This is a genomic window from Acinetobacter sp. NRRL B-65365 (genome assembly GCF_001605865.1).
Taxonomy (GTDB): Bacteria; Pseudomonadota; Gammaproteobacteria; order Pseudomonadales; family Moraxellaceae; genus Acinetobacter; species Acinetobacter vivianii.
Window position 1 is genome coordinate 57,672 of the sequence record NZ_LRPD01000003.1, and the last position, 57,228, is coordinate 114,899.

Consider the following 57,228-nt stretch of genomic DNA (forward strand, 5'->3'; position numbering starts at 1 on the left):
ATGAGAGTGCATATAATATTGTGACAATGCACGCACCTTGACGCCACGTTCCAGGGCGGTGGCTGCAACGGCAACATCATCGCATTGGGCAGGAAGTTTGAGCACCAGATGCAAGCCTGCTGCTTCATCATATTCATGCACAAATTCTGTCCCCAAATATCGATTAATCAGACTGACCAAGTAATCACGTCGTTTGCCATAGAGCAAACGCATGCGACGGATATGTGCTTCATAATGGCCTTCACGAATAAATTCAGCGAGGGCTTTTTGCTCAAGCAGATGTCCACCCCGATATAATTCTGCCGCCACAATCCGTAAAGGGGAAAATAGCGGTTTAGGTACCACCACATAACCGATGCGTAATGAGGGATAAATGGTTTTACTAAAAGTACCCATGTAAATCACAGGTGCATCATTTTCCAGACCTTGCAGGGAAGGATAAGGCTGACCCGAGAAGCGGAATTCACTGTCATAATCATCTTCAACAATCCAGCTGTGATGCTGACGCGCGATCTGGATCAACTGTTTTCTTCTGTCCAGACTTAAATGCGAACCGAGTGGATATTGATGTGAGGGTGTCACAAAAATCAGTTTAGGTGGTTGTGCAGGCTGTTCCTCTGGAATAATTCCTTCGGCATCGACAGGCATGGGTTGAATATCCAGTCCATTGATCCTTAAGGTATTCCGCATGCCCCAATACGCTGGGTCTTCAATCCAGACACGATCTCCGATATCACTCAGTGCCCGAGAGACCAGATCAATCGCCTGATGGATGCCTTCGGTAATAATAATCTGGTCAGCATCGCAGTGGACTGAACGGGCAACACGTAAATAGTCTGCCAAGGCACTGCGTAGCTCAATACAACCACCCGCACTGCTATAAATCAGTCGGTTAATATCGGGTTCACGGCTGAGGCGGGCTTGAATACGGCTGAAAATATGATGTGGAAACTCGGTTACATCGGGCGCACCAGGGACAAAAGCACCCCATTGATGCGGAGAGGCCGCGGCATAGCCCAATAAACTTGAACCTCGTTGTGACAACACAAACGAGGTTTGCTGCTGAGCAATCGGCGCTTGTTTTTTATTTGTCTTGGTATTTAAAAAGGCTTCGGGAAGCTGTTCTGCCACCCAGGTACCATGACCTGTACGTGCCTCAAGATAGCCTTCGGCCTGAAGTTGTTCATAGGCTGAAAGCACCGTATTACGGGAGACATGAATTTCACTGGCTAAATCACGTGAAGCGGGTAAACGCGTTTTGGGCTGGATCACGCCTTCGATAATGGCTCCGCGTAAACAGCGAAATAAGCGCTGATGTAGTTTTCCTTCCATGTCCTGTTGGAGACGTTGTAATAAGTGATCTCCAAGTAAACTACGCAATTGGCTCTCTCCTTCAATTTAAAAGTGGCTCTCGTCACTGGCCTTCATACGCGCGAAATTACAGGTATAGACAGTCCTTGTAAAACATCCTGAAAAAAACCGAGCTGGATGTCGGGCAACACTGTAATTGATGATGAAAATATGAGGGAATTAAATGAACGATCAACATTCTGCACTTAACACACGTAAACAGCAAGCAACACCGCGTGGTGTGGGCGTAATGTGCCAGTGGTATGCAGCAAAAGCAGAAAATGCAACAATTTGGGACAAGGATGGCAACGCGTTTATCGATTTTGCAGGTGGTATTGCGGTTCTAAATACAGGCCATCGTCATCCCAAAGTGATTGCCGCAGTGACTGAGCAACTCAGCAAGTTTACCCATACCGCTTATCAGGTGACCCCTTACGAAAGTTATGTGGCTTTGGCTGAACGGATTAATGAACGCGCGCCGATTGCGGGTGCAGCCAAGTCTGCTTTCTTTACCACGGGTGCCGAAGCGGTTGAGAATGCCGTGAAAATTGCACGTTCATATACAGGCCGTCATGGCATTATCACCTTTGGTAATGGTTTCCACGGTCGTTCATTTATGACTATGGCAATGACAGGGAAAACAGCACCATACAAACGCGATTTTGGGGTGATGCCAGCAGGTGTGTTCCATGCTCGTTACCCTGTGCCAGCCAAAGGCATTAGCGTCGATGCAGCCATTGCCAGTGTTGAAGATGTTTTCAGTGAAGACATTGCACCGCATGACGTGGCGGCGATTGTACTGGAACCTGTACAAGGTGAAGGTGGTTTCAATGTGGTGCCTGCCGAGTTTTTAAAGCGTTTACGTGCCTTATGTGACAAGCATGGTATTTTACTGGTGGCCGATGAAGTACAAACTGGTTTTGCTCGTACAGGCAAACTGTTTGCCATGAATCATTTTGAAACCAAAGCTGATCTGATCACGATGGCAAAAAGTCTAGGTGGTGGTTTCCCGATTTCTGGTGTGGTTGGACGTGCCGAAGTCATGGATGCACCAAACCCAGGCGGTCTGGGTGGAACCTATGCAGGCAACCCGATTGCGGTTGCGGCAGCCCACGCCGTGATTGATGCGATTGAACAAGAAAAGCTGTGCGAACGTGCCAATGAACTGGGTGCTGAATTGGTTGCTGTACTTAAAAATATCCAGCAGGAATCGGGTGATGTGGTCACCGATATTCGTGCACTCGGATCGATGGTGGCGGTTGAGCTGGAAACAGCTGAGCAAGCAAAAGCTGTACAAAACTATGCAATGGAAAACGGTTTGTTACTCCTAACTTGCGGTAAATACGGTAACGTTATTCGTTTCCTATATCCATTAACGATTCCTGCTGAACAATTCCGTCAAGGTCTAGAAATCTTGAAACAAGGTTTTGTCGCATTGAATACAAATCGCGTAACAGCAATGGAGCAACCTGCATGATTCAAAACAATTTGCAGTATCTTTTAAAACATCCAGATATTGCATTTAATCAGCCTGCATCAAGTGATTATATTGAAGTTAATGATGCAGCAACGGGCGATACCTTGGCTTGGGTCAAAACCTATGACCGTACGGCTGTGGACGCTGCCATTCAGCGTTCTGCTCAAGCTCAATCGGCATGGAAAAAGCAAACTGCGCTGTTCCGTGCGGATGTGTTGTTGGCGTGGTACAACCTGATACTCGAGCATAAAGAAAATCTGGCGCAGATTTTAACGGCTGAACAAGGTAAACCACTGGCAGAAGCACGCGGTGAAATTGCCTATGCGGCCTCTTTTATTCGCTGGTTTGCCGAGCAGGCACGCCGTATTGATGGTGAAGTATTAACCTCAACCCAGCCCCATCAGCGCTTACTTGTGATTAAACAAGCGATTGGAGTAACGGCTGCAATCACGCCGTGGAATTTCCCAGCCGCGATGATTACCCGTAAGGCGGCACCTGCGATTGCTGCGGGCTGTACCATGCTGGTCAAACCTGCGGAACAGACGCCATTAACCGCGTATGCACTTGAAGTGTTGGCTTTACAGGCAGGCTTACCTGCTGATGTGCTGATCAATATCAGTGGTGATGCAGTTGAAGTCGGCAAGACCTTATGTGAAAGCGATATTGTCCGTAAGCTCAGTTTTACAGGCTCAACGCAAGTGGGTCGTATCTTGATGCAACAATGTGCGCCAAGCATTAAAAAGCTCTCGCTTGAATTAGGTGGGAATGCACCTGTGCTGGTGTTTGATGATGCCAATCTTGAACAGGCGGTGCAGGGCATTATGGCCAGCAAATACCGCAATAGCGGACAAACTTGCGTTTGTGCTAACCGTATTTATGTACAAGATGGCATTTACGATGCTTTGGCGGAACGTTTAGTTGAAGCCGTATCCAAACTGAAAGTTGGAGATGGGCGTCAGGACGGTTCAACCCAAGGGCCATTGATTGATGAAGATGCGATTGCCAAAGTCCAGTCGCATATTGCCGATGCGACTTCGAAAGGGGCGACGGTACGGATTGGCGGACAGCGTTCAGCTTTGGGTGGAACATTCTTTGAACCGACCGTGTTAACGGGCGTCACCCAAGACATGAAGGTGTCGAAAGAAGAAACCTTTGGTCCACTTGCTCCTTTATTCCGTTTTAAAACCGAAGATGAAGCGGTGGCAATGGCGAACGATACTGAGTTTGGTTTAGCGGCTTATCTATTTACCCAAAGTACAGCTCGTCAATGGCGAGTGGGTGAAGAATTGGAATATGGCATGGTTGGCATCAACACTGGAGCTATTTCAAATGAAGTTGCCCCATTTGGTGGTGTTAAACAGTCTGGCTTAGGCCGTGAAGGTTCAAAATTCGGCATAGAAGAATATGTCGAAATGAAGTATCTCTGTGTAGATTTATCTGAATAAGACATAAAACGTTTTATGCTCTACACAGCACAAGTTTGATAAAAAGCCAGTCATGCCCATTCATGACTGGCTTTTTTCAATAAGGTCTGGAACTAGCGTGCCGAGTCCAAAACTTCATGATTCTGAACAACAGCTTGCGCTTTGCTATAGCTTTCGATCAGCAACTGATAGGCTGGGAAAATTTGTGTATAAACCTGCGCCCATTCCTGCGCATCGTCACGATTCCATGTACGCTGGATTTCAGAAGCAACAGCCGCTGTATCCATAGGCACGACACCTGCCTGAACCACACGTGCCAAGGTAATTTCTTCTGCCATTTTGCTATAAGTCCCTGAAGCATCCACAACCGCAAATACTTTATAGCCATCTGCAACGGCACTGATCGCTGGGAAAGCCATACATACGCTGGTAATTGTTCCTGCAATAATTAAGGTGTTGCGACCGGTTGCTTTCACTGCATCAACAAAGTCTTGATTATGCCATGCGTTGATTTCACCTTTACGTGCAACATATTGTGCATGGGGTGCATTGGCATGAATTTCAGGAATCAGCGGACCATTTGGACCTTGCGGTACTGATGCCGTAGTAATCACAGGAATATTGGCTAAACTTGCAATTTTGGCAAGTGCAGCGGCACGCTGACGTAACTCAGGCATTGGCATATCACCGACGGTCTGGAATAAGCCGCTTTGATGATCAATCAATAGCATTACGGCATCATTGGCATCAATGACTGGTGCTTGACCATTGAAATTTGCTGGTGTTGTCATTGTTCTATCCTCATCATGTTATGGTTGGTATAATTGATGATATAGATAGGATAGTAGCTGAAAAATATCTAATATAGGATATATTGTCATGTATAGAGAACAATAAGGTTTCAATATAGGGCCGAGTAGATAAATATGAAAGATTTAAATGACTTATATTTTTTTGTTAAAGTGATCGACTGTGGCGGTTTCTCGGCGGCGAGCCAAGAACTGATGGTCACCAAGTCTTTATTGAGTCGCCGTATTGCCGAGTTGGAAGAGCGCCTTGGAGTCAAGCTGATTAATCGAACGACCCGACAGGTTTCTATTACTGAAGTGGGTAAAATCTATTATCAGCATTGCAAAGCGATGTTAATTGAAGCTGAGGCCGCAGAGGAAGCGATTGAATTTTTAACAGCAGAGCCACGTGGGCTGATTAAATTATCTTGCCCGACCAATTTATTGCATATCAATATCAGTCAAATGTTAAATGAGTTTTTACAGCTTTATCCGAAGATTAGTCTGCATGTGGAAGCCACCAATCGCCGTGTGGATTTGATCAACGAACGTTTTGACTTGGCGGTGCGCATTCGTCCTTTGCCGTTGGCGGACAGTGATTTAATTGTACGAGAGCTGGCTTTGGCGCGGCAATTTATTGTGGCGAGTCCAAATCTGCTGCATCAGTTTTATTCGATTACTGAGCCGCAGCAGTTGACACAATTTCCAGTGCTGATGATGGAATCTTTTGCACCAGAGTATTATTGGCATTTATTTTCGCATGATCAGCAAGAAATTAAAGTACAGTGTCATCCCCGATTGACCACCACTGATTTAACAGCGTTAAGAGAAGCCACTTTACAAGGTTTGGGTATCGCTAAATTACCTGAGTTAATGATCGCTGAAGATATTAAACAGGGGCGCTTGATTCATGTGCTACCTGAATGGCAACCCAAGGCAGAGTTGATCCATTTGGTGTACACATCAAGACGCGGCTTGCTCCCATCGATGAAATTATTGATCGATTTTCTGGTGAAAAAATTTGCTGAGCTGAAACAGGAAAATTCAGTGTTGTATTAAAAATTGCATTATAAAGAATAGCCACTGTCAGTTTTTGCCAATTCACGTAGCCCCGTCATTAAGCTTTCAATCAGTTTTTCCACCACGAGACGTTGCCCCTTACGCGAGGCGTAGACCAATTGAACCGTACCACGATTGGATTTCCATTCTGGCAATAAGTGAATCAGTTTGCCTTTTTCAATGTCAGCTTGTACGGTCAGATAGGGCAGATCTGCGATTCCAAGCCCATCACTGACCGCATAATAGACACCTGCCAGATCGTTACTTTTAACCCGCGGTTGATATGGCACATCTACAGTTTCATCACTGTCAACATGACATAAGTGCCAATAATATTGATGCTTCTGGATGCCTAAAGCCACACTCGGATAATGTTGTAAGTCTGAGTAATGTTCAATTGTATGGCCTTGCAGTAATTCGGGCGCTGCCACTAAACAATGCTCAGTCCGGATCACATCGCGAACGATGAGGCTAGAATCCTGATTGGGTTCAAAACTGGTGCGAATCGCGATATCAATATCATCATGAAGAATATCAACACGACGGCTGGTCAGCTCTAAAGAAATCTCGACTTTGGGGTAGGTTTTGAGAAACTGATTCAGTAATTTCCGGATTTGAAAATGCATCATCAATGGAGGGCAACTGATCTTGACCAGTCCCTGTGGTTCATTTTTTTGTTTGAGCAAGATATTTTCAGCACATTCAACTTGTGCAATCACTTTGCAACATTCTTCATAAAATTCCTGTCCCAGCTCGGTCACTTTAAAGTGGCGTGTCGTTCGCTGGATCAGGCTGACATTAAATTTATTTTCCAGCTCAATGATACGACGGCTCAGTTTAGACTTACTGATATTTTCAGCTTCGCTGGCCGCACTAAAGCCGCCATGTTTGACCACTAGATAAAAATAATGAAAGTCGTCAAATGAGTTGATCAAGGCCAGTACGTTCCAATCAATATGAAAAGATTAGAATAGCATCAACTATTCTAATCTGATGTAGTGAAGCTTTATTTTTGAGCTGTATTCTGAGCGTAGCTATTCATTAAATTACGATAGTCTGGAATATAATTAGAGAACAAGGCACCTAAACCTTCAATATCATTACGCCAGTCACGATGTAGTTCGCAGGCCATACCAAACCATGTCATCAGTTGCGCACCTGCCTGCGACATGCGGTCCCACGCGGCATCGCGGGTGAGTGCATTGAATGTTCCTGAAGCATCTGTAATCACAAAGACCTCAAAGCCTTCAGCCAAGGCCGAAAGAGCAGGGAAGGCGACACAAACCTCAGTGACGACGCCTGCGATAATCAACTGTTTTTTACCTGTGGCTTTGATTGCTTTGACAAAGTCTTCATTGTCCCACGCATTGATTTGTCCAGGGCGAGCAATATAAGGTGCATCTGGGAACATCTCTTTGAGTTCAGGCACCAACGGGCCATTAGGTCCATTTTCAAAACTGGTGGTTAAAATGGTAGGTAAATTAAAATACTTTGCAGCATCTGCCAGCGCCAGTACATTATTTTTAAATTTGTCTGGATCGATGTCCCGAACCAATGAAAGTAGGCCTGTTTGATGATCCACTAACAGTACCGCAGCATTGTCTTTGTCTAAGCGAATATAGTCTTTAGTCATGGTTGTATCCTCAAATTGTTGTAAAAGTAAAATAAAAAGATCAGCTCTTTTTGTGATGTGCTGAAATAATCCTAGTCAAATTTTGCCAGCCGAAAAAGTTCAAAAAATGAGATAAACCATATCAAAAATAGGATGATTATTTAGATTGTGAACTGATATCTATTTTTATAAGGAAACTGTCCTATATATAGAATAATGTGTTGCGAATCCGATGCTATAAGCAGCGATTGTTGAGGCGTAAAATGAATCTCAACAGCAGTGTTTTTACGCTATAGGAGAAACCAAATGAAGAAAATTCTTGGTGTGTATCAGAACAAACACATGCACTGGGTCGGTGATGGTTTCCCAGTGTATAACCTGTTCTCATATGACCGTTTAGGCCAAAGCCTTAGTCCATTTTTGTTATTGGATTATGCTGCGCCTTATCGCTTTGACCCAACCACGGCCAAGCATGGCGTAGGTTCACATCCTCATCGTGGTTTTGAAACGGTCACTATCGCTTATCAAGGTGAAGTGACTCATAAAGACTCAAGCGGCGGTGGTGGAACCATCAAAGCTGGAGATGTGCAATGGATGACCGCAGGTGGCGGGATTCTGCATCAGGAATTTCATTCACCTGAATTTGCACATCAAGGTGGCCTGTTTGAAATGGTACAGCTTTGGGTCAATTTGCCTGCACATTCAAAAATGACACCCGCAAAGTATCAGGCAATTGAAGCTGATCAAATTCAGCACATTGCACTGGATGATGCAGGCAGTGAAATGCGTGTGATCGCTGGTCAATATCAGGATATTGAAGGGGCAGCGACGACCTTTAGCCCAGTCAATGTTTGGGATGGTACTCTGGTGAAAGATCAGGAACATAGCTTTTATGCGACTGAAGGACATACTACCTTACTGGTTCTGCTCTCTGGTCAGGTGACTTTAAATGGTAGTCAAAGCATTGAAGCGCCAAGTTTGGTGGTACTCAGTCGAGAGGAAATTGACTTCAGTCTCAAGGCTGAACAAGACAGTAAATTCTTGATTCTGACTGGCCAGCCACTGAATGAACCGATTGAAGGGTATGGACCTTTTGTCATGAATAGCCAAGCGGAAATTGTAGAAGCCGTTCGTGATTTCAATAGTGGTAAATTTGGTCAAATGGAAGCTTGATTGCTGCATTAAATCAATGTTTTATATAAGAAGGCCGATCACGCTTTGAAGCGTGATCGGCCTTCGTTGTAAGGGTCCTCTATTGATTTTTTTAATTTATTGTCACTTATAATTATTCAGCTTATTATGTGACTTCGTTCTCGTTCTTATACAAAAAGAATAGCGCTAAATTTGAGCGTTGCAAAGCCCCTAAAGCACTGAAAATGAAAAAATAAAGAATGTTCTGTATATTTTTGTGGCCTAAAAGGTAATATTTTGAATCTTTTCATTGGGTTAAGTTAAAAAGTAGAATTGTGATAAAATGTAACAATAAATGAACAATGAAATTCAACAAAACACGGGCTGAAATGCTGAATCTGGTATTTTTTAATACCGTGTTTAGGCGAACTATCAGTCATAATCAAGAAAAATCATCAACTGATGGGACATAATTTTGGATATTGCAATTATCGGCAGTGGAATGGCAGGACTTGCCTCAGCCAGAATCCTACATGATGCAGGACATAAAGTAACGATATTCGAAGCCCTCGCAGGTCGAGGCATGGATAGTCATAGTATTGACTTTGATGGTGGCATTATTGATGCGCCTTTGCGTGTCATGAATCCAAAGCTGTGGCAAAACACGCTGAGTCTGGCCAGTTATTTAGGGATTGAAACTTTCCCTGTACGCACATTTATGGCTTGCAGTTGGCTGTTTGAAGATAGAACAGATACTTGGTTGACGACTTCACGTAGCCGGATTGGTAATTTCCCGATTATTAATAACCGCAAAGGCATTCAGCAATATGGCTGGCGTCTGGTTAAGGGCATGCTGCAACTTAAAACTGCCGTGCATCAATTCTTTAAATCAGACAATCAGGACATCACTTTAGCCGAATTCATGAATCAATATCATATTGAGGAAGTGTTCTGGCATGGTACGGTCATGCCTGTGCTGTATACCATTTGTACCTGCCATCCAAAGACCATTGGTGAATGGCCTGCGAAACCGTTATTGGAATTTATTCGTCAATTGACCGAAGGCGAAGCCCTATTGCGTATGAAAGGTGGTACTCCAGCGCTGGTGAGTCGCCTGATTGATGGTATTGAAATCCATAGCGGATCTCCTGTGAAGAAAGTGGAAGAGCAGGGCGATAAAGTACTGGTTGAAAATGATCAGGGTGAGCATCAGTTGTTTGATCGCGTGGTCATTGCTACTCCAACGCCAGCGATTGAAGGATTCCTGAAACAGCCGCAGTTTGCTGAAGATATTGCCTTACTGAAAAAATTCCGTTTTGAAGAAGGCGATCTGGTAATTCATACCGATCCGATCGTGATGCCGCAACGCCGTAAGGACTGGGCTGTACTCAGCTATATGATGGATCGTAAATTTACCCGTCAACAGTTTACCGTGTGGATTAACTCGATTGAGCCAAGCTTAGTGGGTAAAAATGCGGTGTTCCAGACTTGGTGCCCAGTGATTGATATTGATCCGAAGAAAATTATTTCCAAGGTGAAATTGACCCGTGCCGTGGTGGATTCAGAAACGGTTGCATTGAACAAGCAAATTCAGCAACGTCATTTAGATCAGAATCGTAAGGTTTTTTATTGTGGTTCATGGTCATGTGATGGCTTGCCAATTTTAGAATCGGCGGTGACTTCAGCGATGCACATTTCTGAAATTTTGGGTGCGCCATTACCATTTGTTGGGCTAAAACCAAAAGTGAAGGTCGCGCCAGAACTCGGTTATTAATATGACCTCCCTCAAGCAGGCACTGATTGAAAAAGTGATCGGGCATAAATATGCCATTGATGCACAGCATCTCGGAGATGACTCAGCGCTTGCTTGGAGCAATTTAGGATATTGGCAAGGACAGCATCATGATTATCCGCTGGCTTGCCAAAGTCTGGCCGACCAGATCGCTGCTTCCCTACAACTCAAATCAACAGATCATGTTTTAGATCTTGGCTGTGGACAAGGTGCAAGCCTATTGCACTGGCGCCAGCATTATCAAATTCAGCAGCTCAGTGCGGTTGAACTTCAGCCTCAGTGTGTCAAACACATTCAAGAATACTTACCTGAAATTCAAATTCATTGTGAAAATTTTTTGAATTTAAAAGCCCTACAACTTTTAAATTCATTTGATGCAGTGCTGTGTATAGATGCGGCTTACCACAGCGATTTGAATTCATTTCTTAATTCAGTTTCCCCAGTTTTAAATTCAAAAGGCCGAATCGCTTTTCACACACTGATGTGGTCAGAGAATTGGCAGAATTGCACTTATCTACAAAAACAGAAATATCATTACTTATTAAAAAGTGCAGATGTGAATTGGCAAAATTTAATGGACCAGCAGCAGCTTGAACAGACTTTAGAACAATATGGTTTTGATGCGATAGAAATTCAGGATTTTTCTGAACCAGTCTTGAATGGTTTCGCTGAATATATTGAGTCGCGAAAAGCTGAAAAGCATAATTTTAATTTTGCCCAGTTTAAAATCGAAATGACTGCCAAGTTGTGCCGAAAACTCTACCAAGATGGATGGGTGCGTTATATTCAAGTCAGTGCAGTAAAAAAGTGAGAAGAATATGCCAAGTCAATATAAAGGTTCATGCCTCTGTGGGGCAGTGAGCTATCAGGCGGAGGTTGCGCCGCGTTATCGTTTTAATTGTCATTGTCGTGACTGTCAGAAGGCAACAGGAAGTGCCTATGCACCGATTGCCTTCTTTCATCAATCTGAATTGAAGATCGAAGGTGAGCTCAAATATTTTGAGTCTTTGGGTTTATCAAGCAAGCCGATCCGCCGTGCATTTTGCCCAAACTGTGGTTCGCAAATGTTTGGTTTGCCAGAACTGGTACCTGAGATGATTTCAATACGTGCAGGAACGCTGGATGATCCAAATCTGTATCAACCGCAAGCAGAATGTTTTGTGAGTCATGCAAATGAATGGGATCTGTTAAATCCGAATATTTCGCATTTTGAGAAAATGATGGGGAAGAAACGAGAATAAAGAGAGAAATGGTGCCGGCACACGGATTCGAACTGTGGACCTACTGATTACAAGTCAGTTGCTCTACCAACTGAGCTATGCCGGCAACGTGGCGAGAATTCTACAGAATCTGCTTAAAAAAACAAGCGAAAAAATGAGCAAACGGAGAAAATTCATCAGTGCGTCGAATTTTCGCCAGTTTACTGTTAATTATTCAGCGCATAAACAAAGGAATCAAGTATTTCGCCTGTGCTTAAATACGCTTTGACAGGCACACGTTGATAGCCAGCGCCTTCGAACTCATCTAATGCTTGCCAGTGTTGTTCTAGATTGTCTGAGAAGAATACAAAACCAGATACCTTGTTGTCACTTTGATCAAGTACAATGCCTGGAAAGCCTAGTTCTGCCCCCCAGCCTTGTTGTTTGAGCGTGCCAAATACATGTGCATCTGCCCATGTGCCACCAATATTTTCCATAATGTGAGCATTGGGACGGTTTGGGCCTAAAGTGCCGTAAACGAATAAACTGAGCATAGTGAAAGGTAGAAAAGTAAAAGAAATAGATTAGCAAAAATGGGGGGAGAACGGATATCTGCGAGACTAAAAGAATTCTGCTTTTTCTAAGTGAGTTGCTGTCTTTTGATACGCATGTATATGTTGAAGTTACTCATGTAATTTTCAAATTATTCAATTACAGGCAAGTTTGCTTGTACTTGTTTATAACTTTCACCAGATGCATTAATCCATGATATTGGCCCTGGTGCTTGTCTACCTAAAACAATGGATGCTGCTGCACTTGGTGAAGTAAAACTTGCATCCTCAATGAATATGAGGTGTTGTCCATGTTGTTTTAAGATTTCTGCTTCAAGAAGTTTTTTCCGTATTCTGAGCCAACCTTCAGCAATTGAATGAGAAGTTTTTATGCTGGCTTGAGAGCCTGCTTTTACGATAAAGCCTTCATCAGTTTCTATCATTGTAGCTTTTATTAATTTAGACTTAATATAGTAAGTCACTTGGTTATCTATAGGCTGTATAGGAATATTTATGTGAGGAGTGGCCTCCACAAGTGTATTTAATCCAACTGTAGGAAGAATAAGATGGATCTGATCAATAAAATATTCCATATCGGAAATATCTGCTTCTGATAGCCGAGCACCTTTCGGTAGATTAGAGTTATCAATAAAAGAACTATTTGCTGTATGGGCTAATGTAATTAATCGGGCTTCAAGATACTTAATATGTGCTTTAGTTAACATTTCATCTTTACTTAAAAAGCAAATTACAGAATCAAAATCTCGATCTGCGATATGTTGTTTTAGCCTAGCTCTTAATTCTTCAGCTTCACCAATATAAATACTTTCATCAAAATCGTGTGATTTACTTTGGCTACGTAATAGATAAACACCAGGAACATCAAATTCAGATCGAGAAAGTAAAGCCTTTAAAGATGCTCTAGGTGAGTAAATGGCTTTGCCTGACCAATTGCCTATTTCAATGGTTTTAGCACCAGTAGGGGTACCATCAAGCATATAGATTATTAGCTTTCTTCCCACTTTCATGATCCTTAAAATTCATTGTATAAGTTGCAGATAGAAAATTTAATATTATGAATTGTATTTAAAAAATCCAAGTAAGTTTTATTTTTATTAACAGAGTTATTTTTGTAGTTCAAGCAGATTAAAAGTATTAAAAAAATTCTGGCGGTGAGAGAGGGATTCGAACCCTCGATACGCGCAAACGTATACACACTTTCCAGGCGTGCTCCTTCAGCCACTCGGACACCTCACCAAGGTGTGCGATAGTAACCAAAAAAATGCGGGCTGCCAAGTTGTAGTCGAACAGATTTGCAGAAAAACTTTTTAGCTAGTGATAAGATTGCGCCATATAACGTTCTAGTTTGAAGACGACATAATATGCAAAGTACTGCAAAAAAAGCCGCATTGCCCGCGATGACGCTGGCAGCATTAGGGGTGGTATTTGGAGACATTGGGACCAGTCCGCTCTATGCAATACGGCAATGCTTTGTCACGGGACATGTTGATATCAGTGAAGGATCAATTCTTGGTATTCTTTCGCTGATCTTCTGGTGTATGAACCTGACCATCAGCTTTAAATATGTGTCGATGATCATGCGTGCAGACAACAATGGCGAAGGCGGGATTATGTCTTTGCTGGCATTGAACCTGCGTTCTAACGTATTCAGTAACAAGAATAAAATCTTTCTGATCGCACTTGGCTTTATTGGTGCATCACTATTCTTTGGTGACGGGATCATCACGCCAGCCATTTCGGTACTGTCTGCGATTGAAGGCCTGAGTCTGGTCACGCCTGCTTTAGATCGCTGGCTGGTACCGATTGCGCTCGGTATCTTAACGGCTTTGTTTTTGGTGCAAAGACATGGTACCGCCACCATGGGGAAATTCTTTGGGCCAATTACCTTATTATGGTTCGCTTCAATTGGTCTCATTGGACTGTGGAGCATCATTCAGACCCCATATGTATTGATGATGGTTAATCCTTATTGGGCACTGCATTTTGTATATGACCAGCCGACAGTTGCCTTTATTACCATGGGTGCTGTGATCCTGACCATGACCGGTGGTGAGGCGCTCTATGCGGATATGGGGCATTTTGGACGTATGCCGATTAAATTGGCTTGGTTCATCGTAGTATTGCCGTGCTTGCTGCTGAACTATGCAGGACAAGGCGCTTTGCTGTTACGTGATGCCAAGGCGATTGAAAACCCGTTCTATTTACTGGTACCTGACTGGGCGTTATTCCCGATGATTGGACTGGCAACAGCCGCAGCCGTGATTGCCTCTCAAGCGGTGATTACGGGCGTATTCTCAATGGCCAATCAGGCGATGCAGTTACGTTATTTACCGCGTCTCACCGTGCACCACACCTCTGATGTAGAGCAAGGGCAGATCTATTTGCCGTTCATTAACTGGGTGTTGTTCATCTCGGTGGTGATCCTGATTCTACTGTTTGAAAGCAGTGCCGAGTTGGCGAGTGCCTATGGTGTCGCCGTGACCATGACTATGCTCTGCGGTACCATTTTGATCTCGACATTGGCCTATGGTGTATGGCGCTGGCCTCTGTGGAAAGTGGCTTTATTTGCAGGTCCTTTCCTGATTATTGATCTGATTTTTGTGGGTTCAACCTCATTAAAAATTCTATCAGGTGGCTGGGTGCCAATCCTGATTGGTGTGGTGGTGTATACCATTCTAATGACCTGGAAACGGGGCCGTGAAATTGTTTACAACCGCATGGAAACCAATGCTTTACCGATTGAATTATTTATTAAAAGTATTGGTATGAGCAAGGAAACACAATATGTGCCAGGTGAAGCGATTTTCCTGACGGGTACGCCAAATATTGTGCCGCATGCGATGTTACATAATATTAAGCACAACAAGGTGCTGCATGAGCGTAATGTGATGGTGACGGTGTATACGCAGGATATTCCGTATGTGGCCGAAGCTGACCGCTTAAAAGTGGAAAAGCTGGATGAGCATTTTTATCGTATCTATGTTTATTATGGCTTCAAGGATCAACCGAATATTCCAGTTGCGCTGGAACAGGCCTACAAACAGCTGGGTTTTGAATTCGATATGATGCAAATGAGCTTCTTCATTTCGCGAGATCGTATTGTACATACCGTGGGAGATGGTATGTCACCTTGGCGTGAAAAGCTGTTTATCTCGATGCAGCGTAATACCAGTCCAGTGAGTGACTTCTATCAGATCCCGACCAACCGAGTGGTGGAGCTAGGCAGTCAGATCGAAATTTAAGTTTAAATTGATAAAAAAGGCACGCTAAAGTGCCTTTTTTATTGTCTGTTGAGCAAGTGTACAGATTTGCGACATAAAATGTCGTTCTCGGCTGAAACTCAATATACAGCAAGGCTTTGAGTTGTTAAGCTTCGCGTTCATATTGATTTTGATGTAGTTATGGCGAAGAAACCAACCAGAAAGGGTAAAACACCATTTGCTTTTTTGAGCCAGAATGTTGGAAAGATTATGCTGGCTGCGGTCGCGACGGGAAGTTTTGCGATTGCGTTTGGCAATGAAAAAATTTCTAAATTGATCCCGTTTCAGTCGAGTAATGGTGCCTGTTTAAAACAGTTCTATCGAGATGTCCCGCCATTATTGAGCAAAGACAGTCTAAAAAAAGACAGTTATGCCCTGTGTTTTAATGACTTCAATGTGATGTATTCGGGAATTTCCAAAACACCGTTATGGTCAGCCGAATACCTCACGCCTGAACGTTTAAGCATCAAAATCAAACGTGAAGACAATTTCCACGAAGAAACCCGTGTGCAACTGGCTCATCGTGCTTTATTGTCGGACTATCGTGGTTCAGGTTATGACCGTGGGCATATGGCGCCGAACGGGGATATGAATAATACCGCAGCACAATATGACAGTTTTTCCTTAGCCAATATGGTGCCACAAGCACCCAAGAATAATCAGGAAGTATGGCGTAAATTGGAAGAAGCTGTGCGTTCGATGGTGACCAAACAGCATAAAGATGCCTATGTGCTGACAGGCCCTGTATTTGAAGGCAAACGTCTGAAAACTATCGGTAAAGGGGTAATTGTCCCGACGGCCGTGTATAAAGCGGTGTATTTACCAAAGCAGGGGATTATTGGTGCATATTATGCCCCGAACAATAATTCGCTGCAGGTCAAAGTGGTGAGTGTCTGCTATCTGGAAGAAAAACTAGGGATTAATTTATTCCCGCAATTAACCGAACAGCAGAAGCGTAATGTCTATCAGCTTCCATTGTCTGCACAACAAGTGAAGCCAAATAAAGACATTAGTTATTCGCATTGGGACGGGCAAAGTCAATGTGCGGAAGAAGCCAAGACCGATGCCATTCAGGCTCAACAACGTCAATTTAGTTCACAATCCAGTGAGGCGACGGGCAATAAATTCCCGCAAATTGATGAAGAAACCAAACAGGTAATGATTAATCAGCTCATTAATGCACTGGTGCAGTATTTCTTACAAATGTTGCGATAAGAAACGCTTGCAAAGTCATCGTGCTTGGCCCATGTTGTCTTATAGACAACAATAATGAGGGGAAAAGATGTTTAAGCCTTTTGAAAATGGAGATGAGTCTTCAGCAATCTATGATCTGACACTAGAAAATCAGGTCGATTGCGTGAGCTTATATGGCAATCTGCAAATTACCAAAGATCAGGCAGGTTTAAAAACTGCAAAGGTATTACAAAGCTTTATCAATGATGTGGTGGCGGCTTTGGAGAAACAGGAGTTGCCTGAGCAAATTGAACGCCAGCCTGAACAGGAAATTGAAAATCCATTTTTATAAATAAAAAAACAGCCGATAAAGGCTGTTTTTTTATGGTGTGTTGGGAGCTTAGTTTTTCTCGCTGCCTACGACCTTGTAGATCACTGCACCGATAATCGCACCGATAATTGGTGCAACCCAGAACAACCAGAGTTGGCTAAGTGCAGCAGTTTCAGCAAATAAAGCAACTGCTGTACTACGAGCAGGGTTAACTGATGTGTTGGTCACAGGAATACTGATCAAGTGGATTAACGTAAGCGCCAAACCAATCGCGATTGGTGCAAAACCAGCAGGCGCACGACGATCTGTTGCACCCATAATCACGATCAGGAAGAACGCAGTAAGAACAACTTCAATCAGGAATGCAGATGCGACAGAGAAATGGTTTGGAGAAAGTTCGCCATAACCGTTGGTTGCGAAGCCACCTGTACCTGCAAAACCTGCCTGACCTTGTACGATGATGTACAGAACGAACGCGGCAAGCGCACCACCAATGACTTGAGAAATAATATAAGGCACGAGGTCTTTGGCATCAAAACGTCCACCTACCCATAAACCAACGCTGACTGCAGGGTTAAAGTGACCACCTGAAATATGACCAAATGCATAAGCGCCAGTTAAAACAGTTAAACCAAAAGCAAGCGCAACACCTAGAAAGCCGATCCCAAGTTCTGGAAATGCTGCTGCAAGGACAGCACTACCACAACCACCAAAAACAAGCCAAAAAGTACCAAGAAATTCTGCTAAATATTTGTTCATTGTTATCACCAAACATGTTTTTAAAAAATAAAAAAGCAAGCATCCAAAAATTTATTATGGATATGTGTCAACCTAGTGAAAAAAATGTGAACTATTTCACAAAGGTATATAGGCTCTTGTATAAAACGTGCAAGCAAAAGGGTCAGTTGTGAAACCGTTAGTTCATGGGTAATTTTATTAAGAATTGTAAATAGTGTTGTTGTTCCGCCACTGTTGCGGGGTTTGTCCTGTCCAAGTTTTAAAAGCACGCTGAAAAGCGCTTTGTTCTGAATAACACAGCAATAGCGCAATTTCCTGCAAACTGAGGTGCGGATCTTTTAAATATTCGGTTGCCAGCATAAAACGGACTTGCTGCACCCGTTCCTGAAAAGTAGTGCGTTGTTGTTGTAAATGGCGTTGTAATTGACGTACCGAAAGTCCTAGTTTTTCTGCGATAAAATCAAGCTGATATTGGTTTTTTTGCAGGCCTGTCAAAATGGCATGCTGTAAACGCTGATCCAGTTGTGTAGAGTTTGGCAGCTTGTCCAGCAAGGCTTGGGCTTGCTGTAGCAGTAATTGCTGCAAGGTATGATCACCCGTACGTAACGGCTTAAATGCTTCGCTGACAGGAATCAGGAGTTGGGTTTTAGGCTGGTCAAAGCGGACTTTGCAGTGGAAATACTGCTCATAAATACTGATATTTTTAGGTGCTGGATTGACGAAATGTACTTCATGTAAATGAATGCTGTCGCCAGACATAAACAGTTTCAGAAATTGCACCATCAGCGCAATGGCAATTTCATCGGTCAGTTGAGTCGGCTGCGGTTCAGGAGCTTCCCAGCGAATCGAACCATAGGGATGTCCTAACTCGACCAGCAATGGGCTGCCATCATAAATCAGGCGATGGAAATCATGATAACGCGCTAAAGCTTCACCCAGATTTTCACAGGACAAGGCCAGATAGGCAATAATACCCAAGTGTTTAGGTTGCACATAAGCGGCAATATCCAGTCCTAAACCAGCTTTGGGGTGTAGACGGTTAAGGTCTTCCAACAAATCGCGCCAGATCACATAATCAAAGCGTTCCAGATTTTGAACTTGTTGTAATTGTTCAGGAATTAAAATATTTTCTGCTTCGCAATAGGCTTTTAGTAAATGCCCCAAACCACCAAAAACAGAGCCTGTATAGTTTTTGAGTTGCGACATCCTGTGCGCCTCTTATTCTGTCGTGTTTTGTCAATATAAATATATCGTATCGTCAATACTTCGCCTACAAAAATTTATATCTTTAATAAAAATAAGGAAACAGTTGGAGAAAACCATGATTAAGGGTTTTATTGCAGGCTTGGCTGTAGCCAATGCATTTGAATGGTTTGCACATAAATACATTTTACATGGTGTACATCGTCCTGGTCAGCCACGTTACAGCCCTGTGCCAAAAAGCATGGAATCACATTGGGCACATCATCGTGAAGTGCGTAAGCAACAATTTTCAGATGATTGTTATGTAGAAGGCGTGGAACACTGGCGCACTCGTAATGAAATCATGTCATTGGCTGTGGTCGCTGGAGTGGCGAGTATTGCGTTCTATCCCATTTCAAAGGGAATGTCTCTGGCAGCGCTTTATAGTGCAGGCAATTATTACTATGTCCATCGCCGTGCCCACTTGGAACCTGATTGGGCCAAACGAACAATTCCTTGGCACTATGATCATCACATGAACTCAAATCAGGATGCCAACTGGTGCGTGACCCGACCGTGGTTTGATTATGTGATGGGAACCCGTGTAGTTTCTTCAGCAGATTTAAAAGAAGCCAATCCATTGGGTCTGCCATTACCAGCAGCGTTGTCGAAAATGTTGACACAAGCGATTGAGTCCGTCTTTCCTGCCAAGTGGGTGGAGCACAAGCCAAAACTGGTCACAGCAGTGCAAGCAGAAGATGAACAAAATGATGCGGTTGCTTAGTGCTGAGAATCAAAGAGAAAGTATGTTTTTTATCGGCAATGCATGACGAAGGAAAAAGGCTTTCGTCGTGAATTGTCAATAAAACTGGTTTTTAATGTCAATATTTCTGCATATTTAATCGCTAATTTAGCTTAAGCATGATATTCGACTGTATTTTGCTCAAAATGGATATGTTTCTGTTACCTTCTAGCGTTGTATAACGCAGTTTCTTGCCTTGCTCAGCAAGGTATTTTTTTGTCTGTAAAAATGTTCTCAATAAAAAACCTCTCAAGTGAGAGGTTCATTTTTCTATCAATTATGAATCAGAGACGCATCTCAATGCCTTGTGCTGCAAGGAACTGTTTGGCTTCTGGAATGGTATGTTGACCAAAGTGGAAAATAGAGGCAGCAAGTACCGCGTCCGCACCGCCTTTTAAGATGCCGTCAGCCAAATGTTGTAAATTCCCTACGCCGCCTGAGGCGATGGTTGGAATATTGACACGATCATTGATCTGGCGCATTAACGCAATGTCATAACCTGCTTTGGTTCCATCGGCATCCATACTGGTAATCAGTAATTCGCCTGCACCGAAGTCTGCCATTTTTACTGCCCATTCAATCGCATCGATGCCTGTCGGTTTACGACCACCGTGAGTGAAAATTTCCCATTTATTTTCGCCAGTTTTTTTGGCATCAATCGCAACCACGATACATTGTGCGCCAAAGCGTTGCGATGCTTCCTGTACAAACTCAGGAGTAAATACTGCTGCCGAGTTAATACTGACTTTATCGGCACCTGCATTGAGCAATAAACGGATATCTTCAACTTTACGGACACCACCACCCACAGTTAAAGGAACGAAAACGCTTTCTGCCATTCGTTCAACTGTACGGTATGTGGTGTCGCGTCCATGATGGGTAGCAGTAATATCTAAAAAGGTAATTTCATCGGCGCCTTGTTCGTTGTAACGACGAGCAACTTCAACAGGGTCACCTGCGTCACGAATATCAAGGAATTGAACGCCTTTGACGACTCGACCATTATCAACATCTAAGCAAGGGATAATACGTTTTGCGAGCATAAAATTTTCCAAAAAATCGCCAATAAAGAAAGGGGTGCTACACCTTCATGGAGGGAACAGGTATTCTATCAAACTTCACAGCTATTTTTTGCAGGTTTTCCATGTCGGTTTATACCCCGTTGAGTTTAGAAGAAGTTCAAGCCTTTGCCGAACCTTATGGTTTAGCAGTGATTGACCTGATTCCAATCCAAGGCGGTATTCAAAACACCAATTACTTTTTGGTGGATCAATCACAGAAACAATATGTTTTGACGGTTTTTGAAGAGTTAGATGCTGAAGGGGCAGGCGAACTGGTGCCTGTACTGGATTGTTTGGGGCAAGCGGGTGTGCCAGTAGCAGTGCCGTTAAAGCATAGTGGTCAGGCAATTCATAGCATTGCCGATAAGCCTGCACAAATCGCACCGCGCTTGATGGGCGAACATCCTGAAGATGCCAGTATTGCGCAAATTCAGGCGATTGCACAGGCGCAGGCAAAATTGCATTTGGCCTTGCAGGGCTTTCCTTTAGAACGGGATTTTAATCGTAATCATCAATACTGGTCAGAGGTCGCAGCACAGCTTAAACCACAAATGAATGCGGAAGATCAGGCTTTATTGGCACAGGTTTTTCAGCAGTTTGCACAGATCACGCAACAGCATCCAGATCGCCCTATTGGTTTTATTCATTCAGATTTATTCAGAGACAATACTTTATTTGAAGGCGACCAGTTGCAAGGCATCCTTGATTTTTATGAATTGAATCAGGATGAATGGTTATTTGATATTGCGATTAGTATCAATGACTTCTGTACCGCTTATCCGCAAGCCCATCTTGATCAAGCCAAGGCAGATGCCTTTTTGAATGCTTATCAGACCATTCGTACCCTGACTGAGGATGAGTTGGCTTGTTTAAACATTTTCTTGGCGATGGCGGCTTGTCGTTTCTGGAGTATGCGTTTGCAGGTTGCCCAGAAAAATGCCGAGCATGGACGTACGGGCGATGATATTTTGCAAAAAAATCCGCTGGAAATGCGCATGATGTTGCAAGACCGTCTACAACGAATCACAGCTTAGGAAAGTATCATGCGAGATCAAGGTCGATTAGTTGAATGGTTTGATGATAAAGGCTATGGCTTTATTCAGCCCAATGACCCACAAAAACAACGTGTTTTTATTCATATTAAAGACTTTGCTCGCACGGGGCCGCGTCCGCTTATTGGTTGTGCGTTGGAATATGTGGTGATTCTGGATGAGCGCGGTCGTTATCGCGCTCAGCAGGCGGTGTATTTAAAAGCCTCGCAAGTGTTTGAGCATAAAGCCAAACCTGTAAAGCCGACAGCCTCTAAACCTTGGTCAGCGATGCAGATTGCGATTGTGATTTATATCGTCTTTATGGTGGTCGCAAGCTTTAGCAAATTGTTGCCGCCATATACCTTGTTATTTGTTAGTTTGATGAACGTCTTGAGTTATTGGCTTTATGCACAAGACAAAGAGGCAGCCCAATTGGGCAACCGCCGTATTCCCGAACAGACCTTGCATATTGTGGACTCTTTGGGTGGATGGTGCGCAGGTTGGCTTGCTCAGCAAAAACTGAGACATAAAACACAAAAACAACCGTTTCGTAAGATTTATTTCTGTACCATAGTCTTCCATATATTGTTGATATGTTGGTTAATTTCTCCGCTCAATGTGTTTTACTAATTGAGGGAGTTTGACGCTGGAGATAAATAAAAAATGAATTATTCCGTTGATCAAGATCCAAATCGTACTTTGACTTTGGTGCTGTATGTGCTTTATATCATTGCGATTTTTTCTGGTGGTTTATTGGCGATTATTGCCTTGATTATTAACTATGTAAAACGTAGTGATGTACAAGGTTCGATTTTTGAAAGCCACTTTACTTGGCAAATTCGTACCTTCTGGTGGTATTTGGCTTGGAATATTATTGCCTTTATTCCGTTCTCGTTCCTGTTTTTAACCGGAGATAATGGTACTGCCTTTACGGGTGTGGCTATTTCTGCAACAACATTTGCTTTTGCAGTCATTTTTGGCGCATGGGTATGGATTGTCTATCGTGCGATTCGTGGTTTGATTGCCTTAAATGACAATAAACCGATGTACCAGTAAGTTATAAGCATCCGAAGGTTGATTAGTTGGTTTTAATCAGCCTTCTTTTTTATAAAAATGATTAAGTTGTAAATTATATTTTTATCACTTTGATTGAATTGAAAAACGAAGAAAAATTTAAAAGAGGGTTTTAATGGATCATGTTGTTGATCAAAAGGCATATCGCGGTCTGACCTATGTTTTATATATCTTTTATCTTATTTCAAGCTTCACGGGCGGCTTACTCGCCATCATTGCTTTAATACTGAATTATATCAAACGTAAAGAGGTTAAAGGAACGCTACTCGAGAGCCATTTTACTTGGCAAATCCGTACCTTTTGGTGGTGTTGCCTGTGGAATCTATTAACCCTAGCTGTATTTGCACTAGCACTATTTCATCAGGAACTCGGTATTCCATTTTCTGATGATCATGCATCTTCGGTATTTTTTATTGGATTGGCATTTTTATTTGCAGCATGGGCGTGGGCGGTGTATCGGAGCCTTCATGGCTTATTTTGTTTATATGACAATAAACCGATGTATGACTGAGGTTGGCCTATGATTATTGAACATGTTTATTTGAATATTAAAGCTGAACAGAGCGACGCGTTTGAAGCGGCTTTTCATCAGGCCAAATCGATTATTTATCCGATGGATGGGCTAAATGCAGTTCAACTGATTAAGCATACCGCAGGCGATGGTCGTTATATTTTAATGATCTTTTGGGACAGTATCGAGCATCATACTGAAGGATTCAGGAAGTCGGCAGCCTATCAGGAGTGGAAAGCGCTATTACATCCATTGTATGATCCGATGCCTACGGTCGAGTATTACCAGCCATGCATGCTGCTGAAAAAGAAAGAACCATAGAATTAATTGAAAGAGAGCGAGTTAGCTCTCTTTTTTCTTTTCAAAGAACTTAAATTTTAATTCGCTGACCAAAACACCCAATACCACCAGTAAACCACCGAATAACGCGAGCAAAGGTAAGCGTTCTCCTGCAATGCGTCCGATCACACCTGCCCAGACGGGTTCGCCTGCATAAATAATGGCAGCGCGTGCAGGATCAACCATGCGTTGTGCCCAGTTCATGACAAACTGGATTAAAGCGCTGGCGAGTCCCAATGCGACAGCAATGATGACCAGCCCCCAAGAAAAGGGTGGAATGCTATGTTCACCGACCAATGGCATACTGGCAAAGGACAAGAGAGACGCGACCATCAGTTGCACAACAGTGACTCGTCTCAGATTGACCTTTCCTGCAAAATAACCAATCAGGATAATCTCGAGTGCAATCACGAAGGCACAGGACAGCGTCAACATTTGTCCATAATTTAAATCAATGCTGGAAAAACCATTGCCTGTTAAAAATACCAAACCTGTAAATGCCAAGGCTGTTCCGACCCACGTCATGAGTGAAGGTCGTTTCTGAAAAATGGCCCACATCAGGATGGGAACCAAAGGCACATATAGCGCCGTTAAAAATGCCGACTCACTACTTAAGATGGTTTGTAAACCAATGGTTTGCGTACCATAACCAATTGCAATCATCAGACCGATGGCTGCACCCGCCAGTATTTCCTTAAAGGTTAAGCCTCGCATCGACTTTATTGAGATCAGGAAAATAGCCAAAGCGGCGACTGCAAAACGGCAGCCCACAAAAAACATCGGGGTACTAAAGTTCAGTGCGTATTGCACGGCTAAAAAAGTACCACCCCAAATCATGGTAATAAAAATCAGGGCAAATTGTGCGGCTTTAGGAGACTGGGATAAGGAGGCCAAAACAACGATCCTAAGAAAAGTGCAATATAATGCACATATTGCATTAGTTGGTCGATGTGTGCAATATATTGCGCAAGTTTTATTTTTATCATTGTGATTTATGAATCCATCCGATACTGTCCTGACCCATGTAGGAAAAAATATCCGCCATTTTCGGGATCAGGGCCATTTAAGCCAACAGGAACTGGCAGATCGGGCAGGGGTCAGTCGCCGTACCATTGCGGCTCTGGAAACAGGTCAGGTCAATATTAGTCTGGCGAAACTGGATGCAATTGCGGCAGTACTGGGAATTGATTTCAAGCGTATCGTCAGTGCACCTGAACTGGGTGAATCCGAAATCGTAAATACCTTGGCTTGGCAAGGAGAGCATCCGACCAGTCATGCCACACTGTTAGCCTCAGTTCCAGCGTATACACAAGTTGAGTTGTGGACGTGGTCATTGGCTGTTGGTGAGATTTATCATGCGGAAGCGGATCAAAAGGGCTGGCGAGAACTCATTTATGTGCTCGAAGGTGAGTTAAGTCTGGAATTTGAACAGGAAACACGAGTTGTTCAGGCAGGCGACTCTATTCTATTTGAAAGTTCGATTCGTTATTGTTATGTCAATCGGGGTACACAGCCATTAAAATTCATTCGTAATGTGCTGTATTAAATCAAAAGAAGTTATCTGGGCAGATAACTTCTTTTTTTATGCAAAATTAAAGACGGTTGTCTTCATCTAGCAATAATTGTGCTTCACGAAGGTTTAGGGTGCCTTCATAAATTGCACGGCCTGTGATCGCACCTAAAATACCTTTTTGGCCTTTCAAGTTGCGTACATCATCAAGGTTGGTCACACCGCCAGACGCGATCACGGGTAAGCCAGAATAGTCTGCCAGATTGACAGTCTGCTCAACGTTAACGCCTTGCATCATGCCATCACGGGCAATATCGGTATACACAATGCTTGATACGCCTGCATCTGCAAAACGTTTCGCAAGATCGGTCGCCTTGACGTCAGTAATATTGGCCCAACCATCAGTTGCTACCATGCCATTCATGGCATCGATACCGACAATAATACGACCTGCAAAACGCTTACATGCTTCTTCTACAAACTCAGGCTCTTTAACTGCCTTAGTTCCGATAATGACAAAAGAAACACCCGCTTCTAAATAATGCTCGATGGTTTCAAGTGAACGGATACCACCACCAATCTGGATTGGTAGTTCTGGCTGTGCACGTACAATCGCTTCAACCACAGGTTTATGAATCGGCGTGCCGGCAAAAGCACCATTTAAATCGACTAAATGTAAACGACGTGCGCCTTCATCCACCCAATGTTGTGCAGTTGCCACAGGGTCATCAGAGAAAACAGTATCGTCTTCCATACGTCCTTGTTTTAAACGGACACATTTACCATCTTTCAGGTCAATTGCTGGGATGATTAGCATACACCGCTCCTTGCGTCATCATAGAGTTTAAATTATTAGGGGCTTGTTGAACGTCCCTCTATGATTGCGACAAAGAAGGCAATTTAGCCTACAACGCAATGCATTTCTGAATGTTCAGCGTGCTCTATATTAGCAAAGTATTGATCAATCTCTAAGCCTTGTCTGTTGATCCTTCAAGTATTTTCATGATTTGTTGTTGTAATTGTGGTGTGAATCGGTGTTGCTGGTAAAGCTGTTCAAATACCAGCAGTGCTGCATAAGCGTCCGCTGCAGCATAACTGATTTGTTGAGGACTAAGACGTTTCACTGCCCAATTTGAGGTACTGATCTTTTTACTCTTGGCAAAATAACGCTGGAATAGTAGGGCAATCGCGGTTTGTACACCGACTTGGCTGCGATAACCAAAACTTGCAAAGCTTTTGGAAAGTTCAATTAATGAGGTGGGCTGGATATCTTTGCCACGGAAAATATGTGCGTCATTCTTGAGTCCAAAACCGACTTTGAGTTGCTGTTCATTTTCCAAAATGGGTTTTAAAAATGACAAAATTTCGGCACTGACTTGGAAAAGATAAACGGTATCGTAAGTTGCAAGCTGGATGACATGAGGCCCTGTCGATTTTTCTCCAACTCTAAAGGTCGGTTTCGATTCACTGTCAAAACCGAAGACTTGGATGGAGCTGAGTTGATCTTGCAGGGCCAAGCATTGTTCAAGCGTTTGAATGACAATAATCTTTTCTGAAACAAGGTTTTCAAAGGCAGGTAAGGCACGTATTTGTTCTTTGCTTAAAGGCGCTACTGCGTGTTGAGGTGTGTCCATCTGCATTCAAAACTCAAGTCATTTCTCTGAGCTTAAAGGGTTTTATTGAAATAAAAAAGCCAAGTCGAAACTTGGCTTAGCAAACATGACGTATTTATTTAGCTTGATTTATCTGTTGCTCAATCTGAGCTTGCTGGCTTCTTTGCACATACTCCTGATATGCAGGAACTGCACTGCCCACTAAGGCAAAAATGACGGCAAGTGGAATAATCACAATATAAATCCAGCCCAAGACTTTTTCCCAGCCAGCAGTTGCACGTACAGAACCAAATTTATTTGGCCCTTCTGTTCCTTTGGCACAGAGCAGATAAATAATGAAAATGAAATTTACTAAGGGGACAAGGGCTAATAACGACAACCAACCCGTTTGATTCCGGTCATGTAGACGACGAATGGTAAATACAAAAGAGAAATAGACGAACACGATATAAAGAATGATAAACAGAATAATTGCGAGGATTGGATAATCTTGCCCTTGTTCGAGATTGTCACCAGTCACGAGCACAGCGCCAAATGCCAAGACAAAAATGATAATCACTGCGGCGATTGAACTTAACAATGTCCAAGCTGCATAGGAAAGCCGACCAAAACGACCTTTAGGGCTTAGTGGATGATCCACGTTTTGAGTTGATGAATTCATTGTTATTCCTATTTAAGTGTTTTTATGGAGTTGTAAAACTGAAAAAATGTATTATGCATTAGAATATTAAAGAAATTTTTTAAATTAATACTTAAATTATTTTATATATAACAGACCAAGTCATAACAAAGGACTTGATCTGTATGTGTGAAGCTTAAATTTTCCATTCCACAAAATTTTTTAACAGCTGTAAACCAGCGGTATGACTTTTCTCTGGGTGGAATTGTGTTGCGAACAAATTGTCTTTATGAATCGCCGTACAGAAGTTCACGCCATAATCACAGGTTGCTGCCGTGACTGCTGCATCTTTTGGCTCAACATAATAACTATGCACAAAGTAGAAACGCGCATCTTGTTCAATGTTGTTCCACATTGGATGCTCTGGATCAAGCTGATGTACCTGATTCCAGCCCATGTGTGGCACTTTTAAATTCGGAATTTCAGGGAAATGTTTAACCACACCATCGAAAATGCCGAGCGCATCAACACCACCATTTTCTTCCGAGCTTTGTAGCAGTGCTTGCATACCTACACAAATTGCCAGAACAGGTTTATTGAAGGCTGCCTGACGTACCACCTCATCAATCCCTGCTTCACGCATACCTTGCATGCAGTCACGCATTGCGCCTACACCCGGAAACACAATCTTATCAGCTTTGGCAATCAGTTTAGGATCGTTGGTCACGTCCACTGTTGCACCGACATGCTCTAGCGCTTTTGCCGCAGAGTGCAGGTTGCCCATGCCATAATCAAGTAAAGCAATACGTGTCATTACAAGCTACCTTTGGTTGAAGCAATGGTATTTTCGGCACGTGGATCAACCTCACAGGCCATACGTAATGCACGTGCCAACGCTTTAAATACACTTTCAATCTGGTGGTGGCTATTTTTGCCTTTTAGGTTATCAATATGCAGTGTCATCAGTGCATGATTGACAAAGCCTTGGAAAAATTCCGAGAATAAATCGACATCAAAGCTACCAATGCGCGCACGGGTAAATGGAATATCCATAAATAAGCCAGGGCGACCAGATAGATCCACGACCACACGAGATAGTGCTTCATCTAAAGGTGCATAAAAATGCCCATAACGACGTAAGCCTTTTTTATCACCTAAAGCTTGTGCAAAGGCTTGTCCCAGTGTGATTCCGCAGTCTTCAACAGTATGATGGTCATCGATTTCCAGATCACCATCGCAATGAATGTCGATATCAAATAGACCATGACGCTTGATTTGATCAATCATATGGTCTAAAAATGGAACTCCAGTGTTGAGTGTGCCTTGACCAGTACCATCGAGATTGAGACGAACTCGAATTTTTGTTTCGTTGGTATTTCTTACCACTTCACTGATACGTTGCGTCATGGACACGTTCCTCAAAAAACGTCAAAAATGATTGAATTAAAAACCAATAGTTTCGCTGTGACGAAAAAGTGACAGCATCATAGTTTGCTCAGGAGGGTTAATCAATGCCTATTACCGTACATGCTTACAGTTCTCTGGAAGATTCAGGAATTCGTACTCAGCTAGAGCGACTTTACGATACCAGCCCAGAGTTTGGTGACGGGCAAGATGCAATGGAACAACTTGAACAAAATCTACAGCAATATACCACAGTTTACACTGCTGAATTTAACACCAAAATTATAGGTGCAATTTGGGCGACAGGACAAGGTGAAAGCCGTGTTCTGGAATATATTGTGGTACATCCAGCCAATCGTGGTCGTGGTGTTGCAGAACGTCTGGTTGAAGAGGTTTGCCGTATGGAAGAAGCGCAGGGCGTGCAACAGTTTGAACCAGGTTGCGGGGCGATCCATCGTTGTCTGTCGCATCTCGGTAAAATCTAAAAAGCGACCTTAAAATTAAGCTTTGTAGCAAAATTAAGCGCTTAAACGAAAAATCCACAAATTTGCTTGACGGGCTTAGACAAACATTGTTTAATACGCCCACTTTGGCGTGATAGCTCAGTAGGTAGAGCAACGGATTGAAAATCCGTGTGTCCCCAGTTCGATCCTGGGTCTCGCCACCATAAATTTGTATTTTCAATCCCTGATCCCATCAGGGATTTTTTTTATCTCAAAAAATGATTGCGTGAAAAATGGGCAATCAAATCAAAAGCTCATGATAATTATTGACTATTGGGCCGAGATACGGCTTAATACACCCCATTGGCGTGATAGCTCAGTAGGTAGAGCAACGGATTGAAAATCCGTGTGTCCCCAGTTCGATCCTGGGTCTCGCCACCATATTCAAAAAGCCTCAAACGAAAGTTTGAGGCTTTTTTTATTGCTTCAATATTTTGCTATATTGAGGTTAAGTAGAAGAATTGAAGAATAACATCGCATGAAAGATCTGTTTTCGGCGCAAAGTGAACTTTATCAACAGGCGCGACCAACTTATCCACAAACGCTCATAGATAGCTTAATTAAGCAGCTCCAAGGTTTTGACTGCGCATGGGACTGTGGTGCAGGTTCAGGACAATTAACGCGGCTGATTGCGCCGTATTTTCAACAGGTGATCGCAACTGATCTGAGCCAGAACCAGCTCGATCAGGCGCCTGCCTTGAGTAATGTTAGCTATTTACAGCAAGCTGCGGAGCAGTGCACTTTTCCAGATCATCATTTTGACTTGATTACCGTTGCGCAGGCGATTCACTGGTTTGACTTTGAAAAATTCTACGCACAAGTGAAGCGCACGCTCAAACCAGATGGTGTGATTGCAGTGATTGGTTATGGCTTGTTAGCGCTTGATGACGCGCTTTTGAATGATCGGATACGACAACTTTATTCTCAGACCTTACACGGCTTCTGGGATGCAGAGCGGCGCTATATTGATGAGCATTATCAAACGATTCCATTTCCTTTTGAGGAAATTCCAATGCCGCAGTTTCAGATTGAACTACGTTGGACAGGACAGCAGTTGTGGGACTATCTCAATACTTGGTCTGCGATAAAACATTACCAAGATCAAATGCGAGTCAGTGCTTTAGCGGATTTACAGGATATCCTGCTGATCCAGCAACCGATGCAGGTCACTTTTCCTATTCTGCTGAGAGTGGGGCGGCAAAGTATTTAAAAGACTGATAATAAAAAAGCATGCCGAAGCATGCTTTTTGATGAAGAACCAAGGAGATATTAAGCTGATTTAGCAATATCTACAGGCGCTAACATCTGACCTGTCTCTTCAAAGTTGGCATGCCAAGACAATGCCTCACGCAGAATATGTGGCGTATGGCCGCCACGTTCGCAAGCACGGTCAAAGTAATCGTTGAGTGCACCTTGATAAAGTGGGTGTACACAGTTGTCGATAATCACACGCGCACGTTCACGTGGTGCCAAGCCGCGTAAATCAGCTAGACCCACTTCGGTGACCAGAATATCAACATCATGTTCATTATGGTCGACATGGCTGACCATCGGCACGATCGATGAAATATCGCCACCTTTGGCAATGGATTTGGTTACGAAGATCGCAAGGTGAGCATTACGGGCAAAGTCACCTGAACCGCCGATACCATTCATCATTTTGGTACCACAGACATGTGTTGAGTTCACGTTACCGTAAATATCAAACTCAAGCGCAGTGTTAATCCCGATAATCCCTAAGCGACGTACGATTTCAGGATGGTTGGAAATTTCTTGTGGACGTAACACCAGCTTGTCTTTGTATTTTTCAAGATTGCCAAAAACACGTTCGCCACATTGAGCTGATAAAGTAATTGAGCTACCTGAAGCGAACTTCATTTTGCCTGCATCAATCAATTCAAAGGTACAGTCTTGTAGTACTTCGGAATACATTACCAGATCTTCAAAGTTTGAATCTTTAAGACCGGTTAAAACGGCATTGGCAATTGAACCAATCCCTGCTTGTAATGGACCTAAGTTCTTCGCTAAACGGCCTTCAGCCACTTCTTTTTCAAAGAATTTAATTAAGTGATTCGCAATACCTTGAGTTTCAGCATCAGGTGGGGTCACGGTAGATGGAGAATCTGCGGTGTCATTCAATACGATACCGACGATTTTCGCTGGATCGATTGGAATTGCAGTTGAGCCAATACGGTCATCCACTTTCGTTAATGGCAGTGGGGTACGTGTTGGACGGTAAGTCGGGATATAAATATCGTGCAGACCTTCGAAGTTTTCGCTAAGAGAAGTGTTGATTTCAACAATCACTTTTTCTGCGAAAATCGCAAAGCTCGCAGAGTTCCCTACAGAAGTGGTTGGAACAATATGACCTTCTTCGGTAATCGCAACCGCTTCAATCACCGCAACATCTGGGCGTTTCAATTGCTGGTTACGCATTTGCTCAACGGTTTCAGATAAATGCTGGTCAATAAACATCACTTCGCCGTTGTTGATGGCACGACGTAAAGTATTGTCGACCTGAAATGGCATACGACGAGCAAGTACACCTGCTTCCGTCAATTGCTTGTCTAAGTCATTGCCGAGGCTTGCACCAGTAATTAACGTGATTTTTAACGGACTTTTCTTGGCTTGTTCAACCAATGCCTGAGGAACAGCTTTTGCCTCACCTGCACGGGTAAAACCGCTCATACCTACCGTCATATCATTTTTAATAAAGCTGGCAGCCTGTTCTGCACTCATCACTTTGTCGTGTAGAGCTGCAAGGCGAATACGACTTAAAGACATCATCCATTCTCAATTTTGCTTTTCATTGGGTATGGATTTTAGCGCTAAAACATGAAAAGTGAATTGAAATAAGGCTAAGGTCTAATACAGCTGCATACGCTTTATGCACTTATGTTTCAGCCTGATTTTTAGATACGAGATAGCTGATTGAATTTAGAAGAAAAAAGATAAAGGTGAGTTGAATAAATCAAGTTGTAACAAGTGTATCGAATGGATAGAAAGTCGCCGATTTTATGGTGATTAAATAGGCGACTTTAGTCTAAATCAACATAATTTATGCGATTGATTCAGCATTTTGGTTTAGAAATGTCCTGTAAGAGTCTGCTTGATCTTATCAATGGCATTATTCGGTGATTCGGTTGCTGGTGCAGCCGTTGGAATAGGGAGCGAAATCACCACTTCCAAGCCACCTTGTTCACGATTACGAATATTGATCTGGCCTTGATGGATGTCGACAATACGTTTCACAATTGCCAGTCCAAGTCCGCTACCTTGAATGGTGCGTGCAGAATTACCGCGTACAAAAGGCTGCATCAGTTCTTCGACCTGATCAGGTGGAATACCTTCACCATGATCGGCGACGGTAATCAGGATATGATCATCGACATGACTGGCAGACAGTTCAATCGGTTCTGCACCATAACGCTTGGCATTATTGATTAGATTGGCAATGAGGCGTTTCAGCGACAAACTACGGGCAGCAATGATCGGCAGTTCTTGTACTTCAAAACGAATATCTAGTGGTTTGAATTGCACCACCAGTTCTTGCAACAGGCTATTCAGATTGGTCTCTGTGAGTTCTTCATCGGAACCATCACGCATATAGGAAATGAACTGATTCAGAATCGCGTCCATATCATCCACGTCGTAGATCAGACCTTCACGGAAAAACTCATCAGGTAGCATTTCAGCGGTTAAGCGAATACGGGTCAGCGGTGTACGTAAATCATGCGAAATACCTGCCAGCATAATTTGACGATCACGCTCGGTTTGCTCCAGTGTATACACCATATGGTTAAAGGCCTGATTGACCTGACGGATTTCGAGCGGGCCATGATTGGTATCGAGGTAGGGGGCTTTCCCTGTTTTACTATAATTATTCGCGGTATTTTGCAATCGACGTAAAGGTCGATTCATTTGGCGAACCAGAATTAAAATAATGATAGAGGATACAATCGGGACACCAAATAGCCAGCCTGCAATCAGCTCAACACTATAGTTGGTATAGGTTTTGAGAGGTTCTCTGACCCAGTTACCATCCATTTCTGGAGTTTGAATCCAGATCCGTGGAATGGGTTTAAATTTAAAATAAACAGTAACGTCTTTAACGCCCAGCTCTTTCGCCAGTTTTTCTTCAATCTGGTTGGTAAACAGTTCGGCTAGGAATTTATCTTCAACTTTGGGAAATTCTTTAGGATCAGTTACATATTCAATGCCGATACGATTTTTTAACCATGTATCGACATCCACTTCGCTATCACGATGCAAAATACGGATATCTGGATTGTTGACCAGTTCCAGCTCAATCGCAAGATAGCGGGCATGTTGCTGTAATTCAGGAAGATAAAGCGTTCGCCAAAAGAACCACAAGGACATAAACAGGCTAAAAAACACCATGAACAAGACCAGAATGGTGGTGCGCATGGCAGCAGAACGCGGTTTAATTTTATCTAAAAAACGTTCCCATTTGGTTCGGGGCCTTTCGGAATAAGCCGCGAACTCGGTAAATTCTTGTGGATCAATTGGTTCAAGTTTCAATGTTTAATTTCCTGAACTTACTCTGCGCCATCTGGAACAAAAACGTAACCCACACCCCAAACGGTCTGGATGTAACGTGCGCGGGCAGGGTTATCTTCAATTAAACGACGTAAACGCGAAACTTGGACATCGATTGAACGCTCCATTGCACCCCATTCACGGCCACGCGCTAGATTCATCAATTTGTCGCGTGTTAACGGCTCACGAGGGTGCTGAACGAGAGCTTTCAATACCGCAAACTCACCTGTAGTCAACGTCACTACCTGACCTTCACGGGTCAAGGTACGTGTAGACAGGTCGAGTGACCAAGGGCCAAAGCTGACCACTTCAACTTGCTGACTTGGTGCACCAGGTACTTCACGCACTTGGCGACGTAGTACCGCACGGATACGGGCAAGTAACTCATTTGGGTTAAACGGTTTTGGCAGGTAATCGTCTGCACCCGCTTCAAGGCCCGCAATACGGTCAGAATCGCTACCGCGTGCGGTGAGCATGATAATTGGCGTGTCAATATTAGACTGACGTAAGCGACGACAAATACTTAAACCATCTTCTACAGGGAGCATAAAATCAAGCACGATTAGAGAGAATAGTTCACGTTGTAGTAAACGATCCATCTGTGTCGCATCATGAGCAGTTTTTACGACGAAACCTTTATCTTCGAGGAAACGTTGTAAAAGCGTACGCAAGCGCACATCGTCATCAACCACTAAAATGCGTTCGACCCGGTCTGTCTCATGGTGTACGGTTTCCGTCGATTCAGCAGGTACAACTAAACTCATGATTGTGCTCCTTTATCGTTTATTGTCATCGTCTTTATGCAATGCGAGTGTGAAATATCTATAGACCTTCGAGTATACGATTCATTGCACAGTTTTGGCTATGTTATAAAGCAACAAATATTGCCAATAAAATCAAGAGATAGATACCAAATATATACAGGCAAAATCATGACAATCAACCTATTTTTCAATATTTAGGCAGAAAAAACAGCTTGTTTTGGAAACATTCAGCGATTTGCATAAAAGTTTGCATAAAAGATAAGGGGGCTGATTTTGTTAAAAACCCTGTGCATAATGACGAAATAAAGCGCTATGTTTAAAATTTATACGCAGCGAAAACACAATATTCAAAAAAACAATGGTGGATTTTATAGCCATGAACTTTATAATCATTGCTTTTAGACTTAACCCTTGTGGAATCAATCACGATGACTGACTTAGTTCAGCAGTTGGCAAATGAACTTGCCGTACGTCCAAACCAAGTAGAAGCTGCTATTCGTTTAATTGATGAAGGTGCTAGCGTTCCTTTTATTGCACGTTACCGTAAAGAAGTCACGCAAGGCTTAGACGATACGCAATTACGTCAACTCGATACACGTTTAACTTATTTACGTGATTTATACGAGCGTCGTGAGAAGGTAATTCAATCTTTACAAGAACAAGATAAATTAAGCGATGATTTATTAGCACGTGTAAATGCGGCTGAAACGAAAAATGCATTAGAAGAAATTTATGCACCTTATCGTCCAAAACGCACCAGCAAATCATTTAAAGCAAAAGAAGCTGGTTTAGGGCCAATTGCTGAAAAAATTCTTGCAGATCAAATTGATCCTGCTGAAGCTTTGGCTGGTTTTAGTCATGAAGACTATCCAGATACTGAAAGTCAGCTCGATGCAATCCAGCATATCCTGATTGATGACTGGGCACAAAATATTGCCTTAACCACTGAATTAAAACAAACTTTTGCTAAAACTGCAGTATTGAAAAGTGCAGTCGCTTCTGATGAGAAAAAAGAAGTGGGCAAGAAATTCCGTGATTATTTTGAATTTTCTGAAAATCTCAATAAAGTGCCTTCACATCGTTTATTGGCGATGTTACGTGGCCGTCAGGAAAATGTACTGGGCTTGAAAGTGGATGGTGAAGATGATGCACCATTGGCACGTATCGAGACAGAATATAATCTTGAGCAGCTTCAACCACAAAGCCGTCAGGATTATTTAAAGCAAACCGCTAAATTATTCTGGTTGGGTAAAATCCGTCCGCAAATTGAACATTCATTATTAACAGATAAGCGTTTAGCTGCTGAAGCTGAAGCGATGGATGTCTTTGCTGAAAACTTACGTCATTTATTGCTTTCTGCACCTGCAGGCAGCCGCACGACTTTAGGTGTGGATCCTGGTATCCGTACGGGCGTGAAACTTGCTGTCGTGAGTGATGCAGGGGATGTACTGGCGCATAGCACTATTTACCCATTTGCACCAAAAGAAGATAAAGAAGGTTCGCTTGCAGAACTTGCTCGTTTATGCCGAGAGTTCCACGTGGAACTTATTGCAATTGGCAACGGAACTGCAAGTCGTGAAACCGAAGCTTTGGTTGCAGAAATGATGGCGGCCAATGCAGATTTGAAATTGACGCGTATTACCGTAAGTGAAGCGGGTGCATCAGTTTATTCTGCAAGTGAGCTGGCTTCACAAGAGCTTCCAGAACTTGATGTGTCGATTCGTGGTGCAGTTTCAATTGCACGCCGTTTGCAAGATCCATTGGCTGAACTTGTTAAAATTGATCCAAAATCAATTGGTGTAGGTCAATATCAACATGACGTGAATCAGACTGGTTTGGCAAAAACACTGGATGCAGTGGTTGAAGACTGTGTGAACGCTGTTGGTGTAGATGTGAATACAGCTTCTCCTGCAATTCTTGCTTATATTGCAGGTCTGAATAAATCGATTGCACAGCAAATCGTGGAATACCGTAAAGAAAACGGTCGTTTTGATAACCGTCAGGCATTGAAAAAAGTACCACGTTTAGGCGAACGTACTTTTGAACAATCAGCAGGTTTCTTACGTGTTCAAAATGGTTCAGAGCCATTGGATGCATCTGCTGTTCACCCTGAAAGTTATGGCTTGGTGGAAAAAATTGTTGCGGCAAAAGCAACTACGGTAAAAGACATTATTGGCAACACTGAAATCATTCGCCAAGTGAAGGCAGATGAGTTTGTTGATGACAAATTTGGTTTACCGACTATTCAGGACGTTTTAGCTGAATTGGAAAAACCAGGCCGTGACCCACGTCCAGAGTTCCGTACTGCGAAGTTCCGTGAAGACATTACTGAGGTTGCTCAACTGACTGAAGGCATGCAGCTTGAAGGTGTGGTAACCAATGTGACCAACTTCGGTGCTTTCGTTGATGTGGGTGTACACCAAGATGGTTTAGTCCATATCTCTGAACTTGCTAATGAATTTGTATCTGATCCACATAAAGTAGTGAAACCAGGTCAAATCGTACAAGTACGTGTGATGCAGGTTGACGTGGAACGTAATCGTGTCAACTTGAGTATGCGTGCAGAAGGTTCTGCACCAGCGAAAGCAGCGCGCCCGCAACGTGCTCCGCAAGAGCGTACTGAGCGTAAGCCACAGGGTCAACGTCCACCACGCAAAGAAGGTGACTTTAAACGCCCACAACATAACAAGCCGAAATCTGATAAACCTCAAGAGCAAAAAATTGGTGGTTTAGGTGCGTTGTTATTACAAGCTGGGATTAAAGGTTCTAAATAAGTTGTATTAAGTCTTTAATCTAAACCTCTCAGAAATTCTGGGAGGTTTTTTTTCGCCATACGTACCATACAAAAAAAGTCAGAATGACTAAACTAAATGGATAAAAGAACGCACCATTCTCCCGTTCAGTAAGCGTAGGCTGAGCATTGTTTAACTGTCGGATATCTATGGTTTTATAGTCATCTAATACTGAAGGAAATAATACATATTCTCTTGTGGTCTCTTTAAATGTAGAAGTAGATTTATAACTCAAACCTACTAATATTGGAGTTTGATCGCTATATATAGCTAATTCTTTTTCACCTATCTTCCAAGGAAAAATCAGCCCTAAAAATGGTGTAATGATTGCTAGAATTAAGCCAGCTAAAGCGCCATATTTAAGTAGTTTCTTTAGTAACTCTTTCATTTTAAAAAGTCTAATGTGAAGGCTATGATATACGAGCCCTACTTTAGTGATTCCTCATTAATAAACAAGTATGACAATCTGATTTTGCTTGATCACAAACATGTATTTTCTATTTCTTATAAATTTATTTTTACTCAGTTATTTCCAATCTATTAAAAAGATTTTCAAAACAAATTTACATCCAAGATGAGGTGAATCTTAAGATCAACAAAAATAGGTTTAAATCGATAAATAAATATACAACGTTATAACGTAACCAAACTTTAAACCTCGCACTTTGTCAGACAATATCATGCAAGCCTTAAAGTAGGGAAAAACACTTTCAGGCAGTAAAAATTAATTATTTTTTATTATAAATGGTTGCCTTATGACAAGTTTAACACTGAAAAATAGATTCCATTTAAATGACCTCCTCTCCGGAGTTGTCGTTTTTCTCGTGGCCTTGCCTTTATGTCTAGGTATTGCTTTAGCCTCTGGAGCGCCCATTATTTCAGGCATTATTGCTGGAATTGTTGGCGGCATTATTGTCGGGCTGCTGAGTGGCTCTCACATCAGCGTTTCGGGTCCGGCAGCAGGACTGACTGCGGTCATTCTGGTACAACTGGATCAATTAGGCGGCAATTATGCCGCTTTTTTATTGTGTATCGTCTTTGCCGGGATTTTACAGATTTTATTTGGGCTCTTTAAATTGGGCTTCTTTGCAAATTTTATTCCCAATAATGTGATCTTGGGATTACTGGCTGCAATTGGCGCAATTCTGATAGTAACTCAATTGCCTTATTTATTCGGTTTATCCAACTTTTCTTGGGATATGTTATGGACCAGTACACCGAGTGACTTGGTTCAGCATTTTGATCTGGGCGCTGCCTTAATAGGTCTGCTGAGCCTATTTTTGATTCTAGCTTGGGATAGCAGTCCATTGAAAAAACTGGCTCTACCATCTGCCTTGATTGCTGTTGTACTGGCTGCTGGTTTAAATTTTATTTTAATTCATATTGGTTCGCCGTGGGCGGTGCAAACCGATAACCTGATCCAATTGCCTAATATCTTAGAGGCGCCTCAAGAGGTGCTGGTTTTCCCTGACTTTACTTATCTGGCTGAGCCATTGATTTACACTGGTGCGGTCACTTTAGCCATCGTGGCTTCATTAGAAACATTATTGAATCTGGAAGCGGCAGATAAACTGGATTCACAAAAAAGATCGTCTCCACCCAATCGTGAGTTGTGGGCACAAGGGGCGGGCAATATTGTGTCGGGTTTGATTGGTGGAATGCCAGTGACATCGGTGATTGTACGCAGCTCGGTCAATGCCAATACAGGCGCACGTAGTAAATGTTCTACCATCATTCATGGGGTACTTTTGTTATTGGCGGTCTTGTTCTTTGTGCCATTGATGAACATGATTCCGCTATCTGCGCTGGCTGCTATTTTGATTTTGACGGGTTTTAAGCTTACTCATCCAAAATTATTTAAGCAGTTATATCAGAAAGGCTGGAAACAGTTCTTACCTTTTATTATTACGCTGGTTGCAATTTTACTGACAGATTTATTGACTGGCATCGTAATCGGTTTGCTGACCAGTAGCGGCTTCATTCTCTATGGTAATTTTAATAAAGGCGTACGGGTTTATAAAGAAAAGCATTTGCATGGCATCGTGACACGTATTGAATTACCTTCACAAGTGACCTTTTTGAACCGTTCTGCATTGATCTCAGCCTTGGAACATGTGCATAAACATCAGCAGTTAATTATTGATGCAACTCAGTGTGATTCGATTGATCCAGATATTTATCAAGTGATTCAGGACTATCAGAATGAAACTGCCAGTAAACGTCAGATTGATCTAAAGCTCATCGGATTTAAGCAACATTATCAGGATGTCGATGAAGCAGCATTGGATATTTATATCAGTACCCGAGAACTGCAACGTAAATTAAGCCCGCAAGAAGTGATCGCATTACTCAAAGAGGGAAATGAACGTTTTGTGAAAAATGAACGTCTGCAACGGGATATTTATCGCCAGATCCGAGTGACTGCGGATGAAGGACAGCACCCGATTGCAGCGGTACTGGGCTGTATGGACTCGCGTGCCCCGACCGAGATGATCTTCGATGTCGGTATTGGCGATTTATTCAGTTTAAGAATTGCTGGGAATATTGCTGGGCAAAAAGTACTAGGTTCGCTTGAGTTTGCCTGTCAGGCCAAAGGTTCCAAGGTGATTCTGGTTTTGGGCCATACCGATTGTGGTGCTGTCACCAGTGCCTGCCAATTACGTTTGCAGCATAAACAGGTTGCCGATGTCCCAGAGATGCCACATATTCAGTATGTACTGGGACCGCTGATGCATTCGGTCGACAGTGTCTATGACATCATGCAGCCGCGTGATTTGAGTAAGGCCTTTATCAATCAGGTGACGGCGATGAATGTTCACTACAATATTCAATACATCATTACCCATAGTCCAGTATTGAGAGAGATGCTGGAGCGAGGTGAAATTGCAATTGTCGGGGCAATTTATGATGTTAAAACAGGTCATGTCGAGTTTCTGGATAGCTGATCTTTAAAGCTAAAAAAGCGCCTGTTATGAGGCGCTTTTTTTATTTGCGCTGTGATAGATCTATTTTTTGTCTCTTGAATTGGAATTTTATCGAGTGAAAAGGAGAATAAAGTCTTACGCAATTTTGTCTTAGGCGTAGAATAGCCTGAATAAACAGCAATTTTATTCTATAAATTTCATTCAATCGCGCTAACCTGACATGATGCAAAAAATTCAAAGGAGGTCGTGATGTCGCGTAGACCTCGGGAACAAGTTGATTACTTACACCTAGAAGAACTGGGTGGGCTGGAAATGCTGAAAGCAAGTTACTATCAGCAGGAGTTTTCACGACATGTTCATGAAGGATTTTGTATTGGTGTGATTGAAGAGGGTGCACAACGCTTTTATCGTACAGGCGGCAATCATGTAGCACCACAGGGCGATATTATTCTGGTCAATGCCGATGAAGTGCATACGGGATCTTCGGCTGTCGACACGGGTTGGCGTTATCGGGCGATTTATCCGACGCCTGAAGTGTTTAATGAACTTACTCGAGATTTGGCCACTGTTCATGGCACTGCGCCGTGGTTTCGTGAAGCAGTCCTGCATGATGAAGGTTTGGCTCAACAATTCCGCATATTATTTGATTTACTTGAACAACCGAATAATACCTTATTAAAACAGACCTTATTCTTGTCTACGATTGCATGGCTGGTGTCCAAATACAGTCAGGTCAAACCGCATGTGACCGACTTGAGCAATGCCAAGCAACGAATCCTCAATATTAAAGAACTGATGGCAAGTATGCCTGAGCAAGAGTTTTCCTTGGCTGAGCTGGCAGAAATGGCCAATCTGAGCCAGTGGCATTTCTTGAGACAATTTAAAAAGCATGTCGGATTGTCACCGCATGCATGGTTGGTACAGGCGCGTTTGCAGAAATCGCAAAGATTATTAAGACAAGGACTGAATTTATCTGAAGTATCACAGCAATGTGGTTTCTCGGATCAAAGTCATTTTAGTCGTCATTTCCGTCAGACCTTTGGTATTACCCCCGGCGGTTATATTGCCTATCTCAAATAAAACAGCAATTTTATACAATTCTCCTGAATCAAATTTTGGCATAGTCACACTGTCTTTGATCAACGATTGTGATTTTGATGTTAACTGACAGCGTAACTGATGACACACCCATGACCGTAACGCGGGCATTTTTTAATGGTGTCGTCAAAATATTGCCGTTGTGTTTTGCCGTGTTACCGTGGGGTTTACTTGCAGGTTCTATGGCAATTCAGGCTGGGCTAACCACCTTACAGGCGGTGGGGATGTCGGCGCTGGTCTTTGCAGGTGCAGCGCAATTAATGACTTTAGGTATGGTGATGGCAGGGACACCTGCCTTAACGATCATCATCTCCGTCTTTTTAATCACGACCCAGCATTATCTATATGCACTCTATCTCCGTGAAGATATTTCCAGACAGCCTTTAAAGCATCGTCTCATGTTGGGCTTTTTACTGACCGATGAACTCTTTGCCGTCAGTATTAAAAAACAGCAGCACTATATATATTACTTGCTGGGTGCAGGCAGTTGCTTTTATCTATGCTGGGTCTTGTTCAGCCTGTGTGGTGTATTGTTGGCAGCTTCGGTGCCCAATCTGGATCAATATCATTTAGATTTCTCTATTGTTGCTACCTTTATTGCCATCGTGATTCCGTTTATTAAGAACCTGAATACACTGGTGGGAGTATTGGTATCCGTGATTCTGACCATCATTTTCTTGAGTCTAGGCATTAAAAGTGCAGCGATCTTGGCTGGTGTGATTGGCATGTTGACGGCAACCTGTTTACAGAATCTGCGGGAGCGTGCGGCATGAGTTGGTTTCTTCTGATTATTCTGGCAATCGTCGTATTCATGAATCGCTATATTCTGCTGGAACCGAATATTCCATTACGTTTACCGAAATGGTTCCAACAGTCTTTACAGTATTCTGCGCCGTGTTTATTGACCGCGATTGCAACGCCGATAGTGTTTATGGATGAGCATGGTGCTTTTCGTAGCACCTTACTCAATCCCTATTTTCTGGCGACGCTGCTGACCATTGTAATTGCCTACAAGGTGAAGCATACCTTACTGACAATTATCTTGAGTCTGGCATGTTTTTACGGGTTGGTATTTTGGTTGCATTAAATGCTTGGGCTGTTAAATAAAGTGCCCAAGCATTTCATTTCTGGAGTTAGCGAGTGGTATAACCGCCATTTGCGAAAATGGTTTGGCCTGTAATCCACCAGCCATCTGTCACCAGAAAACGAACCAGAGGTTCAATATCTTCAATTTGGGTCAGTCCACCTAAGGCTGACGCAGACTTATGATAAGCCACGGCTTCTGGTGCTTCCTGACCATAGAAAAATGGCGTATCCATTGGGCCAGGTGCAACCGCAGTCACCGAAATGCCACGCTCGCCAAACTCTTTCGATGCAGCTCGGGTGTAGTGTTCTACTGGTGCTTTTAAGCCTTCATAAGTTGAATAAAGGCCCGTATAGGCAGCAAGTAAACTGGTCACAATGGTACAGATTTTTCCGTGCGGATTGAGATGACGACCTGCGGATTGAATGAAGAAATAAGCAATTTTATTGTTAATATCGTTCATCCCGTCAAACTCTTGTTCCGTGGTGTCCAGATATGCTTTTTTCAGGACACGCCCAACGGTATTGATAGCAATATCAACGCCAGCAAATTCTGCTTTGGCTTTAACAAAGAGTGCTTCAATATTCTGGATATCGGATAAATCTGCTTGCACCAAAATTGCTTTTGCCCCGAACGCCTGCACGGCCTTTAAAGTTTCTTCTGCATCCGCTTGCGTTGCCGCACTATTATAATGAATGAGTAAGTTTGCACCTTGTTCAGCAAACTTACGTGAAATTAAACCACCTAAGTTTTTGGCACCGCCCGTAATCAATACGGTTTTTCCTTTTAGAGCATGCTTTGACATTGATTTATCCTCGTCTTGTTTTGTATGAAAATCATGCTAATTGAATTTTTTTGTTTGAAATAGTTGTTAGGATTGAACTGATTGTGCAACAAAGTTGAATAATAAAATGGATAAGATTGACCGCTTAAAAATCTTTTGTTTAGTGGCAGAGAAGCAATCTTTTGCACAGGCTGCACTGCAACTGGGGTTGCCACGTTCTAATGTGACCTACGCAATACAAGCGCTTGAAAAAGAATATGAAGTGCTATTGTTCTATCGAACTACACGCAAAGTGTCTTTAACGCATGAGGGGAGTCTATTTTATGAGGAGGCGATGCGTCTGGTGACGCAATTAAAAGAGCTCAATCGGTTTAAAGCTCATGTGCGTAGTGCAGAAGGCAAGATCAGTATTGGCTTACCCAAACGGTTGGCGACACAGGTATTGATTGCTCACTTACTACATTTTTATCAGCGTTATCCCAAAGTCAAAGTGTTGGTCAATGGCAGTGATGATTTTTCCAATTTGATTGAGCAGCAACTCGATTGTGTGGTGCGGGTTGGGCAGGTGCAGGATGAATATCTACTGATTCGACCCATCACACAGACCCACATCTGGACATTAGCGGCACCGAATTATCTATCCGAATTTGGTGAGCCAAAGAGCTTTGAGGAACTCCAGCAGCATTACGCTGTGGACTATCATGTGGCGAAACATTATCGGGAATGGAGCGAATTGGTATTTCGGGATCAGCGAATAAAAATGCCGTATCGTTTATTGATTGAAAATACCGAAGCCTATATTCAGGCCGGCTTAGCAGGGATTGGTATTATCCAGATTCCTGAATTTGATGCTGCACCATATGTACAACAAGGAAGATTACAGCGCTTATTTATCGAAGTCCCAAGTTTGCAATTGCCAGTGAATATTTTGTTGACGGACCGTCAGTATCGCCCTAAATATTTTCAGGATTTTATTGAATGGCTGGATGAATTATTAAAAAGTCAGCTTTAGGCAATCACCTCAACTCAACTTTTATCTGAATAAAGCTTAAATGTTCAGGCAATAAAAAAGCATACCGAAGTATGCTTTTTTATTTTGACAAGGATTAATAGAGGCCGAGTAAGAACCCAACGCCTAAGATAAAGAAGCTAAATAGCCAGATCCAGCCAAATGAATAGCGTAAGTGACGTCCCATATCTGTACCTGCAAGACCCATGGCAAGCCATGTTGCTGGTGAGAATGGACTGACAAATGTTCCTGCGTTATTACCAATTGCCATGGCATAAACCACTGAATCAGCGCTTACACCAGCTGTTGCAGTCACTTCCTGAACAATTGGCAAAAGGGCAAAGTAGTAAGCATCGGTGCTGGTAAACAGGTCCATTGGAACACCCAATATACCGACCAGAATATGTAAGCTACCGACCCAAGTACTTGGTAAAATATGAATCAGATCCAGTGCGATGGACTTCAACATGCCTGATTCTGAGAGAATTCCCAAGAAAGCACCTGCAGCAAAAATGATTGCAACCATGCTTAATGCCTGAGGCGCATGACGGCTAATCACCGCCATTTGTTCTCTTGGTTTCGGGAAGTTCACCAGTAATACCAGTGATAATGCAATCATAAAGACATAGGGCGCTGAGAACAGACCAAAAGCCAGACAGATCACTGCAACAACAACCAAGCCGATGTTAAACCAGAATTTCTTAGGTTTTACTTCTTCTTGTACATCTTCAGCCATGTCAGCTGCCATGCAGTCTTGCTCAAAAGGTGTGGTCCCTAACGCTTGCGCTGCCAGAATACGTTTCTTTTCACGTAAACCCATCAATACCGCAAAGCCCATCATACCGACGACCCCGATGACCTGAACAGGAATCAGGCTACGCCAGAGTTCAGCGGCTTCAATACCCGTTACCGCAGAAGCACGGCCTAGCGGGCCACCCCACGGCACCATATTCATGACGCCCATGCTGCCAGCCATCAAAAGAAGCATCAGATAAGGACTCATACCCAGTTTGCGGTAGAGCGGGAGTAAAGCGGGGATAATAATGAGAAAAGTTGCTGCGCCAGAACCATCCAGATGGACAACGGCAGCAATCAGGGTGGTCATCACCGCAACAATCACCACATTGCCGCGGGTCATGCGTACCATGTTCCGGATCATTGGATCAAAGACATGTAACTCTTTTAAAATACTGAAAAACAAAATGGCAAATAAAAACATAGTGGCCACTTTGCTGACTTTTAATAGCCCTGCTTCAAAGAAACCAGAAATCTCGCTAATAGAAAAACCAGCAATTAAAGCCCCAATAAGTGGAACAATCGACATTGCGACGATCGGGCTGGTTTTGCCAGACATGAGTAACGCGACAATCGTTACAATAATTAGAATACCTATCAGCGTAAGCATTATTTACTCCCTTAAGCCGTAACCTCTTGCCATAAAAAAAGTGTTAAAAGTACACCAAAAATAAAAAAATAAAGCGCCGTCCATTATGCATAAAATCTTAAAATAAGCTTAAATTTAAGAAGAAAAACTACACGAAAAGATGAATAAATGAACAATTTGTTTAATTTATTGCAAAAATGGACTTTAAATGATGGGCAAAACTATCTGAAAAGTGGATAAGTTATCAGCATTTCCTTATTCGTATAATCAGGAGATATAGTCGAGTTCTTTGTGATGAAGTTAAGGATTATTTTTTTAATAACGACCTATTTTTTAGAACATCTGAATCAAAGCAAGTTAAAGATTTTGACATTATGAATTCTTTGTTTTAAAAATTAGAGTAATTACTCTAATTTGAGAAATGCAATGCAAATTGGCCGACAAATATGGATGACACGGACTTCAGGTGATTTAGCGTTAAGAGACCGTTTGGCGTTACTCCGTCATAGCTTATTTCCTGTTATTCAACAAACAATTAAAAGCTATGCCTTAGCACATCGTGACAAGGTGGATAAACAGCATGAGCTGAGTATCGCGGATCTCACATTACCTGATAGCGCAGATGTGCTACATGCCTTAGACCAAATGCAATCTTGCAGTACGGAGGCCTTACAGAATCATTGTCTTCGAACATGGTGCTATGCCAGTGCCTTTGCCAAAATACACCAACACCCATGTGATCATGAACTGTTAGCTGTCTCCTGTCTGTTACATGATCTGGGGATGACGACACAATATGATCAGCATCATGCAGATTGTCGTTGTTTTGCTGGACAAGGTGCTTATGCTGCAAAAGACTGGTCAATTCAACAAGGTTGGGAAGAAGGACGCGCTGATCAGCTTTTTGATGTGATCAGTATGCATATGAATCCATATGTTGGACTTGAGGAAGGTGTTGAGGCTCATTTATTACAACAAGCTGCTAGCTGTGATGTGATTGGAAGCCGTGGCTTTGAGTTTTCAAAACAGTTTAGACAGCAATTGCAGCAAAAATATCCTCGTCTCGATTTTAATCGGATCATGATTGAATTTACGCAACAAGAAGCACATAAACGGCCCCGATCCCGTACTGCAATGATTGTACAGAGCGGTTTTAAACAGTTGGTGAATTTAAATCCTTACGTGTAATAAGCCAAAATAAAAAAACCACTCTTGCCTAAACAAAAGTGGTTTCTCAGTATTTTGAATCGAATTTATTTAGTGGTCATGTTCCAGATATTCTGGTTTCTTCGGTAATGCCCAACTACAGAAGAAGCAGATTGTCAGCATGATAATCACATAAATAAAGAAGATATTTTCAATGCCTGCATCTTTAAAGAGTAATGCAACCGAAGGTGCTGAACCACCAAATAAGGCATTACCCACTGCATAAGAGAAGCCAACGCCTAAGGCACGAACATGCGGAGGGAACATTTCTGCTTTCACCAAACCACTGATCGAGGTATAGAAGCTGAGCAGCATCATCAAGAAAATCAGCAATAAGGTAATAATGACAGGCGAATCAACAAAGCTTCGCATACCTGTCACCATCACTGGATAGATAAAGATTGCGCTGAGTAAACTGAAAGCCAGCATGGAAGCACGACGGCCAATTCGGTCTGAAAGCATACCAAACAAAGGTTGCGCCAACATGAAGACAAACAATGCTGTTGTCATGATGAAACCAACGGTTTTGCCATCCATACCAATGTTGGTCAGATAAGTTTTAGAATAAACAGTAACAACATAGAAGGTTAATGAACCCGCAGAGGTATAACCTACTACCAGCAGGAAGGTTTTCCAGTGCTGTTTAAGTAAGGCAACTAAACTACCTGATTCCTCACGTTCCGCATCTTCATGCGATAAGGTTTCTTCTAAACGACTACGCGCCAGTAAAGACAAGATCGCAGCAATACCACCAATCACGAATGGGATACGCCAGCCGCCATCATTCAATTGCTGTTCAGTCATAAAGCCAAGCAAGATAACCCCGAGTAAGCTTGCGAGTAACTGACCGCCTGAGAGTGTGACGTATTGAAATGAAGCAAAGAAACCGCGTTGTCCTTTTAACCCCAGCTCACTCATGTAGGTGGCTACCGCACCATATTCACCACCGACAGAAAGACCCTGCAATAAGCGAACCATCAGGAGCAAGAAGGGTGCCCACATACCGACTTGATCATACGTTGGTAATGCTGCAAAGAGGAATGAACTCAACGCCATCAGGCAGATAGAAATCACCATGGACTGTTTACGACCGCTACGGTCAGCGATACGTCCAAATAACCAGCTACCAATTGGACGCATAAAGAAGCTAGCAGCAAATACACCCCAGACATAAATCGCTTTCGTGGTTGGCTCCATATCTGGTGCAGTTAATGCATGCGTAAAATAAGCAGCAAAGACGGCATAAATATAGAAATCAAACCATTCAACCAAGTTCCCTGATGCCGCACCGACAATACCTTTGATGCGACTTCTTTTTTCTTCCTTGCTATATACCTGACTCATATACGTTCCTTTTCAACCAAGCAAGATTCTGTAACTGAATCTTTACAGAATGTTATATACCGCTAAAGAAGCATGAAAATGACACTATTTTGTATGCTTTTTATGAATACATTTTTGTATGCGGAGAATATGCGTGATTTTGAGCTAAATCATTGACAGATATAGGATGTCAGAATGGTCAATATATAGGTTTTAATCTTTTAAAAAGCAAATAATTGAGTGCTACACAGAGATAATATTTTTAGGCATCTCACTGAATTTATGTAAGTGGATTGTAAAAGAACCATTTTGGTGCACGGTATTGCACTATTTCTTTGAAATTAATTGAATGGCTATGTGGAGGCTGAATTCTAGTCAATGTATTAAAAATGGATATCCTCTAATTGGGTTATAAACAGACCAAATCGTTAGGGCTGGTGATTAAATCAGCGAAGCTGTGGATAAGTTTTAGTTTATACACACGCTTAATCGTTCTTTTTGTTGGACGTTTTTTCATCAGTCTGTCATTTCAGTTTTGGTGCCACATCGCATTGGCGACTAAGGGAATTTTAAAAGATATGACTTTGACTGTTTTGTTGGAGAAATCATGTCAGAACAGTCTTCAATATTGTCCTCTAACTTTTAAAAATAATCATTCGAATGATGGAATCGGGCAGTCTGCTCGTAATGGACACGGCTTTCCTTGGGTCAGTTTGCTGAGCATGGTTCTGATTTGATAAAGCTGGGCAATTTTTTCATCAATGAGATTCAGCTTTTCTTGAACAATTGTTCGAACTTGTGCCGCGGGAATTTCGTCTTGCGCCGTCATTGCTAAAATTTGTTTAATTTCATTTAGTGTATAACCCAGATTTTTAGCAGAGCGAATGAGTTGTAGTTGTTGTAAGGTTTGTTCCGGGTAATCTTTATAGCCATTATTGCAAGTAATAGACTGGATCAGTTGCATTTTTTCATAAAAGCGAATGGTATCTCGGCTTAAATCTGCCTGTTTAGCCAACTGTCCAATCAACATGGTGAGCATCCTTTATTATTTTAAAAAAGTGGCGTATCAACCACTTGACCATTGAGTGTACTCCATCCTTTAGCCTGTGCCTACATTCAATCAAAAGGCAAGTGAAATGGACACTAAAAACTTAAGCATTCAGCGGAATAGACAAATTGCATTGGTTGCAGGCGCAACTGGATTTATTGGCCGATATTTAGTTTTGGAGCTTTTGAAAGAGGGGCATTCGGTCTTTGCTTTGGTTCGGAATCAAGCTGAGCAGCAAGAAACACTGACGCATTGGCTTACCCAGAAAAATGTATCTTTGCATCACCTAGCTTTTATTCAGGGAGATGTCACTCAGGCAAATCTTGCTATTCATCCGCAAGATTGGGAAAAGCTAAAATCTGTGAATACTTTATATAATAGTAGCGCGTTGTTTGCATGGAGTCTGGGTATGCAGCAAGCACGGGCTGTTAATGTTGAAGGCGCATTGAATTTATTGACTTGTGTACATCAGCATTGTGACTTAAAACGGGCAGTGCATGTGTCTGGTTATATGCTAACGCTGCTTGACCATTTACAACAGGCAGGCGTCTGTCTCGAACAGTCTGACAAGACGGAGTGGCAAGCTGTTTATCAGCGCTTAGGTGCCTATGAAGCCTCTAAGATAGAAGCGCATTTTGCATGGATACAATGTGCACAGCACTTATCTGTGGACTGGACTGTGATCCATCCAGCGACTGTGTTAGGGGATGATATTTCAGGTGAAATTCCTTTAAATCAACCGATTGCCCAAATGGTTGATTTGCTGAAACGCAAGAAAATGAGTGTACTTCCTGCAACAGTACAGCATTATCTACCTTTGATTCGTGTCGATGATTTATGTCAGATAATGGTAAAGGCATCGCTGGATCAGGATTTGGCAAACCAAGCAATGTTAGTCGTCAGCGAACATCATCTTGCTCTGCATCAATTGACCCATTTGATTGCGGACCAGTTACAGGTCACTGCACCTACACGACATGTCCCGATTGGCTTATTGACGTTCATTTTAAAATGGCAATGGTTGGCGAGAAAGCTGGAATTATCTACGGAAATGTTAAATTTCCTTAGAACTGAGCCTTTGGAACAAACAGTTTTACAGCAATTTCAGCAGCGGTGGCAGATTTCAACGGGCAATCTCGAACAAGCAATTCGTAAAACCACTGACTGGGTTAATCACACGACTCATTCCTGATTTATTAAAAAAAACAGCCAATCAAAAGATTGGCTGTTTTACTCAACTCGAAAAAAGAGATTACCAGTGTTCACCTGGGAACAAGCGGGCATAAGCACGTTGAACCAGATTGAGTTTTTCTTGTTTGCCGACAGAAGCGGTAGAGCTCGGGAACAGGTTATAGCCAATCGACATGAGGATATTGTTGACATCTGGTGCAATCGCATAAGTAATCGAAGCAAGGCGACCTAAGTTGGTTGCGATTTTCTTCGGACGTTTTACGATGGCATAAGCAATCAGGTCAGCAGCTTCTTCTGGTGAAAGCGTAGGCACATATTTATAAATCTTGGTTGGCGCAATCATTGGCGTGCGTACCAAAGGCATATAAATAGAGGTAATTGCAATTTTATGTGAATGCACTTCAGCAGATAAACAACGGCTAAATGCATCTAAAGCTGCTTTTGATGCAACATAGGCCGAGAAGCGAGTGGCATTGGCAAGCACACCAATCGAGCTGATATTAATGATCTGACCATCTTTGCGTTGCATCATGTGCGGCAAGATGTTGAGAACCAGACGAACTGCACCGAAGTAATTTAACTGCATAGTACGTTCGAAGTCATGGAAACGGTCAACCGACTCATGCACAGCACGACGGATTGAACGACCTGCATTATTTACAAGAATATCAATATGATCGACCGCAGCCAAAATTTCTTTTGAAACTGCATCAATTGATTCCATCTCGTTAAGATCACATGGAAAAACAGAGGCTTTTCCACCCTCAGCTTCGATTTCTGCTTTCACCTCATCTAACTTCTCCTTGGTGCGAGCGAGCAATAAGACGTGGGCACCTGCTTGCGCAAGATATTTTGAAACTGTTAAACCAATACCACTTGATGCACCAGTGACAATGATTGTTTTACCGTCGACTTTTTGCTGAAAAAGTTTTTTGAGTTTTGCATTCATGTAAGTATCCTACATTCATCACGAATAATGCTGTTGTGTGCAATGCTGTCCTATATCGCTTAACACTGCAATTTATTTTGGTCTAATATTAACCGATCTTTTTGGTTTGTCTAGTGTAAATATCTGAAAAATAATAGATTTTTTAGAGTAAAAACTCTAAAACAAGGTCTTGTATTAGTTGAAAAAGCAATCATATTTTTAAAGTTTTGCACAAAAAATAAGCTCCTGTTCTGGGGCTTGTTGATTTCATTAAAATTAAACTTGGGCAAGGGCCTGTTCAAGATCTGCAATCAGGTCATCAACATGCTCGATCCCGATCGATAAACGGACTAAATCTTCACTGACACCCGCTGATTTTAGCTCCTCTGCATTGAGCTGGCGGTGGGTTGTGGTTGCAGGATGGCAAGCCAGACTTTTGGCATCACCGATATTGACCAAACGGGTAAATAACTGCAATGCATCAATAAAGCGAGTGCCACCTTGTAAGCCATCTTGTACCCCAAAAGAGAGGATGGCAGAAGGTTTACCTTTCACATACTTTTGTGCCAAATGATGCTGTGGATGATCTTTTAGACCCGCATAATTCACCCATTTTACTTTTGGATGTTGTTTTAGATATTCAGCAACTTTTATGGCATTTTCAGTATGACGTTCCATACGCAGATTTAAAGTTTCCAGTCCTTGCAAGATCAGGAACACGCTGAGCGGACTGATTGCAGCCCCTGTATTACGTAACGGCACCACACGGGCACGAGCGATAAAGGCTACTTCACCTAAGGCTTCGACATAATTCACGCCGTGATAGCTTGGATCAGGCGTATTCAAAGCCTTAAAGCGCTCAGGATATTTGCCCCAAGGGAATTTGCCACTATCGACAATTATGCCTCCGATGCTGTTGCCATGTCCGCCAATATATTTGGTTAGGGAATGAATCACGATATCAGCACCGAACTCGAAGGGCTTTAATAACGCAGGGGTGGCCACCGTATTATCAACAATCACAGGCACGCCGTATTCATGTGCAATCTTGGCAATGGCTTCAAGGTCAATAATATTACCAAGTGGATTACCAATCGACTCAACAAAGACCAGTTTGGTTTTGTCGTCAATAATCTGGCGTAAGGCCTCTGGATTTTGATAATCGAAGAAACGCACCTCAATGCCTTGTTTTGGTAAGGTATGTGCAAATAGATTGTAGGTTCCACCATATAAGGTTGAGACCGATGCAATATTGTCACCTGCTTCGGCAATGGTTTGAATCGCGTAGGTAATAGCAGCCATGCCTGAGGCTAAAGCCAAAGCGCCAATGCCACCTTCCAGTGCTGCAATGCGTTGTTCGAGTACGGCAGTGGTTGGGTTCATAATGCGGGTATAGATATTGCCCTGAACTTTTAAGTCAAATAGGTCTGCACCATGTTGTGTATTATCAAAGGCATAAGAGGTCGTTTGATAAATCGGCACGGCCACAGCTTTGGTGGTGGCTTCTGGTGAATATCCCGCATGAATGGCTAAAGTTTCATCTTTATAGGTCATGATTACATCATCTACGTGAGTTAAATAATCATCGAGTCTAGCCTATATTTTATCCAGAATGATGCATAAATTTTGCGCTCTATAGTGTTTTTAGTGATATAGCACGGTTGATCTGAAGCAGATGAATTTTTTATCCACTGTAAATCATTCAGGCCTGTAATGTCTTGAAAAAGAAAATCCTTTGTTGAAGCCAAACAAATGCCAACTTAACTTCAAGTCAATGGGGTTTCAGCGTATAATATGCCAGATATTTTTTCGCTTATTTGCGATGTACTGGTTTTTCAATTGAGGAGTCCTGCGTGGCCCAATATATTTATACGATGAACCGAGTGTCTAAAATGGTTCCGCCGAAGCGCGAAATCTTAAAAGACATCTCTTTATCATTTTTCCCAGGCGCAAAAATTGGTGTGCTTGGTTTGAACGGTGCAGGTAAGTCAACCCTTCTCCGTATTATGGCTGGCGTAGATAAAGATTTCTCAGGTGAAGCTCGTGCACAACCAGGAATCAAAATCGGTTACTTAGAACAAGAGCCACCACTTGATCCAACTAAAGACGTTCGTGGTAACGTTGAAGATGGTGTACGTGAAGCACTTGATGCTTTAGAACGTCTTGATCAGGTTTTTGCTGAATATGCTGAACCAGATGCTGATTTTGATGCGCTTGCGAAAGAGCAAGAAAAATTAGAATCAATCATCCATGCATGGGATGCACACAACCTCAATAACCAGCTTGAAATTGCTGCTGATGCATTGAACCTTCCAGCGTGGGATGCCGATGTATCATTGCTTTCAGGTGGTGAGCGTCGTCGTGTTGCATTGTGCCGTTTATTACTTTCTAAGCCAGACATGTTGCTTCTAGACGAACCGACGAACCATTTGGATGCTGAATCAGTATCTTGGTTAGAACGTTTCTTGAAAGATTTCCCTGGCACAATCGTTGCGATTACGCATGACCGTTATTTCTTGGATAACGTGGCTGAGTGGATTCTTGAACTTGACCGTGGACATGGTATTCCTTACCAAGGTAACTATTCTTCTTGGTTGGAACAAAAGAATGCCCGTCTAGAGCAGGAACAGAAACAAGAAGAATCTTTTGCTAAAGCATTGAAAAAAGAACTTGAATGGGTTCGTTCAAATGCCAAAGGCCAGCAAAAGAAAAACAAAGCGCGTATGGAACGTTTTGAAGAGCTTAACTCTAAAGAATTCCAACAACGTAATGAAACATCTGAAATCTACATTCCACCTGGCCCACGTTTGGGTAACAAAGTTGTGGAAGTGGAAGGGATCAGTAAATCATTCGATGGTCGCTTACTCTATGAAAACCTGACTTTCACTGTACCTCCTACAGCGATCGTGGGTATCGTTGGTCCAAACGGTGCGGGTAAAACCACCTTATTCCGTATGATGACTGGCGAACAGCAACCGGATACGGGTACTGTGACTTTAGGTGAGTCAGTTAAAGTGGCTTACGTAGGTCAGATTCGTGACACCTTGGATAACAACAAAACGGTTTGGGAAGAAGTTTCTGGCGGTTTAGATATCCTGAAAATTGGTGATTATGAAATCGCATCACGTGCTTATATCGGTCGCTTTAACTTTAAAGGTCAAGATCAGCAAAAACGTGTAGGTGAATTGTCAGGTGGTGAACGTAACCGTTTACAACTTGCGAAGATCTTGCAGATGGGCGCAAACGTGATCTTACTGGATGAGCCATCGAACGATTTGGATATCGAAACTTTACGTGCACTTGAGGATGCAATTCTTGTATTCCCAGGTACAGTCATGGTGGTATCGCATGACCGTTGGTTCCTTGACCGTATTGCAACACACATCTTGTCGTTTGAGAACGAACAGCCAGAATTCTACACAGGTAACTATGCAGAATACGAAGCTTACCGTCAGTCACGTTTAGGTGATGATGCATCTCAAAAACGGACAAAATACAAAAAAATTACGGGTTAATCTTCCGTGAATAAAAAACCAGCCTGAGGGCTGGTTTTTTTATTTTATAGGTCATCAAAAATATTAAGGAATAAGGATCTAAAATTTCCTAAAGTCATTGAATTTATACTTATATTTTTAATTTATTAAGATTAATATTAAGGCTCAACTTATTAAAAGGTAAATATACCTTTCTGGAAAATTATGAAAAAAATTAAACTTTATTCTATTGCCTTAGGGGTAGCTGTTGCGACGCAACTTACTGGATGTCTTTCAGTAAAATCTTATGTTGATCCAGCTTATAAGTCTGTTACCTATTCGGATATTAAAAGACCCGCTCAACCTATTCCTGTAGTTTTAACGACTGAATTTCAGAGAAATGGAGTGGTTATTCCAAAAGCAGGTAAAGAATTACAATCGGCAGTCGAGCGCAGTTTAAGAGCAACGGGTGTATTTTCTCCAATAGCTCAATCTAATGGCGATAAGCAGGCAAAATTACATTTAACCGCGAATAATGTGGCTGATTTGGGTGAGGCAGCAGGCAAAGGCGTTTTAACAGGTTTGACTTTTGGTGCTGTTGGTAATGCAATTGCTGATAAATATGAGTTTAAATTTAACTATATTGATGCGCAAGGCAAAGAAACATCTCAACGTTACCCTCATATGATTTTAACAACAGTTGGAAATAAAAAAGCTCCTGTTGAAAACGTACAACCAATGTCGATCAATGAAGCATTCAATAAAGTTGTTGATGATGTTGTAATACGTTTTTCTTATGATCTACAAAAACAGCAGTAAATATTTAGGCTGAATAAATAAGCCATTTGTAATTATATTCTGCCACCTAATATTTAGATAAAAACCAGCCTTCAGGTTGGTTTTTTTATATTCATTAAAAGTTGGGTAGATCAGCAGGGTATATAAAAAAGCCAATGCTCGACGTTTAATTATTAAATTCACCACGTAAGTCAGACCACATCAGTGATGGAACAACGGTAATCACATCGAAAGTCATGGCAAATGGATACAGCGCCATGCGGGTCGCCTTTTTGACAGGATGCTTTTTGGTAATTTTATTTTCCTGTTGCAGAATAATTGGATAAGGTTGCGCCAGTGCCTTCTCAACTTTTTTAGCTTCTTGCGTCTGATAGAGTTGGCCTTTGAAGAAAATATTGATATACGGATAAGGCGCTGTCTGTTGATTGTGAATAATATTAAAATTTTGTCTAAAGCCTAGAGACTTTAATAGATCTTTTTGCGCGTCATTTAAATCTACCATACGTGTGTTATAACGAATCTGTAATACGCCATGAAAATGACTCGGATCATCCATCGTCAGTACCAGTGGGGAAGGACTGGTCAGACTCCGTTGATCTGCTGGAATCGCATGTAGTAATTTGGACAGCTCGGCGCTACCATCGGTCATTAAATAATTGAAATCCTGACCAATAAAAACAATACCTTGTTCTTGCTGGTTCTCAACAGCCTGTCCTAAAGCAAGGATTTGATCTTTTGCTAAAGTGATAGTCTCGGTTCGTGTGGTTTCATTAGGAAGTGCCTGTGAAAGCAATGTCGTAGCACAAGCACTCAAGTTTAAACAGGCGACAGCAATCAGGGCAAAAAATAATTTATGCATTATGGTAACTCAAATCAGAAATTCATTTTTCTAAAGAAAAAACTTTTTTAAATCAGTCTTAAATTGACCGAACATTGTTTTGTAATTTTATTACATTGGCATCGCTTGCTATAGTGCCTTTGTGCAATTTACTGTAATGGTGCGCTGTTGCAACGTTCGATCGTTTTTATGACCCTCTTGCTAAGCTTGTTCATGTTCCAAGGTTTCTGGAATGTGGCGGCAGCATTTTGCGCGCATGAAAAGTCGGGCCAGCACAGTGAACTCAACCATTTTGGGCATCATGCTCCTGAAAAGAATCATGTTTCCGCAACGCATTCATCTTCTGCTGTTCAGGATAATGCGAATGTCGCCTCATCTTTAAATTTGCAAGATCATCATGATCATTTACCATCCTGCTCTTATATGGTGGTGATGCAAACCCAGCAACCGTGGAATGCCCCTGTTTTGC

The 57,228-nt window shown here is 42.4% G+C and carries 56 protein-coding genes and 4 tRNA genes (2 of these 60 running past the window's edge); 32 read left to right on the forward strand and 28 right to left on the reverse strand.

Annotated features, from left to right (window positions below):
* On the reverse strand, positions 1–1,380 hold the 5' portion of the coding sequence (gene pdxR / locus AWW72_RS01950; RefSeq protein WP_062846271.1) for a MocR-like pyridoxine biosynthesis transcription factor PdxR. Its footprint begins 120 nt before the window's first position; 1,380 of the gene's 1,500 nt are visible here — the first part of the coding sequence; it begins with the start codon at positions 1,378–1,380; its stop codon lies off the left edge, out of view.
* Positions 1,381–1,534: 154 nt separating this feature from the next.
* Between pdxR and gabT the strand changes: the two genes are divergently transcribed.
* Positions 1,535–2,827, forward strand: coding sequence for a 4-aminobutyrate--2-oxoglutarate transaminase (gabT, locus tag AWW72_RS01955; RefSeq protein WP_062846272.1), 1,293 nt, complete (start codon positions 1,535–1,537; stop codon positions 2,825–2,827).
* On the forward strand, positions 2,824–4,272 hold the full coding sequence (locus AWW72_RS01960; protein ID WP_062846273.1) for an NAD-dependent succinate-semialdehyde dehydrogenase: 1,449 nt from the start codon (positions 2,824–2,826) through the stop codon (positions 4,270–4,272). The genes gabT and AWW72_RS01960 overlap by 4 nt, the downstream gene beginning before the upstream one ends.
* Positions 4,273–4,364: 92 nt before the next feature.
* On the opposite strand, the gene AWW72_RS01965 is transcribed toward AWW72_RS01960, so the two are convergent.
* On the reverse strand, positions 4,365–5,042 hold the full coding sequence (locus AWW72_RS01965) for a hydrolase (protein ID WP_062846274.1): 678 nt from the start codon (positions 5,040–5,042) through the stop codon (positions 4,365–4,367).
* A gap of 135 nt (positions 5,043–5,177) precedes the next feature.
* On the opposite strand from AWW72_RS01965, the gene AWW72_RS01970 reads away from it, so the two are divergent.
* Positions 5,178–6,098 (forward strand): LysR substrate-binding domain-containing protein, encoded by a 921-nt coding sequence (locus AWW72_RS01970; RefSeq protein WP_005088633.1) that lies wholly within the window; start codon positions 5,178–5,180, stop codon positions 6,096–6,098.
* An 8-nt stretch (positions 6,099–6,106) separates the two neighbouring features.
* Here AWW72_RS01970 and AWW72_RS01975 read toward each other — a convergent pair whose 3' ends face one another.
* Entirely contained in the window at positions 6,107–7,033 is a 927-nt protein-coding gene (locus tag AWW72_RS01975) for a LysR substrate-binding domain-containing protein (RefSeq protein WP_062846275.1), read from the reverse strand.
* 71 nt (positions 7,034–7,104) lie between these two features.
* Positions 7,105–7,731 (reverse strand): isochorismate family cysteine hydrolase YcaC, encoded by a 627-nt coding sequence (gene ycaC / locus AWW72_RS01980; protein WP_062846276.1) that lies wholly within the window; start codon positions 7,729–7,731, stop codon positions 7,105–7,107.
* A gap of 285 nt (positions 7,732–8,016) precedes the next feature.
* Here ycaC and AWW72_RS01985 point away from each other — a divergent pair, with 285 nt between their 5' ends.
* From AWW72_RS01985 to AWW72_RS02000, 4 genes are all read left to right on the forward strand, one after another.
* Entirely contained in the window at positions 8,017–8,883 is an 867-nt protein-coding gene (locus AWW72_RS01985; RefSeq protein ID WP_062846277.1) for a pirin family protein, read from the forward strand.
* Positions 8,884–9,316: 433 nt separating this feature from the next.
* Positions 9,317–10,615: an FAD-dependent oxidoreductase gene (locus tag AWW72_RS01990; protein WP_004776180.1), complete on the forward strand. Its 1,299-nt coding sequence runs from the start codon at positions 9,317–9,319 to the stop codon at positions 10,613–10,615.
* 1 nt (position 10,616) lies between these two features.
* Positions 10,617–11,444 carry an SAM-dependent methyltransferase gene (locus tag AWW72_RS01995; RefSeq protein ID WP_062846278.1) on the forward strand — a complete coding sequence of 276 codons (828 nt, stop codon included), beginning with the start codon at positions 10,617–10,619 and terminating at the stop codon, positions 11,442–11,444.
* 7 nt (positions 11,445–11,451) lie between these two features.
* Complete coding sequence (locus AWW72_RS02000) at positions 11,452–11,874, forward strand: GFA family protein (RefSeq protein ID WP_062846279.1); 423 nt, start codon at positions 11,452–11,454, stop codon at positions 11,872–11,874.
* Positions 11,875–11,883: 9 nt separating this feature from the next.
* Here the strand turns inward: AWW72_RS02000 and AWW72_RS02005 are convergent.
* The 4 genes from AWW72_RS02005 to AWW72_RS02020 form a co-directional block, all read right to left on the reverse strand.
* Positions 11,884–11,959: transfer RNA gene (locus AWW72_RS02005), tRNA-Thr, on the reverse strand.
* 100 nt (positions 11,960–12,059) lie between these two features.
* Positions 12,060–12,386: a gamma-glutamylcyclotransferase family protein gene (locus AWW72_RS02010; RefSeq protein WP_062846280.1), complete on the reverse strand. Its 327-nt coding sequence runs from the start codon at positions 12,384–12,386 to the stop codon at positions 12,060–12,062.
* A 149-nt stretch (positions 12,387–12,535) separates the two neighbouring features.
* Positions 12,536–13,411, reverse strand: a complete 876-nt coding sequence (locus AWW72_RS02015; protein ID WP_212815486.1) for a GIY-YIG nuclease family protein — start codon at positions 13,409–13,411, stop codon at positions 12,536–12,538.
* 139 nt (positions 13,412–13,550) lie between these two features.
* Positions 13,551–13,640, reverse strand: a tRNA-Ser gene (locus AWW72_RS02020).
* Between the two features lie 125 nt (positions 13,641–13,765).
* Between AWW72_RS02020 and AWW72_RS02025 the strand changes: the two genes are divergently transcribed.
* From AWW72_RS02025 to AWW72_RS02035, 3 genes are all read left to right on the forward strand, one after another.
* Positions 13,766–15,646: a potassium transporter Kup gene (locus tag AWW72_RS02025; RefSeq protein WP_005260085.1), complete on the forward strand. Its 1,881-nt coding sequence runs from the start codon at positions 13,766–13,768 to the stop codon at positions 15,644–15,646.
* A 159-nt stretch (positions 15,647–15,805) separates the two neighbouring features.
* Positions 15,806–16,879, forward strand: coding sequence for a DNA/RNA non-specific endonuclease (locus AWW72_RS02030; protein ID WP_062846281.1), 1,074 nt, complete (start codon positions 15,806–15,808; stop codon positions 16,877–16,879).
* 67 nt (positions 16,880–16,946) lie between these two features.
* On the forward strand, positions 16,947–17,189 hold the full coding sequence (locus AWW72_RS02035) for a hypothetical protein (RefSeq protein WP_062846282.1): 243 nt from the start codon (positions 16,947–16,949) through the stop codon (positions 17,187–17,189).
* A 48-nt stretch (positions 17,190–17,237) separates the two neighbouring features.
* On the opposite strand, the gene aqpZ is transcribed toward AWW72_RS02035, so the two are convergent.
* Both aqpZ and AWW72_RS02045 read right to left on the reverse strand, forming a co-directional pair.
* On the reverse strand, positions 17,238–17,927 hold the full coding sequence (aqpZ, locus tag AWW72_RS02040) for an aquaporin Z (protein ID WP_004776159.1): 690 nt from the start codon (positions 17,925–17,927) through the stop codon (positions 17,238–17,240).
* 177 nt (positions 17,928–18,104) lie between these two features.
* A complete protein-coding gene (locus AWW72_RS02045; RefSeq protein ID WP_062846283.1) occupies positions 18,105–19,112 on the reverse strand; it encodes an AraC family transcriptional regulator in 1,008 nt (335 codons plus the stop codon).
* A gap of 115 nt (positions 19,113–19,227) precedes the next feature.
* On the opposite strand from AWW72_RS02045, the gene AWW72_RS02050 reads away from it, so the two are divergent.
* Positions 19,228–19,872 carry a sterol desaturase family protein gene (locus tag AWW72_RS02050; RefSeq protein ID WP_062846284.1) on the forward strand — a complete coding sequence of 215 codons (645 nt, stop codon included), beginning with the start codon at positions 19,228–19,230 and terminating at the stop codon, positions 19,870–19,872.
* A gap of 302 nt (positions 19,873–20,174) precedes the next feature.
* Here the strand turns inward: AWW72_RS02050 and hisF are convergent, their stop codons facing one another.
* Positions 20,175–20,933, reverse strand: a complete 759-nt coding sequence (gene hisF / locus AWW72_RS02055) for an imidazole glycerol phosphate synthase subunit HisF (protein WP_004776152.1) — start codon at positions 20,931–20,933, stop codon at positions 20,175–20,177.
* A gap of 101 nt (positions 20,934–21,034) precedes the next feature.
* Here hisF and AWW72_RS02060 point away from each other — a divergent pair, with 101 nt between their 5' ends.
* The 5 genes from AWW72_RS02060 to AWW72_RS02080 all read left to right on the forward strand — a co-directional run bounded on the left by AWW72_RS02060 (position 21,035) and on the right by AWW72_RS02080 (position 23,888).
* Complete coding sequence (locus tag AWW72_RS02060) at positions 21,035–21,985, forward strand: homoserine kinase (RefSeq protein ID WP_062846285.1); 951 nt, start codon at positions 21,035–21,037, stop codon at positions 21,983–21,985.
* Positions 21,986–21,994: 9 nt separating this feature from the next.
* Positions 21,995–22,612: a DUF1294 domain-containing protein gene (locus AWW72_RS02065; protein WP_062846286.1), complete on the forward strand. Its 618-nt coding sequence runs from the start codon at positions 21,995–21,997 to the stop codon at positions 22,610–22,612.
* A gap of 33 nt (positions 22,613–22,645) precedes the next feature.
* Complete coding sequence (locus AWW72_RS02070; RefSeq protein ID WP_062846287.1) at positions 22,646–23,038, forward strand: DUF4870 family protein; 393 nt, start codon at positions 22,646–22,648, stop codon at positions 23,036–23,038.
* Between the two features lie 133 nt (positions 23,039–23,171).
* Positions 23,172–23,567: a DUF4870 family protein gene (locus AWW72_RS02075; protein WP_062846288.1), complete on the forward strand. Its 396-nt coding sequence runs from the start codon at positions 23,172–23,174 to the stop codon at positions 23,565–23,567.
* A gap of 9 nt (positions 23,568–23,576) precedes the next feature.
* The gene (locus AWW72_RS02080; RefSeq protein ID WP_062846289.1) at positions 23,577–23,888 is read left to right on the forward strand and encodes an antibiotic biosynthesis monooxygenase family protein; all 312 of its coding nucleotides are present in this window, start codon (positions 23,577–23,579) and stop codon (positions 23,886–23,888) included.
* A gap of 21 nt (positions 23,889–23,909) precedes the next feature.
* Here AWW72_RS02080 and AWW72_RS02085 read toward each other — a convergent pair whose 3' ends face one another.
* A complete protein-coding gene (locus AWW72_RS02085; protein ID WP_411800814.1) occupies positions 23,910–24,743 on the reverse strand; it encodes a DMT family transporter in 834 nt (277 codons plus the stop codon).
* 157 nt (positions 24,744–24,900) lie between these two features.
* Here AWW72_RS02085 and AWW72_RS02090 point away from each other — a divergent pair, with 157 nt between their 5' ends.
* On the forward strand, positions 24,901–25,452 hold the full coding sequence (locus tag AWW72_RS02090; protein WP_062846290.1) for a helix-turn-helix domain-containing protein: 552 nt from the start codon (positions 24,901–24,903) through the stop codon (positions 25,450–25,452).
* 46 nt (positions 25,453–25,498) lie between these two features.
* Here the strand turns inward: AWW72_RS02090 and hisA are convergent, their stop codons facing one another.
* From hisA to hisB, 5 genes are all read right to left on the reverse strand, one after another.
* Positions 25,499–26,233, reverse strand: coding sequence for a 1-(5-phosphoribosyl)-5-[(5-phosphoribosylamino)methylideneamino]imidazole-4-carboxamide isomerase (gene hisA / locus AWW72_RS02095; protein WP_004776138.1), 735 nt, complete (start codon positions 26,231–26,233; stop codon positions 25,499–25,501).
* Positions 26,234–26,384: 151 nt separating this feature from the next.
* Positions 26,385–27,056 (reverse strand): 3'-5' exonuclease, encoded by a 672-nt coding sequence (locus AWW72_RS02100; RefSeq protein WP_062846291.1) that lies wholly within the window; start codon positions 27,054–27,056, stop codon positions 26,385–26,387.
* A gap of 88 nt (positions 27,057–27,144) precedes the next feature.
* Positions 27,145–27,690 (reverse strand): DUF805 domain-containing protein, encoded by a 546-nt coding sequence (locus AWW72_RS02105; RefSeq protein WP_004776134.1) that lies wholly within the window; start codon positions 27,688–27,690, stop codon positions 27,145–27,147.
* A gap of 154 nt (positions 27,691–27,844) precedes the next feature.
* Positions 27,845–28,462 carry an imidazole glycerol phosphate synthase subunit HisH gene (gene hisH / locus AWW72_RS02110; protein ID WP_004776132.1) on the reverse strand — a complete coding sequence of 206 codons (618 nt, stop codon included), beginning with the start codon at positions 28,460–28,462 and terminating at the stop codon, positions 27,845–27,847.
* Entirely contained in the window at positions 28,462–29,055 is a 594-nt protein-coding gene (gene hisB, locus AWW72_RS02115; protein WP_004776131.1) for an imidazoleglycerol-phosphate dehydratase HisB, read from the reverse strand. Before hisB ends, hisH begins: the two co-directional genes overlap by 1 nt.
* A 104-nt stretch (positions 29,056–29,159) precedes the next feature.
* On the opposite strand from hisB, the gene AWW72_RS02120 reads away from it, so the two are divergent.
* The 4 genes from AWW72_RS02120 (at position 29,160) to AWW72_RS02135 (ending at position 30,765) form a co-directional block, all read left to right on the forward strand.
* Entirely contained in the window at positions 29,160–29,537 is a 378-nt protein-coding gene (locus AWW72_RS02120) for a GNAT family N-acetyltransferase (protein WP_004776129.1), read from the forward strand.
* A 106-nt stretch (positions 29,538–29,643) separates the two neighbouring features.
* Positions 29,644–29,719 (forward strand) — tRNA-Phe (locus tag AWW72_RS02125).
* Positions 29,720–29,860: 141 nt separating this feature from the next.
* Positions 29,861–29,936 (forward strand) — tRNA-Phe (locus AWW72_RS02130).
* A gap of 97 nt (positions 29,937–30,033) precedes the next feature.
* A complete protein-coding gene (locus tag AWW72_RS02135) occupies positions 30,034–30,765 on the forward strand; it encodes a class I SAM-dependent methyltransferase (protein ID WP_062846292.1) in 732 nt (243 codons plus the stop codon).
* Positions 30,766–30,824: 59 nt separating this feature from the next.
* On the opposite strand, the gene scpC is transcribed toward AWW72_RS02135, so the two are convergent.
* From scpC to ompR, 3 genes are all read right to left on the reverse strand, one after another.
* Positions 30,825–32,339: a succinyl-CoA:acetate CoA-transferase ScpC gene (scpC, locus tag AWW72_RS02140; RefSeq protein WP_062846293.1), complete on the reverse strand. Its 1,515-nt coding sequence runs from the start codon at positions 32,337–32,339 to the stop codon at positions 30,825–30,827.
* A gap of 300 nt (positions 32,340–32,639) precedes the next feature.
* Positions 32,640–34,097, reverse strand: a complete 1,458-nt coding sequence (locus AWW72_RS02145; protein WP_062846294.1) for an ATP-binding protein — start codon at positions 34,095–34,097, stop codon at positions 32,640–32,642.
* 17 nt (positions 34,098–34,114) lie between these two features.
* Entirely contained in the window at positions 34,115–34,879 is a 765-nt protein-coding gene (ompR, locus tag AWW72_RS02150; RefSeq protein ID WP_004657337.1) for an osmolarity response regulator transcription factor OmpR, read from the reverse strand.
* 428 nt (positions 34,880–35,307) lie between these two features.
* Between ompR and AWW72_RS02155 the strand changes: the two genes are divergently transcribed.
* Positions 35,308–37,653 (forward strand): Tex family protein, encoded by a 2,346-nt coding sequence (locus AWW72_RS02155; protein WP_005260062.1) that lies wholly within the window; start codon positions 35,308–35,310, stop codon positions 37,651–37,653.
* Positions 37,654–37,681: 28 nt separating this feature from the next.
* On the opposite strand, the gene AWW72_RS02160 is transcribed toward AWW72_RS02155, so the two are convergent.
* The gene (locus tag AWW72_RS02160) at positions 37,682–38,059 is read right to left on the reverse strand and encodes a hypothetical protein (RefSeq protein ID WP_062846295.1); all 378 of its coding nucleotides are present in this window, start codon (positions 38,057–38,059) and stop codon (positions 37,682–37,684) included.
* A gap of 367 nt (positions 38,060–38,426) precedes the next feature.
* Between AWW72_RS02160 and AWW72_RS02165 the strand changes: the two genes are divergently transcribed.
* The 4 genes from AWW72_RS02165 (at position 38,427) to AWW72_RS02180 (ending at position 42,780) form a co-directional block, all read left to right on the forward strand.
* A complete protein-coding gene (locus tag AWW72_RS02165; RefSeq protein ID WP_062846296.1) occupies positions 38,427–40,616 on the forward strand; it encodes a SulP family inorganic anion transporter in 2,190 nt (729 codons plus the stop codon).
* 228 nt (positions 40,617–40,844) lie between these two features.
* Positions 40,845–41,675: an AraC family transcriptional regulator gene (locus AWW72_RS02170; RefSeq protein ID WP_062846297.1), complete on the forward strand. Its 831-nt coding sequence runs from the start codon at positions 40,845–40,847 to the stop codon at positions 41,673–41,675.
* 77 nt (positions 41,676–41,752) lie between these two features.
* The gene (locus AWW72_RS02175; RefSeq protein ID WP_062846318.1) at positions 41,753–42,466 is read left to right on the forward strand and encodes an AzlC family ABC transporter permease; all 714 of its coding nucleotides are present in this window, start codon (positions 41,753–41,755) and stop codon (positions 42,464–42,466) included.
* Complete coding sequence (locus AWW72_RS02180; RefSeq protein WP_004776114.1) at positions 42,463–42,780, forward strand: AzlD domain-containing protein; 318 nt, start codon at positions 42,463–42,465, stop codon at positions 42,778–42,780. The genes AWW72_RS02175 and AWW72_RS02180 overlap by 4 nt, the downstream gene beginning before the upstream one ends.
* A gap of 46 nt (positions 42,781–42,826) precedes the next feature.
* Here AWW72_RS02180 and AWW72_RS02185 read toward each other — a convergent pair whose 3' ends face one another.
* Complete coding sequence (locus AWW72_RS02185; protein WP_062846298.1) at positions 42,827–43,582, reverse strand: SDR family oxidoreductase; 756 nt, start codon at positions 43,580–43,582, stop codon at positions 42,827–42,829.
* Between the two features lie 106 nt (positions 43,583–43,688).
* On the opposite strand from AWW72_RS02185, the gene AWW72_RS02190 reads away from it, so the two are divergent.
* On the forward strand, positions 43,689–44,573 hold the full coding sequence (locus tag AWW72_RS02190; protein WP_062846299.1) for a LysR family transcriptional regulator: 885 nt from the start codon (positions 43,689–43,691) through the stop codon (positions 44,571–44,573).
* A 94-nt stretch (positions 44,574–44,667) separates the two neighbouring features.
* Here AWW72_RS02190 and AWW72_RS02195 read toward each other — a convergent pair whose 3' ends face one another.
* Positions 44,668–45,975, reverse strand: a complete 1,308-nt coding sequence (locus AWW72_RS02195; RefSeq protein WP_047430256.1) for a CitMHS family transporter — start codon at positions 45,973–45,975, stop codon at positions 44,668–44,670.
* Positions 45,976–46,380: 405 nt separating this feature from the next.
* On the opposite strand from AWW72_RS02195, the gene AWW72_RS02200 reads away from it, so the two are divergent.
* On the forward strand, positions 46,381–47,142 hold the full coding sequence (locus AWW72_RS02200) for an HD domain-containing protein (RefSeq protein ID WP_062846300.1): 762 nt from the start codon (positions 46,381–46,383) through the stop codon (positions 47,140–47,142).
* Positions 47,143–47,211: 69 nt separating this feature from the next.
* Here the strand turns inward: AWW72_RS02200 and AWW72_RS02205 are convergent, their stop codons facing one another.
* Positions 47,212–48,504: an MFS transporter gene (locus tag AWW72_RS02205; RefSeq protein ID WP_005260039.1), complete on the reverse strand. Its 1,293-nt coding sequence runs from the start codon at positions 48,502–48,504 to the stop codon at positions 47,212–47,214.
* Positions 48,505–49,135: 631 nt separating this feature from the next.
* Positions 49,136–49,513: a MerR family DNA-binding protein gene (locus tag AWW72_RS02210; RefSeq protein WP_062846301.1), complete on the reverse strand. Its 378-nt coding sequence runs from the start codon at positions 49,511–49,513 to the stop codon at positions 49,136–49,138.
* Positions 49,514–49,619: 106 nt separating this feature from the next.
* Here AWW72_RS02210 and AWW72_RS02215 point away from each other — a divergent pair, with 106 nt between their 5' ends.
* Positions 49,620–50,723, forward strand: a complete 1,104-nt coding sequence (locus AWW72_RS02215) for an SDR family NAD(P)-dependent oxidoreductase (RefSeq protein WP_062846302.1) — start codon at positions 49,620–49,622, stop codon at positions 50,721–50,723.
* Positions 50,724–50,783: 60 nt separating this feature from the next.
* Here the strand turns inward: AWW72_RS02215 and AWW72_RS02220 are convergent, their stop codons facing one another.
* A complete protein-coding gene (locus AWW72_RS02220; protein ID WP_004776098.1) occupies positions 50,784–51,671 on the reverse strand; it encodes an SDR family NAD(P)-dependent oxidoreductase in 888 nt (295 codons plus the stop codon).
* A gap of 255 nt (positions 51,672–51,926) precedes the next feature.
* Positions 51,927–53,204, reverse strand: a complete 1,278-nt coding sequence (locus AWW72_RS02225; RefSeq protein WP_062846303.1) for an O-acetylhomoserine aminocarboxypropyltransferase/cysteine synthase family protein — start codon at positions 53,202–53,204, stop codon at positions 51,927–51,929.
* Positions 53,205–53,503: 299 nt separating this feature from the next.
* Here AWW72_RS02225 and ettA point away from each other — a divergent pair, with 299 nt between their 5' ends.
* Together ettA and AWW72_RS02235 are read left to right on the forward strand one after the other, a co-directional pair.
* Entirely contained in the window at positions 53,504–55,165 is a 1,662-nt protein-coding gene (ettA, locus tag AWW72_RS02230) for an energy-dependent translational throttle protein EttA (protein WP_004776096.1), read from the forward strand.
* A 183-nt stretch (positions 55,166–55,348) separates the two neighbouring features.
* On the forward strand, positions 55,349–55,942 hold the full coding sequence (locus AWW72_RS02235) for a hypothetical protein (RefSeq protein ID WP_005260030.1): 594 nt from the start codon (positions 55,349–55,351) through the stop codon (positions 55,940–55,942).
* Between the two features lie 145 nt (positions 55,943–56,087).
* On the opposite strand, the gene AWW72_RS02240 is transcribed toward AWW72_RS02235, so the two are convergent.
* Positions 56,088–56,780: a YidX family protein gene (locus AWW72_RS02240; protein WP_062846304.1), complete on the reverse strand. Its 693-nt coding sequence runs from the start codon at positions 56,778–56,780 to the stop codon at positions 56,088–56,090.
* A gap of 147 nt (positions 56,781–56,927) precedes the next feature.
* Here AWW72_RS02240 and AWW72_RS02245 point away from each other — a divergent pair, with 147 nt between their 5' ends.
* On the forward strand, positions 56,928–57,228 hold the 5' portion of the coding sequence (locus AWW72_RS02245; RefSeq protein ID WP_212815488.1) for a cation efflux protein, CzcI-like. The gene runs 98 nt beyond the window's last position; 301 of the gene's 399 nt are visible here — the first part of the coding sequence; the start codon lies at positions 56,928–56,930; its stop codon lies beyond the right edge, outside the window.

What these genes read in the sequence shown, in the direction of transcription:
- gabT (WP_062846272.1), top strand. Translation starts at nt 1,535, where the DNA reads ATGAACGATCAACATTCTGCACTTAACACACGTAAACAGCAAGCAACA.
- AWW72_RS01960 (WP_062846273.1), top strand. Translation starts at nt 2,824, where the DNA reads ATGATTCAAAACAATTTGCAGTATCTTTTAAAACATCCAGATATTGCA.
- AWW72_RS01965 (WP_062846274.1), bottom strand. Translation starts at nt 5,042, where the DNA reads ATGACAACACCAGCAAATTTCAATGGTCAAGCACCAGTCATTGATGCC.
- AWW72_RS01970 (WP_005088633.1), top strand. Translation starts at nt 5,178, where the DNA reads ATGAAAGATTTAAATGACTTATATTTTTTTGTTAAAGTGATCGACTGT.
- ycaC (WP_062846276.1), bottom strand. Translation starts at nt 7,731, where the DNA reads ATGACTAAAGACTATATTCGCTTAGACAAAGACAATGCTGCGGTACTG.
- AWW72_RS01985 (WP_062846277.1), top strand. Translation starts at nt 8,017, where the DNA reads ATGAAGAAAATTCTTGGTGTGTATCAGAACAAACACATGCACTGGGTC.
- AWW72_RS01995 (WP_062846278.1), top strand. Translation starts at nt 10,617, where the DNA reads ATGACCTCCCTCAAGCAGGCACTGATTGAAAAAGTGATCGGGCATAAA.
- AWW72_RS02000 (WP_062846279.1), top strand. Translation starts at nt 11,452, where the DNA reads ATGCCAAGTCAATATAAAGGTTCATGCCTCTGTGGGGCAGTGAGCTAT.
- AWW72_RS02010 (WP_062846280.1), bottom strand. Translation starts at nt 12,386, where the DNA reads ATGCTCAGTTTATTCGTTTACGGCACTTTAGGCCCAAACCGTCCCAAT.
- AWW72_RS02015 (WP_212815486.1), bottom strand. Translation starts at nt 13,411, where the DNA reads ATGAAAGTGGGAAGAAAGCTAATAATCTATATGCTTGATGGTACCCCT.
- AWW72_RS02025 (WP_005260085.1), top strand. Translation starts at nt 13,766, where the DNA reads ATGCAAAGTACTGCAAAAAAAGCCGCATTGCCCGCGATGACGCTGGCA.
- AWW72_RS02030 (WP_062846281.1), top strand. Translation starts at nt 15,806, where the DNA reads ATGGCGAAGAAACCAACCAGAAAGGGTAAAACACCATTTGCTTTTTTG.
- AWW72_RS02035 (WP_062846282.1), top strand. Translation starts at nt 16,947, where the DNA reads ATGTTTAAGCCTTTTGAAAATGGAGATGAGTCTTCAGCAATCTATGAT.
- aqpZ (WP_004776159.1), bottom strand. Translation starts at nt 17,927, where the DNA reads ATGAACAAATATTTAGCAGAATTTCTTGGTACTTTTTGGCTTGTTTTT.
- AWW72_RS02045 (WP_062846283.1), bottom strand. Translation starts at nt 19,112, where the DNA reads ATGTCGCAACTCAAAAACTATACAGGCTCTGTTTTTGGTGGTTTGGGG.
- AWW72_RS02050 (WP_062846284.1), top strand. Translation starts at nt 19,228, where the DNA reads ATGATTAAGGGTTTTATTGCAGGCTTGGCTGTAGCCAATGCATTTGAA.
- hisF (WP_004776152.1), bottom strand. Translation starts at nt 20,933, where the DNA reads ATGCTCGCAAAACGTATTATCCCTTGCTTAGATGTTGATAATGGTCGA.
- AWW72_RS02060 (WP_062846285.1), top strand. Translation starts at nt 21,035, where the DNA reads ATGTCGGTTTATACCCCGTTGAGTTTAGAAGAAGTTCAAGCCTTTGCC.
- AWW72_RS02065 (WP_062846286.1), top strand. Translation starts at nt 21,995, where the DNA reads ATGCGAGATCAAGGTCGATTAGTTGAATGGTTTGATGATAAAGGCTAT.
- AWW72_RS02070 (WP_062846287.1), top strand. Translation starts at nt 22,646, where the DNA reads ATGAATTATTCCGTTGATCAAGATCCAAATCGTACTTTGACTTTGGTG.
- AWW72_RS02075 (WP_062846288.1), top strand. Translation starts at nt 23,172, where the DNA reads ATGGATCATGTTGTTGATCAAAAGGCATATCGCGGTCTGACCTATGTT.
- AWW72_RS02080 (WP_062846289.1), top strand. Translation starts at nt 23,577, where the DNA reads ATGATTATTGAACATGTTTATTTGAATATTAAAGCTGAACAGAGCGAC.
- AWW72_RS02085 (WP_411800814.1), bottom strand. Translation starts at nt 24,743, where the DNA reads ATGATTTGGGGTGGTACTTTTTTAGCCGTGCAATACGCACTGAACTTT.
- AWW72_RS02090 (WP_062846290.1), top strand. Translation starts at nt 24,901, where the DNA reads ATGAATCCATCCGATACTGTCCTGACCCATGTAGGAAAAAATATCCGC.
- hisA (WP_004776138.1), bottom strand. Translation starts at nt 26,233, where the DNA reads ATGCTAATCATCCCAGCAATTGACCTGAAAGATGGTAAATGTGTCCGT.
- AWW72_RS02100 (WP_062846291.1), bottom strand. Translation starts at nt 27,056, where the DNA reads ATGCAGATGGACACACCTCAACACGCAGTAGCGCCTTTAAGCAAAGAA.
- AWW72_RS02105 (WP_004776134.1), bottom strand. Translation starts at nt 27,690, where the DNA reads ATGAATTCATCAACTCAAAACGTGGATCATCCACTAAGCCCTAAAGGT.
- hisH (WP_004776132.1), bottom strand. Translation starts at nt 28,462, where the DNA reads ATGACACGTATTGCTTTACTTGATTATGGCATGGGCAACCTGCACTCT.
- hisB (WP_004776131.1), bottom strand. Translation starts at nt 29,055, where the DNA reads ATGACGCAACGTATCAGTGAAGTGGTAAGAAATACCAACGAAACAAAA.
- AWW72_RS02120 (WP_004776129.1), top strand. Translation starts at nt 29,160, where the DNA reads ATGCCTATTACCGTACATGCTTACAGTTCTCTGGAAGATTCAGGAATT.
- AWW72_RS02135 (WP_062846292.1), top strand. Translation starts at nt 30,034, where the DNA reads ATGAAAGATCTGTTTTCGGCGCAAAGTGAACTTTATCAACAGGCGCGA.
- scpC (WP_062846293.1), bottom strand. Translation starts at nt 32,339, where the DNA reads ATGTCTTTAAGTCGTATTCGCCTTGCAGCTCTACACGACAAAGTGATG.
- ompR (WP_004657337.1), bottom strand. Translation starts at nt 34,879, where the DNA reads ATGAGTTTAGTTGTACCTGCTGAATCGACGGAAACCGTACACCATGAG.
- AWW72_RS02155 (WP_005260062.1), top strand. Translation starts at nt 35,308, where the DNA reads ATGACTGACTTAGTTCAGCAGTTGGCAAATGAACTTGCCGTACGTCCA.
- AWW72_RS02160 (WP_062846295.1), bottom strand. Translation starts at nt 38,059, where the DNA reads ATGAAAGAGTTACTAAAGAAACTACTTAAATATGGCGCTTTAGCTGGC.
- AWW72_RS02165 (WP_062846296.1), top strand. Translation starts at nt 38,427, where the DNA reads ATGACAAGTTTAACACTGAAAAATAGATTCCATTTAAATGACCTCCTC.
- AWW72_RS02170 (WP_062846297.1), top strand. Translation starts at nt 40,845, where the DNA reads ATGTCGCGTAGACCTCGGGAACAAGTTGATTACTTACACCTAGAAGAA.
- AWW72_RS02175 (WP_062846318.1), top strand. Translation starts at nt 41,753, where the DNA reads ATGTTAACTGACAGCGTAACTGATGACACACCCATGACCGTAACGCGG.
- AWW72_RS02180 (WP_004776114.1), top strand. Translation starts at nt 42,463, where the DNA reads ATGAGTTGGTTTCTTCTGATTATTCTGGCAATCGTCGTATTCATGAAT.
- AWW72_RS02185 (WP_062846298.1), bottom strand. Translation starts at nt 43,582, where the DNA reads ATGTCAAAGCATGCTCTAAAAGGAAAAACCGTATTGATTACGGGCGGT.
- AWW72_RS02190 (WP_062846299.1), top strand. Translation starts at nt 43,689, where the DNA reads ATGGATAAGATTGACCGCTTAAAAATCTTTTGTTTAGTGGCAGAGAAG.
- AWW72_RS02195 (WP_047430256.1), bottom strand. Translation starts at nt 45,975, where the DNA reads ATGCTTACGCTGATAGGTATTCTAATTATTGTAACGATTGTCGCGTTA.
- AWW72_RS02200 (WP_062846300.1), top strand. Translation starts at nt 46,381, where the DNA reads ATGCAAATTGGCCGACAAATATGGATGACACGGACTTCAGGTGATTTA.
- AWW72_RS02205 (WP_005260039.1), bottom strand. Translation starts at nt 48,504, where the DNA reads ATGAGTCAGGTATATAGCAAGGAAGAAAAAAGAAGTCGCATCAAAGGT.
- AWW72_RS02210 (WP_062846301.1), bottom strand. Translation starts at nt 49,513, where the DNA reads ATGTTGATTGGACAGTTGGCTAAACAGGCAGATTTAAGCCGAGATACC.
- AWW72_RS02215 (WP_062846302.1), top strand. Translation starts at nt 49,620, where the DNA reads ATGGACACTAAAAACTTAAGCATTCAGCGGAATAGACAAATTGCATTG.
- AWW72_RS02220 (WP_004776098.1), bottom strand. Translation starts at nt 51,671, where the DNA reads ATGAATGCAAAACTCAAAAAACTTTTTCAGCAAAAAGTCGACGGTAAA.
- AWW72_RS02225 (WP_062846303.1), bottom strand. Translation starts at nt 53,204, where the DNA reads ATGACCTATAAAGATGAAACTTTAGCCATTCATGCGGGATATTCACCA.
- AWW72_RS02235 (WP_005260030.1), top strand. Translation starts at nt 55,349, where the DNA reads ATGAAAAAAATTAAACTTTATTCTATTGCCTTAGGGGTAGCTGTTGCG.
- AWW72_RS02240 (WP_062846304.1), bottom strand. Translation starts at nt 56,780, where the DNA reads ATGCATAAATTATTTTTTGCCCTGATTGCTGTCGCCTGTTTAAACTTG.